General features: G+C 62.6%; 57 protein-coding genes (1 of these 57 only partly in view). 10 read left to right on the plus strand and 47 right to left on the minus strand.

Annotated elements, in window-relative coordinates; all coding sequences use genetic code 11:
* Positions 1-116 precede the first annotated feature (116 nt).
* From mnmC to ASN89_RS16295, 3 genes are read right to left on the minus strand one after another with little or no spacing between them, the layout of a single operon-like run.
* Positions 117-1748 carry an FAD-dependent 5-carboxymethylaminomethyl-2-thiouridine(34) oxidoreductase MnmC gene (gene mnmC / locus ASN89_RS16285; protein WP_058050046.1) on the minus strand — a complete coding sequence of 544 codons (1632 nt, stop codon included), beginning with the start codon at positions 1746-1748 and terminating at the stop codon, positions 117-119.
* A complete protein-coding gene (locus ASN89_RS16290; protein ID WP_046682161.1) occupies positions 1748-2311 on the minus strand; it encodes a DNA-3-methyladenine glycosylase I in 564 nt (187 codons plus the stop codon). The genes mnmC and ASN89_RS16290 overlap by 1 nt, the downstream gene beginning before the upstream one ends.
* 38 nt (positions 2312-2349) lie before the next feature.
* Positions 2350-3840, minus strand: coding sequence for a PLP-dependent aminotransferase family protein (locus tag ASN89_RS16295; protein ID WP_058050008.1), 1491 nt, complete (start codon positions 3838-3840; stop codon positions 2350-2352).
* A gap of 106 nt (positions 3841-3946) precedes the next feature.
* Between ASN89_RS16295 and ASN89_RS16300 the strand changes: the two genes are divergently transcribed.
* Positions 3947-4408 (plus strand): OsmC family protein, encoded by a 462-nt coding sequence (locus ASN89_RS16300; protein WP_046682159.1) that lies wholly within the window; start codon positions 3947-3949, stop codon positions 4406-4408.
* Positions 4409-5062, plus strand: a complete 654-nt coding sequence (locus ASN89_RS16305; protein ID WP_058050009.1) for an FMN-binding negative transcriptional regulator — start codon at positions 4409-4411, stop codon at positions 5060-5062.
* Here the strand turns inward: ASN89_RS16305 and ASN89_RS16310 are convergent.
* The 3 genes from ASN89_RS16310 to ASN89_RS16320 form a co-directional block, all read right to left on the minus strand.
* A complete protein-coding gene (locus ASN89_RS16310) occupies positions 5046-5999 on the minus strand; it encodes an AEC family transporter (protein WP_058050010.1) in 954 nt (317 codons plus the stop codon). The two genes, ASN89_RS16305 and ASN89_RS16310, sit on opposite strands and share 17 nt — an antisense overlap.
* A 99-nt stretch (positions 6000-6098) precedes the next feature.
* Entirely contained in the window at positions 6099-6536 is a 438-nt protein-coding gene (locus tag ASN89_RS16315) for a CHRD domain-containing protein (RefSeq protein ID WP_058050011.1), read from the minus strand.
* Positions 6537-6693: 157 nt separating this feature from the next.
* A complete protein-coding gene (locus ASN89_RS16320) occupies positions 6694-7251 on the minus strand; it encodes a winged helix-turn-helix transcriptional regulator (protein WP_034753667.1) in 558 nt (185 codons plus the stop codon).
* 252 nt (positions 7252-7503) lie between these two features.
* On the opposite strand from ASN89_RS16320, the gene ASN89_RS16325 reads away from it, so the two are divergent.
* Positions 7504-7740, plus strand: coding sequence for a hypothetical protein (locus tag ASN89_RS16325; protein WP_058050012.1), 237 nt, complete (start codon positions 7504-7506; stop codon positions 7738-7740).
* Here ASN89_RS16325 and ASN89_RS16330 read toward each other — a convergent pair.
* The 4 genes from ASN89_RS16330 to ASN89_RS16345 are packed head-to-tail and all read right to left on the minus strand — an operon-like array spanning position 7737 to position 12410.
* Positions 7737-8744 (minus strand): spore coat protein U domain-containing protein, encoded by a 1008-nt coding sequence (locus ASN89_RS16330; RefSeq protein ID WP_058050013.1) that lies wholly within the window; start codon positions 8742-8744, stop codon positions 7737-7739. The two genes, ASN89_RS16325 and ASN89_RS16330, sit on opposite strands and share 4 nt — an antisense overlap.
* The gene (locus tag ASN89_RS16335; RefSeq protein ID WP_058050014.1) at positions 8744-11092 is read right to left on the minus strand and encodes a fimbria/pilus outer membrane usher protein; all 2349 of its coding nucleotides are present in this window, start codon (positions 11090-11092) and stop codon (positions 8744-8746) included. The genes ASN89_RS16330 and ASN89_RS16335 overlap by 1 nt, the downstream gene beginning before the upstream one ends.
* A gap of 55 nt (positions 11093-11147) precedes the next feature.
* Positions 11148-11867 carry a molecular chaperone gene (locus ASN89_RS16340; protein ID WP_235501994.1) on the minus strand — a complete coding sequence of 240 codons (720 nt, stop codon included), beginning with the start codon at positions 11865-11867 and terminating at the stop codon, positions 11148-11150.
* A gap of 12 nt (positions 11868-11879) precedes the next feature.
* A complete protein-coding gene (locus tag ASN89_RS16345) occupies positions 11880-12410 on the minus strand; it encodes a spore coat U domain-containing protein (protein ID WP_058050016.1) in 531 nt (176 codons plus the stop codon).
* 349 nt (positions 12411-12759) lie between these two features.
* Here ASN89_RS16345 and ASN89_RS16350 point away from each other — a divergent pair, with 349 nt between their 5' ends.
* Positions 12760-13560 (plus strand): response regulator, encoded by an 801-nt coding sequence (locus ASN89_RS16350; protein ID WP_058050017.1) that lies wholly within the window; start codon positions 12760-12762, stop codon positions 13558-13560.
* On the opposite strand, the gene ASN89_RS16355 is transcribed toward ASN89_RS16350, so the two are convergent.
* Complete coding sequence (locus ASN89_RS16355) at positions 13557-16124, minus strand: TonB-dependent receptor (protein WP_058050018.1); 2568 nt, start codon at positions 16122-16124, stop codon at positions 13557-13559. The two genes, ASN89_RS16350 and ASN89_RS16355, sit on opposite strands and share 4 nt — an antisense overlap.
* 329 nt (positions 16125-16453) lie before the next feature.
* On the minus strand, positions 16454-17044 hold the full coding sequence (pnuC, locus tag ASN89_RS16360; protein WP_082654610.1) for a nicotinamide riboside transporter PnuC: 591 nt from the start codon (positions 17042-17044) through the stop codon (positions 16454-16456).
* 136 nt (positions 17045-17180) lie between these two features.
* On the opposite strand from pnuC, the gene ASN89_RS16365 reads away from it, so the two are divergent.
* On the plus strand, positions 17181-17942 hold the full coding sequence (locus ASN89_RS16365) for a substrate-binding periplasmic protein (RefSeq protein ID WP_058050048.1): 762 nt from the start codon (positions 17181-17183) through the stop codon (positions 17940-17942).
* Positions 17943-17948: 6 nt separating this feature from the next.
* Here ASN89_RS16365 and ASN89_RS16370 read toward each other — a convergent pair whose 3' ends face one another.
* Together ASN89_RS16370 and ASN89_RS16375 are read right to left on the minus strand one after the other, a co-directional pair.
* A complete protein-coding gene (locus tag ASN89_RS16370; RefSeq protein WP_200969059.1) occupies positions 17949-18650 on the minus strand; it encodes an isochorismatase family protein in 702 nt (233 codons plus the stop codon).
* 65 nt (positions 18651-18715) lie between these two features.
* Positions 18716-19582, minus strand: a complete 867-nt coding sequence (locus ASN89_RS16375) for a pirin family protein (protein WP_058050019.1) — start codon at positions 19580-19582, stop codon at positions 18716-18718.
* Between the two features lie 119 nt (positions 19583-19701).
* Here ASN89_RS16375 and ASN89_RS16380 point away from each other — a divergent pair, with 119 nt between their 5' ends.
* Both ASN89_RS16380 and ASN89_RS16385 read left to right on the plus strand, forming a co-directional pair.
* On the plus strand, positions 19702-20607 hold the full coding sequence (locus tag ASN89_RS16380) for a LysR family transcriptional regulator (RefSeq protein WP_058050020.1): 906 nt from the start codon (positions 19702-19704) through the stop codon (positions 20605-20607).
* 46 nt (positions 20608-20653) lie between these two features.
* Positions 20654-21457 (plus strand): metallophosphoesterase family protein, encoded by an 804-nt coding sequence (locus tag ASN89_RS16385; protein WP_058050021.1) that lies wholly within the window; start codon positions 20654-20656, stop codon positions 21455-21457.
* Here the strand turns inward: ASN89_RS16385 and ASN89_RS29315 are convergent.
* Together ASN89_RS29315 and bla are read right to left on the minus strand one after the other, a co-directional pair.
* Positions 21454-21627, minus strand: coding sequence for a hypothetical protein (locus ASN89_RS29315; protein WP_185982099.1), 174 nt, complete (start codon positions 21625-21627; stop codon positions 21454-21456). The two genes, ASN89_RS16385 and ASN89_RS29315, sit on opposite strands and share 4 nt — an antisense overlap.
* 264 nt (positions 21628-21891) lie before the next feature.
* Positions 21892-22836 carry a subclass B3 metallo-beta-lactamase gene (gene bla, locus ASN89_RS16390; RefSeq protein ID WP_058050022.1) on the minus strand — a complete coding sequence of 315 codons (945 nt, stop codon included), beginning with the start codon at positions 22834-22836 and terminating at the stop codon, positions 21892-21894.
* Positions 22837-22975: 139 nt separating this feature from the next.
* Here bla and ASN89_RS16395 point away from each other — a divergent pair, with 139 nt between their 5' ends.
* Positions 22976-23779 carry a metallophosphoesterase family protein gene (locus ASN89_RS16395; protein WP_058050050.1) on the plus strand — a complete coding sequence of 268 codons (804 nt, stop codon included), beginning with the start codon at positions 22976-22978 and terminating at the stop codon, positions 23777-23779.
* Here ASN89_RS16395 and ASN89_RS16400 read toward each other — a convergent pair.
* Positions 23776-24303: a dihydrofolate reductase family protein gene (locus tag ASN89_RS16400; RefSeq protein ID WP_058050023.1), complete on the minus strand. Its 528-nt coding sequence runs from the start codon at positions 24301-24303 to the stop codon at positions 23776-23778. The two genes, ASN89_RS16395 and ASN89_RS16400, sit on opposite strands and share 4 nt — an antisense overlap.
* Before the next feature lie 41 nt (positions 24304-24344).
* On the opposite strand from ASN89_RS16400, the gene ASN89_RS16405 reads away from it, so the two are divergent.
* Positions 24345-24941 (plus strand): TetR/AcrR family transcriptional regulator, encoded by a 597-nt coding sequence (locus tag ASN89_RS16405; protein WP_161911777.1) that lies wholly within the window; start codon positions 24345-24347, stop codon positions 24939-24941.
* A 30-nt stretch (positions 24942-24971) separates the two neighbouring features.
* Here the strand turns inward: ASN89_RS16405 and ASN89_RS16410 are convergent, their stop codons facing one another.
* From ASN89_RS16410 to ASN89_RS16435, 6 genes are all read right to left on the minus strand, one after another.
* Entirely contained in the window at positions 24972-25649 is a 678-nt protein-coding gene (locus ASN89_RS16410; protein ID WP_046682143.1) for a type 1 glutamine amidotransferase domain-containing protein, read from the minus strand.
* A gap of 22 nt (positions 25650-25671) precedes the next feature.
* Positions 25672-26835: an iron-containing alcohol dehydrogenase gene (locus ASN89_RS16415; RefSeq protein ID WP_058050025.1), complete on the minus strand. Its 1164-nt coding sequence runs from the start codon at positions 26833-26835 to the stop codon at positions 25672-25674.
* A gap of 91 nt (positions 26836-26926) precedes the next feature.
* Positions 26927-27535: a TetR/AcrR family transcriptional regulator gene (locus tag ASN89_RS16420; RefSeq protein WP_058050026.1), complete on the minus strand. Its 609-nt coding sequence runs from the start codon at positions 27533-27535 to the stop codon at positions 26927-26929.
* A gap of 66 nt (positions 27536-27601) precedes the next feature.
* Positions 27602-29011, minus strand: a complete 1410-nt coding sequence (locus tag ASN89_RS16425) for an HdeD family acid-resistance protein (RefSeq protein ID WP_058050027.1) — start codon at positions 29009-29011, stop codon at positions 27602-27604.
* 405 nt (positions 29012-29416) lie between these two features.
* Positions 29417-30667: a low temperature requirement protein A gene (locus ASN89_RS16430; RefSeq protein WP_200969060.1), complete on the minus strand. Its 1251-nt coding sequence runs from the start codon at positions 30665-30667 to the stop codon at positions 29417-29419.
* Positions 30668-30819: 152 nt separating this feature from the next.
* The gene (locus ASN89_RS16435; protein WP_058050029.1) at positions 30820-31677 is read right to left on the minus strand and encodes an oxidoreductase; all 858 of its coding nucleotides are present in this window, start codon (positions 31675-31677) and stop codon (positions 30820-30822) included.
* A 113-nt stretch (positions 31678-31790) separates the two neighbouring features.
* Here ASN89_RS16435 and ASN89_RS16440 point away from each other — a divergent pair, with 113 nt between their 5' ends.
* Positions 31791-32732, plus strand: a complete 942-nt coding sequence (locus tag ASN89_RS16440) for a LysR family transcriptional regulator (protein ID WP_058050030.1) — start codon at positions 31791-31793, stop codon at positions 32730-32732.
* 135 nt (positions 32733-32867) lie between these two features.
* On the opposite strand, the gene ASN89_RS16445 is transcribed toward ASN89_RS16440, so the two are convergent.
* The 24 genes from ASN89_RS16445 to ASN89_RS16565 form a co-directional block, all read right to left on the minus strand.
* Positions 32868-33647, minus strand: a complete 780-nt coding sequence (locus ASN89_RS16445) for an enoyl-CoA hydratase (protein ID WP_058050031.1) — start codon at positions 33645-33647, stop codon at positions 32868-32870.
* Positions 33648-33720: 73 nt separating this feature from the next.
* Positions 33721-34917, minus strand: a complete 1197-nt coding sequence (locus tag ASN89_RS16450; protein ID WP_058050032.1) for an acetyl-CoA C-acyltransferase — start codon at positions 34915-34917, stop codon at positions 33721-33723.
* Positions 34918-34986: 69 nt separating this feature from the next.
* Complete coding sequence (locus ASN89_RS16455) at positions 34987-35433, minus strand: PaaI family thioesterase (protein ID WP_058050051.1); 447 nt, start codon at positions 35431-35433, stop codon at positions 34987-34989.
* A gap of 62 nt (positions 35434-35495) precedes the next feature.
* Positions 35496-37895, minus strand: coding sequence for a 3-hydroxyacyl-CoA dehydrogenase/enoyl-CoA hydratase family protein (locus tag ASN89_RS16460; RefSeq protein WP_034753388.1), 2400 nt, complete (start codon positions 37893-37895; stop codon positions 35496-35498).
* 14 nt (positions 37896-37909) lie between these two features.
* Positions 37910-39700 carry an acyl-CoA dehydrogenase C-terminal domain-containing protein gene (locus tag ASN89_RS16465; protein WP_034753387.1) on the minus strand — a complete coding sequence of 597 codons (1791 nt, stop codon included), beginning with the start codon at positions 39698-39700 and terminating at the stop codon, positions 37910-37912.
* A 78-nt stretch (positions 39701-39778) separates the two neighbouring features.
* The gene (locus tag ASN89_RS16470) at positions 39779-40381 is read right to left on the minus strand and encodes a TetR/AcrR family transcriptional regulator (RefSeq protein WP_046682135.1); all 603 of its coding nucleotides are present in this window, start codon (positions 40379-40381) and stop codon (positions 39779-39781) included.
* A gap of 245 nt (positions 40382-40626) precedes the next feature.
* The gene (locus tag ASN89_RS16475) at positions 40627-41016 is read right to left on the minus strand and encodes an RNA-binding S4 domain-containing protein (protein ID WP_046682134.1); all 390 of its coding nucleotides are present in this window, start codon (positions 41014-41016) and stop codon (positions 40627-40629) included.
* A complete protein-coding gene (gene clsB / locus ASN89_RS16480) occupies positions 41013-42176 on the minus strand; it encodes a cardiolipin synthase ClsB (RefSeq protein ID WP_058050033.1) in 1164 nt (387 codons plus the stop codon). The genes ASN89_RS16475 and clsB overlap by 4 nt, the downstream gene beginning before the upstream one ends.
* 9 nt (positions 42177-42185) lie before the next feature.
* Positions 42186-43007, minus strand: a complete 822-nt coding sequence (locus ASN89_RS16485; protein ID WP_035824178.1) for an endonuclease/exonuclease/phosphatase family protein — start codon at positions 43005-43007, stop codon at positions 42186-42188.
* Between the two features lie 441 nt (positions 43008-43448).
* Complete coding sequence (locus ASN89_RS16495) at positions 43449-43742, minus strand: hypothetical protein (protein ID WP_046682130.1); 294 nt, start codon at positions 43740-43742, stop codon at positions 43449-43451.
* Positions 43743-43755: 13 nt separating this feature from the next.
* On the minus strand, positions 43756-44220 hold the full coding sequence (gene nudB / locus ASN89_RS16500; protein WP_058050035.1) for a dihydroneopterin triphosphate diphosphatase: 465 nt from the start codon (positions 44218-44220) through the stop codon (positions 43756-43758).
* Positions 44221-44304: 84 nt separating this feature from the next.
* On the minus strand, positions 44305-46101 hold the full coding sequence (aspS, locus tag ASN89_RS16505; RefSeq protein WP_035824170.1) for an aspartate--tRNA ligase: 1797 nt from the start codon (positions 46099-46101) through the stop codon (positions 44305-44307).
* 69 nt (positions 46102-46170) lie between these two features.
* On the minus strand, positions 46171-46812 hold the full coding sequence (locus ASN89_RS16510) for a DUF502 domain-containing protein (protein ID WP_058050036.1): 642 nt from the start codon (positions 46810-46812) through the stop codon (positions 46171-46173).
* 39 nt (positions 46813-46851) lie between these two features.
* Positions 46852-47160 (minus strand): FmdB family zinc ribbon protein, encoded by a 309-nt coding sequence (locus tag ASN89_RS16515; RefSeq protein WP_058050037.1) that lies wholly within the window; start codon positions 47158-47160, stop codon positions 46852-46854.
* Positions 47161-47239: 79 nt separating this feature from the next.
* Positions 47240-47842, minus strand: a complete 603-nt coding sequence (locus ASN89_RS16520; protein WP_058050038.1) for a methyltransferase — start codon at positions 47840-47842, stop codon at positions 47240-47242.
* An 18-nt stretch (positions 47843-47860) separates the two neighbouring features.
* A complete protein-coding gene (gene ubiB / locus ASN89_RS16525) occupies positions 47861-49432 on the minus strand; it encodes a ubiquinone biosynthesis regulatory protein kinase UbiB (protein ID WP_046682125.1) in 1572 nt (523 codons plus the stop codon).
* Entirely contained in the window at positions 49429-50067 is a 639-nt protein-coding gene (locus ASN89_RS16530; protein ID WP_058050052.1) for an SCP2 domain-containing protein, read from the minus strand. Before ASN89_RS16530 ends, ubiB begins: the two co-directional genes overlap by 4 nt.
* 147 nt (positions 50068-50214) lie before the next feature.
* Positions 50215-51156, minus strand: a complete 942-nt coding sequence (locus tag ASN89_RS16535; RefSeq protein WP_058050039.1) for a Tim44 domain-containing protein — start codon at positions 51154-51156, stop codon at positions 50215-50217.
* A gap of 31 nt (positions 51157-51187) precedes the next feature.
* Positions 51188-51922, minus strand: a complete 735-nt coding sequence (gene ubiE / locus ASN89_RS16540; protein ID WP_034778407.1) for a bifunctional demethylmenaquinone methyltransferase/2-methoxy-6-polyprenyl-1,4-benzoquinol methylase UbiE — start codon at positions 51920-51922, stop codon at positions 51188-51190.
* Positions 51923-51951: 29 nt separating this feature from the next.
* Complete coding sequence (locus ASN89_RS16545; protein ID WP_058050040.1) at positions 51952-53193, minus strand: RNA polymerase sigma factor; 1242 nt, start codon at positions 53191-53193, stop codon at positions 51952-51954.
* 2 nt (positions 53194-53195) lie between these two features.
* A complete protein-coding gene (locus ASN89_RS16550) occupies positions 53196-53540 on the minus strand; it encodes a YciI family protein (RefSeq protein WP_058050041.1) in 345 nt (114 codons plus the stop codon).
* 96 nt (positions 53541-53636) lie between these two features.
* Positions 53637-54089 carry a gamma-butyrobetaine hydroxylase-like domain-containing protein gene (locus ASN89_RS16555; protein WP_058050042.1) on the minus strand — a complete coding sequence of 151 codons (453 nt, stop codon included), beginning with the start codon at positions 54087-54089 and terminating at the stop codon, positions 53637-53639.
* Between the two features lie 9 nt (positions 54090-54098).
* Positions 54099-54542, minus strand: a complete 444-nt coding sequence (locus ASN89_RS16560; protein WP_058050043.1) for an HIT family protein — start codon at positions 54540-54542, stop codon at positions 54099-54101.
* Positions 54539-56016, minus strand: the 3' portion of a protein-coding gene (locus tag ASN89_RS16565) for a DUF3683 domain-containing protein (protein ID WP_058050044.1). The gene runs 2563 nt beyond the window's last position; only the last 1478 of its 4041 coding nucleotides appear in the window; the start codon falls outside the window, past its right edge — the gene reads right to left on this strand; its stop codon occupies positions 54539-54541. Before ASN89_RS16565 ends, ASN89_RS16560 begins: the two co-directional genes overlap by 4 nt.

Below are 56016 nucleotides of genomic sequence, written 5' to 3' on the forward strand. Positions count from 1 at the left end.
AAGAGTTTGGAAAGCTGAAAAACGTATATGGAGATATTGCAGCGTAAAGCCGGGGTCAGACCCGCCGGGTCTGACCCCAGAACTTGTTTTGGGGGTGAATTATAAAAAGACCAGAATCAATATGCTCTACGACGCTCTCGTAATAAAAAGCGAGCAGGATCCAAAGCAGCGGCCAATTGACTCTCCAGCGGCAGCGGCTCGCCCTCCAGCTGGCACGCCAGCAGCTCGGCCGCCAGCGGCGCCCAGATCAGGCCGCGCGAAGCGTAACCGAGCAAGCCAAACAGGCCAGGCCAGCGTGGTACGTCGCGCAGGCGCTCGCAGCGGCCCGGTATGCCCGGGTCGGGCAAGGCCCCCGCCAGCGGCAGGCGGTCCGGTGCCATGCAGCGAAAGCCCGTACGCCCGGCCAGCGGCGCGTCGAACGGAGCCACATCAAGGATGTCGGCGATCTTCCCGATATTATCTTCCTGGCTCGATGGGCGCAAGCTGGTGTCAGCGTCCGCATCGTAGCTGGCGCCCACGCAGACGACGCCCTCGTGCGCCGGCGTCATGTAGGCTTCGCGGCAGACGACGAACGGCAACGATGGCAAGCTGCCTTCGGCCAGGTGCGTGACCTGGCCGCGCACGGCGTCCAGCGGCAAGCCGGCCGCCTGTTCGAAATCCACGGCCCCCGTGCCCGCCGCCAGGATGACGGTGGGCGCCGCCGCGATCAGGGCGCCGTCCGCATCGCGCACCAGCCATTCCTGGTCGCCACGTTCCAGGCGCAGGGCGCTGCTGGAAAAGCGCCGCGTGAGCAAGGCGCCGCAGGCGTTCAGCATGGCCGCGCAGACGGAAGACGGGCGCGCCCAGCCGCCCTGCTCGAACCACCAGGCGCCATCGGGCGCCGGCGCGCCCAGCATGGCGGTCGCCTCGGGCGCTTCCAGCCAGCGGGCGAATTCATGCGGATACAGGCCGCTGGCGGCAATCTGCCGCTGCACCTGCGCATGCGCGCCGTCGCGCGCCAGGTGCAGCACGCCGCTTTGCACACCCTCGATGGCGGCGCCGATGCCGCCCAGGTCTTTCCAGCGGCTCAGCGAATACAGATAGGCGGCACGCACGAGGCGCGTGGCGATATTGTCGTCCTTCGACATCAGCGGCATGAAGATGCCAGCCAGGTTGCCCGACGCCTCGCTGGCCGGCTGCGCGTGGCGCTCGACCAGGGTCACCTTCCAGCCGCGCGCGGCCAGCCGTTCGCAGGCGGCCGCGCCGGCCACGCCCGCGCCGATGACGATGGCGCGGCGCTCGGGCACGGTGACGGCCGCATACTCTGCGCGCCGCGCATAAAACATGGCGCGCAAACGGCTCTCGTCGAAAACAAAACCATGCTTTTGCAGCGCCGCGCGCTGCGCCTCGTCCAGGTGCACGGCTTGCAGGCGGGCGCCGTCGACCATCAGGCGCGCCAGCACCGACGTGGCTGCCGGCACCCAGGCCAGGTGCACTTCATCGACTTGCGCCGACAATTGCGCCAGGCAGGCATCGGCCTCGCCGATCAATACATCGAGCGTAACGAGGCCATCGTGCGAAACCATGCGGTGCAGGCCCGGCACGCAAGGCGGCCACTGTGCGCGCCACTGCTCGGGCAAGTGGCGCGCATCGACGGGACGCGGCGCCAGCGCGATGTAGTGCAGGCGGCGGCCGCCATGCGCCGCACAGGCGGCGCGCAAGCGGGCGCCGTCAAAATCCGTGTCGAGCAGGACCAGTACGCGGCGCATCAGCGCCCCGCGCGGCAAAAGCAGGTGGGCGCATGGTCGTTGACCATGCCGATGCCCTGCATGTAGGCGTAGATGATGGTCGAGCCGACGAACTTGAAACCCAGCTTGAGCAAGTCTTTCGACAGTTTGTCGGACAAGGCCGTCTTGGCGGGAAATGCGCCCGGCTGCCAGCTGTTGACGATGGGCTGGCCATCGACATACGCCCACAAAAAGCTGTCCAGGGTCTGCCCTTGCGCGCGCAGGCGCAAATAGGCTTGCGCATTCGTGATGGCGGCCGCCACCTTCAGGCGGTTGCGCACGATGCCGGGGTCCGCCAGCAGTTGCGCCGCCTTGTCCGGGCCATACGCGGCGATCTTTTCCGCGTCCCATCCGTCGAAGGCGGCGCGGTAGGTGTCGCGCTTGTTGAGGATGGTTTCCCAGCTCAGGCCAGCCTGCGCGCCTTCGAGGTTCAGCATCTCAAACAGCCGGCGCTCGTCGTGGCAAGGTACGCCCCACTCCGTATCGTGATAGTCGAGATAGCGGGGATTGGCCGGATTGGCCCAGGCGCAGCGGGTAATATTCATGGTCGTGTTCTTCGTGTGCAGGCAAATGCCAGTATAGTTTATCGGCCGCGCAGGATGCGTCCCAATTCCTGCAGGCCGTGCACCATCTCGTCCGGGGGAATGGCCGCAAAGCCCAGCAGCAGCCCCGGCGGCGTGGCGCACTCGGACCCGGCCGCCGGATCGGCATAGTGGCCCAGCGGACGCAGTTCGATACCGCGTGCCAGGCCCGCGCGCGAGACCGTTTCTTCATCGTGGCCGGCGCGAAAATACGCACACAGTTCCAGGCCGCTGTCGGCCGGGCCGCACGCCAGCTGGTCGCCCAGTTCGCGCGCGATGCCGCGCACCAGCAGGTCGCGCCGCTCGGCATTGCTGTCGCGCGTGCGGCGGATATGGCGGCCAAAGTGTCCCTCGGCGATGAAGTCGGCCAGCGCCATCTGCGGCACGATGGCCGTGTGCCGGTCCATCACGGACTTGGCTTGCACCAGCGCGTCGGCCAGCGCGGGCGGCGCCACCATGTAGCCCAGACGCAGCCCGGGAAACAGCACCTTCGACAGGGTGCCCACGTAGACCACGCAGCCGGCCCGGTCCAGGCTTTGCAGCGAGGCCAGCGGCGCGCCCGCGTAGCGGTATTCGCTGTCGTAATCGTCCTCCACCAGCCACGCCTTGTGCTGCGCGGCCCAGGCCAGCAAGGCCAGGCGGCGGGGCAAGCTCATGCTCACGCCCAGCGGCATCTGGTGCGACGGCGTCACGTACGCCAGCTTCGCCTGCGGGCAATGCGCCACGCCGTACGCCACGTCCAGCCCCTGCGCATCGACGGGAACGGGAAACACGCGCGCGCCGGCCGCGCGCAGCGGGCCGCTGGCGCCCCGGTAGCCGGGCGACTCCATCCAGACCGGGTCGCCCGGCGCCAGCAAAATGGTCGACAGCAGGAATAGCGCCTGCTGCGAACCGGAGGTGATGACGATCTGCTGCGGCGTGCACTGGACCCCGCGCGACGCTTTCAGATACACGCACAGCAGCTCGCGCAGCGGCAGATAGCCGGCCGGGTCGCTGTAGCCGAAATGGTGGTCGGGACGGCGCCAGCGCCGCGCTTCCAGGCGGTTCCACACGTCGAACGGGAAATGGTCGATGCGCGGCATGCCGACACGGAAGGCGCGCAGCGGGCCACGGTGATATGCCACCTGGCGCATGGCCATCACCACGCCGTGGCCGCGTGCCGACAGGGGCCGCAGCAAGCCGGGCGCGGAGGCATCCGCCTCGGCCGCCGGCGCGGCCATGGGCACGTCGATGCTGACAAAAGTGCCGCGCCCCACGGCGCCATCGAGATAGCCTTCGGCCGTCAGAAGCGCATACGCATTGAGCACCGTCTGGCGCGACACGGCCAGCAGGCGGCAAAAGTCGCGCGTGGGCGGCAGCTGCATGCCGGGACTCATGCGGCCATCGAGGATGGCCGCCTTGATGGCCGCATACAGCTGGCGAAACAGCGGCTCGCTGGCGCCGCGCCGCAACGGCAAGGCGGCGATGATCTGGTTCAGGTGGGATGCAGGCATGGTGGCATTCTTGAATTGGTAGCCTCAATATAGCACTTATTGGATATTTTAAATAGCCAAGACTGGCGCTAAGATGGCGCATCCCCCTCTACCTCGCGGAGCACCCATGCATCAGTTTTTCGCCACCGTGGCCTGGCAGCGCGACGGCCAGGATTTTGCCGGCCAGCGCTACAGCCGCGGCCATGAATGGCAGTTCGACGGCGGCCTGACGGTAGCCGCCTCGTCGTCGCCCCTGTCCGTGCCGCTGCCCATGTCGGTGGCGGCAAATATCGATCCGGAAGAAGCGCTGGTAGCGGCCACGTCGAGCTGCCACATGCTGTTCTTCCTGTCGCTGGCAGCGCAGCGCGGCTACGTCATCGACGACTACCGCGACGACGCCGTCGGTGACCTGGGCAAGAATGCGGCAGGCCGCCTGGCCATGACGCGCATCGTGCTGCGTCCGCGCATCGCGTTTGCGGGAACGCCGCCCTCGCCCGAGGCGCTGGCGGCCCTGCACCACGACGCGCACGAACGCTGCTACATCGCCAATTCGCTGACAGCCGACGTGGTCGTGGAAGGAGCCGATTAAATGTACTCACCCGCCAGCTTTCGCGAAGAACGCCTAGAGGTGCTGCATGGCTTGATCGACGCGCATCCGCTGGGCGCGCTGGTGCGCCACGATGCCGATGGCTTGTGCGCCGATCATCTGCCGTTCGAGATCGCCGCGCCCACGCCCGAGGCGCCATTCGGCACCCTGCGCGCCCACGTGGCGCGCGCCAATCCGCTGTGGCGCGCCGCCGGCGGGAACGATGAAGCACTGGTGATTTTCCAGGGGCCGCACGCCTACATCACGCCCGCCTGGTACGCGGAAAAGCAGCGCAGCGGCAAGGAAGTACCGACCTTCAATTACGCGGTCGTGCATGCCCACGGCCCCGTGCGCGCCATCGACGACGCGGCGTGGCTGCTGGGATTGGTGGAACGGCTGACGGCGCGCCATGAGGCGGGACTAGCCGCGCCATGGCGGGTGAGCGATGCGCCGGCCGGCTATATCGAGAAACTCCTGAAAGCCATCGTCGGCATCGAAATCCCCCTCACGCGCATCACGGGCAAATGGAAGCTGGGCCAGAACCGCAGCATGCAGGACCAGGCCAGCATGGCGCATGGCCTGGCGCTGGAGAATCAGCCCGGCGCGGCGCAGGCGCTCGGCGCGCTGATCGCCGCCAACGTCACGCCAGCCAGCTGACGGCCGCCGAAAACGTCAGGAACGACAGCGCCGTCGAGACCAGGATGATGCGGGCGATGCGCGCCGTGTTCGCCCCGAAACGCTCCGACAGCAGCGAAACGTTGCTGGCGCTGGGCAGGCACGCCACCAGCACCATGCAGGTCAGCGCGAACGGATCGAGCGGCGCGCCCAGCGCGATGGCCGTGTGGCCGATGCCCCACACCAGCAGCGGATGCAGCAGCAGTTTTTTCAACGCCACGGGTACATATTCCCCCAGCGGCGCCGGGTCGGCCGTGCTCATTTGCGAACGGGCCAGCACGGCGCCGATGGTAAACAGGGCAACGGGCGAGGCGGCATCGGCCAGCAGGCCCACCGTCTGCGTCAACGGCTTGGGCAAGGCCAGTTCCAGCCACGACGACATGGCGCCCAGCACGATCGCCCACGGCATCGGATTGCCCAGCATGCCCTTCATGGCGTTGGCGACGGCGGCGCGGCTGCCGTGCGCGCCGCCGCTGCCGATGCGCGACAGGGCGATGCACAAGGAACTGGTAATCAACATGTCGACGACGATGGTGACGATGACGGGGCCCGAAGAACGGGGTCCCAGCAAGGTCAGTAGCAGCGGCACGCCCATGAAACCCGTATTCGGGAAGGCCGCCACCAGCGCGCCGAAGGCGGCGTTGTTCCAGTCGATGCGGTGGCTCAGGGTCATGGCCGTCGTGACGCCCACCATGATCAGGGCGCACAGCAAGTACACGCCGAACACGCTGGCGTCGAGCAGCTGCGCGATGGGCGTGGCGGCGCCAAAGCGGTACAACATGCACGGCAGCGCGAAGTACAGGACAAAACTGTTCAAGCCGCCGATGGCGGCCAGCGGCAGCAGTGTGCGCCGCACGGCCAGGTAGCCGCACAGCACCAGGGCGAAGAAGGGAAAGGTGATGGCGAGAATGGTCAGCATGAAACGCCATTGTAGCGCGCGTTACCGGCTGGCCGCCGGGCGCAAAAAAAGGCCGCTCGCGCGGCCCAAGGAGGTTTCGGGGAAAACGCCGCTGGCCGGCTAGGGCTTGAGCTGGGCGCGGATCTCGCCGGCCGGGTAGGCGGCGCTGTGCACGTTCACGTACAGGTTGCCGGCCTGGTAGCTCGCATACTGGGGCGGCGTCAGCATGGTGTTCGGCGGCACGGCAAACATGCCTTCGGCCGTTTTTACGAGCGGCACGATGACGGGGCCGTTGGCGCCCGCCGGCGCTTCATGGATATGCGCGACGGTGGCCACCATGCCCGTATAGCGCACGCCGCCGCTGACGCTGCGGTCTTGGGCGACGCGAATGGTGCTGCTGCCGCTGGCCGTGCTGGTATTGGCCGGTACTTCCTGCGCGCCCGTCAAGGTGACGTCATGGCCGCCCGGGTGATGCGGGCCGTGGGAACAGGCGCCCAGCAGGGCCGCCAGCGCCAGCACGGTGGCGGCGCGGCGAGCATATTGTGGCAATGTAGTCATCGCAGTACTCCTTCAACGGACATCGGGTCACGGATGGCGCCACACCCTGCACAGCCGGGCCTGCGCCGCACTTGAATTGCATAGTGCGACGGTAACGCCATGCCGTGCAGTCCGTCTTGCTTTGCGCCAAACTCGACGCACCTCCGCCAGCGCGTCTTCAGGCCAGATGCCCTTCCGCCACCCAGCCGCGGTTGGCGGCTGGCGCCTTCGGCTTGGGCGCGATACCGCTGCTTTTTTCCGCATCGAGGATGATGCTGCGCATGCTGTCGCTGGCGGCCGGCCCTGGCGCAAACGCGTAATACTCGTCATTGATGGGCAAGCCCGTCGTCGCGTCGACCAGCACCGGGTCGGCGGCCAGGCCCGTGTCGCGGCTGGCGATGACGAGGCTGGCGCCTTCCGGCGCGAAGTTTTCATTGCCCCAGGCGATAAACGCCAGCAAGACGGGCTTGAAGGCGCGCCCGGACTTGGTCAGCACATAATCGTAGCGGGGCGGCTTGGCGCAATACAGGCGGCGCGTCATCAAGCCGCCCTCCACCAGGTCGGCCAGGCGGCGCGTCAGGATGGTGGGTGCGATCTTGAGGCTTTTTTCAAATTCGTCGAAGCGCGTCTTGCCATAAAACGCTTCGCGCAGGATGAGGATGCTCCACCATTCACCCACCTTGCCCAGGCTGCGGGCAATCGGGCAAGGCAAATTATTAAAATTGGTATGTTTCATGGCCATCTCCTCACATTGATTCAGCACAACAATCGAAAGTATTTCAGTTGCAACACGGAAACTTAGTGACTATCATTTTGAAAGTGAGGTGCTTGCCCTTGCGGCGGGCTGAAAATACACGAAAACTCACACTTTCCTTGTTCAAGTACAATCATGGCTGGTTCTGCTCCCCCAATCCCGGTGCGAAAAACGGTGCCAGCCACGCCTTCCAGCGCTGCTGCCCACGCCCGTTTTTCACTCGATGCGTTCACGATGACCCCTTTGAAGCTTGCCGTACTGCCTGCCCTGCTCGCCCTGTCCCTTTGCCAGACCACCACCGCCGGTACCGCCGCTTCCGCAACGCTGCAGGCCACCTTCGTCGTGCAGGAAGCGTGCACCGTCGTCTCGCAGCGCGGCGGCACTCAGGTGCACTGCCAGCACAACACGCCCTATCTGCTGCACCAGCAGGCAACGCCATCGGGCGCCGGCCTCGTTACCATCACGTTCTAAAAATAAATCGTTGCCGTCACCGTGTCCTTGTAGTCGCCGGGGCGCGGCGACACCTGCGCCGGCACGCGGCCGTAAATCGTCAGCGGCACGCTGGCGCCCGTGCCCGTGTCAGTCACCATGCTCGTGCCCGCCGTACCATCGCCCCATGGCGCACCATCGAGGCTGGCTGACAGCAGGTAACTGACCTTGTCCGTCGTTAAGAGGTTTTTCATTTGCCGGTTGGCCACGTTGGCCGCCACGCTGCCGCCATTGAGGGCAATCTGGTAGGCGTTGTTATTCACGCAGCGCACCGACAAGGTGCTGGTGCTGCGCAAGTTGCCCGTCAGGATGGAGGCGTTGGCGAACGCCATCGGGCTGGCCGCGATGGTGCAGTCGTTGACGGCCGTGGCACTCACCGTGAAACCGAAGCTCCCGCTGGTGGCCGTGCAACCCTGCAGGTTGACGAGGCCATACGTCGTGTACGTGTAGGTGCCCACGCCGGCAAAGCTCGACGTATAGATGGTATTGGCATTGGCGACCGTGGGCACGGCGGCCAGGGCCGTGCCGGCAGGAATCTTGGCGTACACGGTAAAGGTGGTGGAATACGTACCGGGCGGGGCCAGCAAGCCGGCGGACAAGATCATGCCAAAAGTCGATGGCGCGCCCGCCACGCCGGCGCCGCCCCAGATCTTCGCCGTCGCATACGAATTGTCCACATACACGTTGTATTCCATGCGATTGCTACCGTTGCCCAGCTTGCGCGGCAGGGCCGACGTGGAATTCGTACCCAGTCCCAGCGAAATGCACACTTGCGCGTTGGGCGTGAGCAACTGCCCCAGATTCAGCGACGAAAACAGGCAGCTGAAGGTGCCCGTGGCCTGCGCCACGTAGTCGGTGCCGGAAATCGGGCTGACGGAGCCGAAATTGATATTCGTCATGCTGACCGTGCAGGTATCGGCCGCCTGCGCCCCACTGCCCCAGGCGCAGCCCAGCAGCAAGGTCAGCCATAGCAGCAGGCGGCGCATCAGCGTCCTCCCCCGGCGCCAGCGCAGCGCAACGGCCCGATCACGGGCAAGCCGCCCGCGGCCGGACGCACATACGCAAAGCCGACCGTGCACGCGCTGTCGCCCTCGCCCACTTGCAGCTGATTCTGTTCGCGCAGATCGTCGACGAAAATGATGCCGTCAAATCCCACGACCGTCTGCTTGCCGCTTTGCACATGCAGCACGGGCAAGCCCGTGGCCAGCGGCTTGCCATCGGCGCCTTGCACGATGACGGTGGCGGCGCTGTAGCGTTCGACGGGAAAGGCCGCCAGCACGCCGGCAAGGTGTTGCGGCACGACAGTCATATTGGTCACGGGCACGCGCGCGTCGACGTCGAGTTCATCCGTGGCGATGCTGATCTGGTTATTGCCATACGGATTCAAATTCGGCACCAGCAGATAGCCGCTCCTGCCCGTCACGCCGATCTGGCGATTTTCATGCAGCACAGGAATATTGCCCACGCCGCCAGTGGAGACCAGCGCAAAACCGTTGCCCACCTGACGCGCCGTCTCGACATGGCCATCCATCAGCACCAGCGCGCCGGCCGCGCCCAGCGAAGAGGCATTGCCCATGCTGCTGCTTTGCGTGCGCGCGCTCACGCGGCCGTCATTGCCCAGGTATTCCACTTGCGCTTGCCGGTAGGCATTGCCGCCAACCGTGCCAGCTTGCAAGTTCCAGCCAAAGCCGCCGCCAAAGTCCGCCGCGCGCTGCGCGCTGACGCTGCGGCCGCTCTCGCCGTTTTGCCGGCTGCCGCTCGTGCTGATGGACAGATTGTTGTCGAAGGCCATGCTCAGGCCGACATAAAATCCCCGCTTCTCGCGTTGCCGCAAATCCTGGAACAGGCTGGCGTTCAGGAACAGGCCGTGAAACAGGGTGGCCGAATAGCCCAGGGTAGCCAGCTTCGATGGCGGCGCGCCGGGCGTGCGGTAGCTGATATAGCTGCTGCTGATGCTGCTGCCCGCCGGCAAGGGCAAGCTCACGGTGATGCGGTCTGCCGCGCGCACCACGGGACTTCCGTCGCGCGAAGCCAGGTCGCCAAACCCGGCGCTGGCGCGCACGCTTTGCACGTCGACGCTGAAGCGCGGCCCCATGTACTGGTAGCCGGCGCCCAACTGCACGCCACGGCCATGGCCGGCGCTGGCCGACAGCGAGCCGCTGAGCACGCCCGCCTGGCCCAGCCGCACCAGCGCGCCCGCCCCCGCCTGATACAGGCCGGCAGCCAGTTCCGCATGGCCTTCGATGGTGAAGTTGTCGCTGACGCCGTGGCGGACGGAAGCGCTGGCAACGAGCTGGCGTTCATAGCCGAACAGGCGGCGGCCATAGTCGCGCCGCACGGCGCCCGCCTCGACCGAATAATCGCTCAAGCCGCTGGCCAGCATGCGCGTATCGACGTACAGGGGCAGCACGGTCGTCACGCTGCGCCCCAGGGCGTCGCGCGTGATGAGGGTGGCTTGCCCCGCGCCATTGATGCCGGCCACCTGGTTCAGCACGAACGGGCCGCTGGGCACGCTGGCAGCATATTGCTGCACGCCATTGACGTACAGGCTCAGCGACGAGGGCACGAGCGCCGTGCCATCGACGGAGGCGACGGGAAAGGTCAGCAGGTCGGGACGCAGCTGGAAATTCTTGCGCCACTGTACGCCGCCCACGCGCACGGCGCGGCTCCAGCTGAGCGAAGACGAAATCAGGTCGCCCACTTGCCACGTTTGCAGGGTCTCGGGGTCGGCATGGCTCCAGAAGGTGTCAAAGCGCATGTACTTGCGCTGGTCCGACCCCAGGTTCACGGTGCCGGTATTGCTGAACACGCCGCTGTCATTGAAATAGCGCAAGTCGTTGAAGATGGCGGCGCGCCGCGTCCGGCCCAGTTCCGCATAGGCTTCGTAATTGAGGACGGCGCCGGGCGTGACGCTCGACGGCGGCGTCTGCGGGGCCAGGCGCGCGTTGATGCGATACGGCGAACGCAAGTCGTCCGCCACCTGCAACGACACGCTCTGGCGCGCCGCATCATAGTCATAGCTGAGTCCGGGAATCGCATCGAGCGCCACCTCGGTCTGACCGGGTGCGGACAGGCGCGCCGGGTCCAGCCCCAGCTGCTGCAGGTTCGCCACACTGCTGCGCAAGCCTTTGCCCACCTGGGTAAAGCGCAAGATCAGCCCGGTTGATTCAGCATTCACAGTCACCTCCAGATACAGTTCATTCGGCGCCATCGGATCGCTCGGCAAGCTGGCCGGACCCGGATCGGCGCCCGTCTCGGCGGCAGATCCATCGGCCCTGGCCCCCGGTGCCATGGCCAGCAACAGCAACAGCAAGGATGCCAGTGCGCGTCTCATGGTTTAACCCGGTTCGCGGCAAGCCCGCCCGCCATGGCGGCCCAGTTCAAGGTATCTAATTCGTGGCAACGAGCGCCTTTGCATTCACGTTTGCCGCAATACTCAACGGTCCATCCAGTTCAGCCTCGCTGGCGACGGGCAGGCGCCATACGCGCATGCGTGCCGCCAGGACATAGCCAAACAGCCCCTTGCTGACGACAAATTCCTTGCCCGCCTGGTTCGTCAACGTCATCGCACCGATCTGCGCATGGAAATTGCCGCTGTTCTTGACGCGCAACATCCACTCACCCCGCTCGCGAAAGACTTGCCAGTCGAGTATTTCCTTGCCCGGCGCACCGGCCGGCAGCACGAACACGGGCACCGAGTAGCGCAGGCGGATATCGACGCCGCTGCGGCCCGCCGCATCCTCGCGGCTGACTTCATCGATGAGCACGCGATACGTTTTTTCCTGCGCGACGGGGCCAGCCTGGGCACGCACGAGGCGGATGGTCTGCCGGCTGTTGGCGGCGATTTCGACGATGGGCGGACTGGCCACCAGTTCCTGTGTCGGCGCCAAGGTTTCCTCGCCATCGCGCTGCTCCCAGGCGAACACCCGCACCTGCCCGTAGATGGGCTGGTCGCCGAGGTTTTGCAGGCTGATGCCGGCCGCATTCTGTGGGGCGCGCAAATTGAGCGTCACCGGCGAAATCTGCAGATTGGCGCCGTGCGCACCCGCCGCACAGCAAGCCAGCAGCGCCAGCACGCTTTTCATCAGGAAAACAGTACCGGCCTTCACGCAGCGCCTGGCTTAAAAGTACACGGTGGCCGTGATGGTCGACTTGTAGGTATCGGGCGCCGGCGTCGCCTGCGGCGGAATATTGCCGTACACCGTGATCGGCTGCGATGAGCCGTTGCCGGTGCCGCCGACGGTATTCGTGCCCTGGGTATCGCCCCACAAGGTGCTGCCGGCCGTCTGGTACAGATTGAATTGCACCGTCCCCAGGTTGCCGCCCGTGCCGCTCATATAGCGCGTGGTGCCGCTCGATCCCGTGCCCGAGCCGGCCGTCAAGCCCACGTTATACAGCGTGGTATTGGTGCAGGTGACGTTCACGGTCGTATTGACGTTCACGGCAGTAGCCAGTACACCCTGACTTTGGCCAAAGTCGAGATTGGCCGCCGCGATGGTGCAGTTGGCGATGATTTTCAGGGTGACGTCAAAGGTGGTGGTGGCGTTGCCGTTCAGATATACGGCGGCGTCGGCGTCACGCGGCAGGAGCGACGTGGCGGCAACCGCCACGCTGGCGGCAACGATAAGGCGGGGAAAAATAACTCGCAACATGATACCTCCTGATGATGGAACATCATTAATGAGCCCACCAATATGAGGGGCGTCGAGGATAGTCACGGTATTGCCGGCGTTTTCTTGGGCACGCAAACCAGGACGACAAAATACTTGTGCCGAGAGTCAGGAACCTGGGGACTCCGGCATTGTTTGCAGCATTTGCAAAACAGATTTTTTTGCAATCGACATTGCTTAAAATCAATGCATGAGTGGATTATTGGCGATCTGGGAAATCCGCGCTTCTTCTGGCGGAGAAACATCTTTTGAAATACGAGAAAAGCAGAAAAAAAAGAAAAAGCGAGGCATAATAAGCCACAACTTGCTATTTGGTTAAGTCATCCATGCCATGCCATTGACCAGCGAAACCGTCAAAAAGAATATCCTGCTCGTGGACGATTCCGCGTTCGAGCAGCGCATGCTGATGGAGCTGCTCAGCGAGCAGCCCTACCGCTTCAGCATTGCCTTCAACGGCTACCAGGGCTACCAGCTGGCATTGGCCACGCATCCCGACCTGATACTGCTCGACGTGCGCATGCCCGAGATGGATGGCTACACGGCGTGCCGTTTGCTCAAGGCCAATCCCGAGACGGAAGAGATTCCCGTGATCTTTCTCAGCGGCGCCGATGCCGCCAAGGAACGCGTCATGGGCTTGCAGGTGGGCGGCGTCGACTACATTTCCAAGCCCTTCCTGCCGGAAGAACTGGCCGCACGCATCCATATCCACCTGGGTTTGATGCGTAAAAGCAACAGTACCTTGCCGGCCGCGCCCCTGGTCAGCGACCGGCAGCAACATCCGGACCTCGTGTTCGTCAATGCCGTCAAACAACTGATTCTCGACAACCTGGGCAGCCTGCCCAACCTGTCCGACATCTCCCGCAGCGTGGGCACCTACCGCGAAAAGCTGACCCTGATGTTCCGCGAGCAGACAGGCATGACGGTCTTCGCCTTCATCCGCGAAGCGCGCATCGCCCGCGGCGTGGAATTGCTGCAGCAGACGGAAATCGACGTGCAGGATATCGCCCTGCTGATCGGCTTTCACAACGCAGGCAACTTTGCCACGGCCTTCCGCGAACGCATGGGCGTCACGCCCAGCGCCTACCGCCAGCGCCTGCATGAGCAGACGGGGCAGCGGCAGGCGACTGGCTAGAACTTGTAATTCAGCTTGAGCGAGGCGAAGCGCCCGCGCGGATCGGCCTGCGTATAGTCGAAGCCCGAAGCCGAGTAATCCCACGGCGCGCGCTTGTTGGCCAGGTTCTGCACGATGAAGGTGACGTTCGCCTTTGGCGTGACCTGCCAGCTGGTGGTGACGTCGAAGGTGCTGAAGGCCGCCACGGATTCATCCAGGTGCGTATTCTGCGCATAACTGCCCACGTAATTCCAGGTGAGCGTGGACGACCACTTGCCCTGCTCCCAGGTGGCCGACGTGACGCCGCGCCATTTCGGAATCGAACCGAAATAATTCGTGCCGGCGCCATCGGTCAGCGGCGCGCCATCCGACAGCGGTTCGGCAAAGCGCAGCACGCGGCTCAGCTGACCGGCCAGGGTCAGCTTGCCCCAATCCTTGTCGACGAAGCGCTGGCGCAGGTCCAGGTCGATGCCCGACACTTCGCGCTGGCCCTGGTTGCGGTACTGGCGATACAGGGTCGTGATGCGGCCATCGGCGTCGCGCGTGATCTTCTGCGGCGCCGACGCTTCGTTGGCGAGGGTGGTGGTGGCGCTTTCCGTGCCGATCACGCCATCTTGCTTGATGCGGTAGTAATCGAGGCCGATGCTCGAACTGCTGGTCGGCGACACCACCACGCCCAGGTTCAGGTTATTCGACCGTTCCGGACGCAGCGCCGTATTGGCGATGGTAATGGCCGTCACGCCGCGCGTCTGCGTGGGCGTGATCGGGTCGCGCGGATCGAGCACGCTGACATAGCTGACGGCCGTACTTTGCGTGATTTCCGGCAGCGACGGCGCACGGAAGCCGCGCGACACGGTGCCGCGCACCAGCAGCCACGGCGCCGCCTGGTAGCGCGCGCTGGCTTTCGGCGAAAACGCATTGCCGAAATCGCTGTAATGGTCGGCGCGGCCCGCCAGGTTGACGGACAGGTCTTTCACGACGGGCACGTTGAATTCGGCAAACAGGGCCGACACGCTGCGCGAACCGTTGATGATGTTGATGGCCGGGCGCAGCTCCGTGCCCGACAGCACGGCCGTCGAGGTTTGCGAATCCATCTTTTCGCGGCGCCACTGGGCGCCGGCGGCAAAGCCCAGCGGACCGGCCGCCAATTGCCACAGGTCTTTCGCGGCCGAGAAATCGACGGTGTCGAGAGTCGACTCGGCCGGACGCAGGGTCGACAGGCGCAGGCGGTTGCGCACGGTTTCGCTGTTTTGCGACTGGTCGAAGAAGTTATAGCTGCCGTCAGCCAGCACCTTCTGGAATTCGTAGCGGTTGACGAAGTTCTGCACGGTTTCTTCCAGCTTGCTGCTCGAGTGCCCCACGGCCGCATCCCAGTCCCAGCCCGCCAGCGTGCCTTTCACGCCCGCCAGCGCGCGGTAGAACGTGACCTTGTCCTGCTTCAGGCGCGGCCCCAGGTCGAACAGGGTGGCCGTGAACGGCAAGGGCGTGGCGCCCGGATTGTTCGGATGGCCCACGGGCAGCACGACGGGAATCGTGTCGAGCGCCTGCGTGGCGTTGTTCCACACGCGCGTGGCATTGTTGACGGTGAGCGGCGCGCTGAAGGTCTGGTCGGCGCGCGAATAGCTGTGCAGCAAATCAACGTACGCTTCCGTGTCCGCATTCAGTTTGAAGGTGGCGCGCGCGGCCGTGTGCACGCGCTGGATGCCGGGTATCAGGGTTTTATATGGCGACGGGTTATACGCCAGCACCTGCCCCGTCTTGCCGGGCGAGATGTCGCCATAATTGACCAGTTCCAGCGGGCTGCGCACGCCGCCCAGGGTTCGCGTGGGGTCGCTGCCCGCATAATTGGTGGCGACCCAGCCCAGCGCGCCACGCTGCTGCTTGCGGAAATCCGCGTCGCGCATCCACGCCACGTCGCTTTGCTGCAGCTTGTCGCGCTGCTGCGCGTCGATCGAGAAGACCAGACTGTAGCCGTCTTCCTCGAGCTTGCCGAAACCCGTCTGCAGCGCCGCGCTCTTTTCATGCTGGCCCGTGCCTTCGGTCGAGCCGCCCCACTGCGCCGTGATGTCCGTGCCCGTGAATTCCTTGTACAGGATGATGTTGACGACGCCGGCCACGGCGTCGGAACCGTAGATGGACGAAGCGCCATCCTTGAGCACCTCGATGCGCTGCACGGCCGCCATCGGCAGGCTGTTCAGGTCGACAAAGGTTTCCTGCAGATTTTGCGCCGTCGCATAGCTGGCCACGCGCTTGCCGTTCACCAGGATCAGGGTATTTTTCTGGCCGATGCCGCGCAGCGACAGGCCCGACGTGCCGGCCGAGAAACTGCCCGTATATTGTTCGTTATAGCTGTTGCCGCTGTTGGCGGAAATGGCGCGCAGCACATCCGACACGCTGGTCTTGCCGCTGGCTTTCAATTCCTTGGCCGTGATGACCTGCACGGCGCTGGCGCCCTCCTTTTCGCTGACGCGGATATTCGATCCGGTGACGTTGACGCGCAGCATGTCGTCCTCGGCGTGGGCGATGCTGGAGACGGCGGGAAAGGCGGCGGCGATGGCAAGACTGATGGCGAGTGGTTTGAACATGGTTTCCTCTTATTGGGATTGCAGCCTTTTTCAGATAAAAAAGGCCGAGCAGGGGCACGCGGACCGGATGGGCCTGCGGGCAAAACGACGACGGGGGATGAAGGAATTACGGGATGCGTGGACGGGCACGCATCGGCATCCACTGCGCCATGCATTGCATGGTCAGCTGGTGCCGGGCGGCGTAAAAACAGGCAGAAAGGGTAAAGCGCAACATAAAAGACACCGGTAAGCGGGGAAAGGCCACTATATCCCGGTGTCTTTATGGGGTGAACGAATTAAAAATTGAATGTATATACGATTTGGATCTAAGGACTTGGTTTTTGGCAATATCAGGTGTCGGCCAGCGCCTGCGGCATGGCCGCCGCGCGGCGTGCCTGCACGTTCCACCAGTACCAGGAAATGACGGCGTTGACCCAGTAGGCCGCATACAGCACGGCCGTCAGGTGCAGGCCGCGGCTGTAGTAGAGCGGCACGGCCACCGTGTTGACCAGCAGCCAGAAAGCCCACGTCTCGATGCGCCGGCTCATCAGCAGGAATTGCGCGATGATGCTAAATACCAACACCGCCGAATCGATGAACGGTGCGTAGGCATTCGTGAAACGGTGCAGCAGCATGCCGTAGATCACCACGGAGGCGATGCCGGCCGGCACCACCCAGGCCAGGCTGCGCCAGCCCGTGCGCGTGATCGGCAAGGGCTGGCCACCGGCGCCGCGCCGCCATTGCAGCCAGCCGATGACGCAGGTGACGATGAAAAACAGCTGCAGCATCACGTCGGCGTACAGGTTGACCTGGAAAAACAGCACGGCAAACAGCACGCAGCCGACGATGCCGATCCACCAGGAATGAATGTTGTTGCGTCCGGCCAGGACGATGGAGGCAGTCATCAAGACATTGGCGGCGATTTCGAGCGGGGGAGTCAAGCGGATTTCCTTGGAATGAAGGCACGCCGCCACTATAGCCCATTTGATATCCGCAACCCGCCAAGCACTGCTTGACTTCCGTGGCCATTCTGGCAAATTGGGAAGCACTAGCCCCTGAACCACTGCGGAGATGTCCATGCGCTTGCGCCACGTGCTGCTTGCGGCAACACTGCTCGGCAGCGTCCTGCCCGCCCTGGCGTGCCGCATGACGATGGCGCTCGAGCAGTGGCCGCCGTACGTCTACCGCGACGCCCAGGGCGGTTATACGGGGCTGGACCTGGAACTGCTGCGCGCCATCTTCAAGGAAGCGCACTGCACCCTGGTCACCTTGCCGGAATTGCCGACGGCGCGGCGCCAGCTGCTGTTCCAGAAAGGGGGACTGGATCTGATGCCTGCCGCGTCCGACACGTTGGAACGCCACGCGTATGCGCGTTTCAGCGTCAGCTACCGCGATGAAACCGTCGGTGTCTTCGGCAAGGCCGGCGCGCCCGCCGTGCCGCACCACGCCGGCAGCTTCGCGCAACTCGCGCGCGGCAAGTCCACCCTGCTGGCGCCCAAGGTGGGCTGGTATGGGGCAGACTATGCGGCGGCCCGTCCGGCGCTGGAAAAGAATGGCCGCCTGAATACCTTCGGCAGCTTCCGGCAAGGCATCCTCATGCTCGACGCGGGCCGCGCCGACCTGCTGCTGGGCGACGTGCTGGCCGTGCGCCACGAAGCGCGCCAGCAGGGTGTTGCCTTGAGCACCCTGCCCTTCCTGGCCTTGCGCGCACCCGTGCACCTGATGCTCAATGCGCGCACGACCAGCGCCGCCGACCTGGCGCAACTGAACGCCGCCATCACGCGCCTGGAACAGCGCGGCGTGCTGGCGGCGATACGCAACAGCTACGCAGCGCCGTAGCGGCAATCAGCCCTTGGCAGCCGCTTCCAGGATTTCCAGCTTGGTTTCGCGGCCATTCTTTTGCACGCCCTGCGCCTTGTCGTAGCTTTCGATCAGGGCGCGATACGGCGGCACGATATGGTCCGTCATGATGGCGGCGAATTCCATCGCATCGGCGCGGTTCCAGGTGCTCATCACTTCAGCCAGCACGGCATACGTGTCGATCGGCACGGCGCCCGCCTGCGTCACGCGCGCCATGGTGATGTCGGTGGCCATCTTCGACCAGTTGCCCGAGGCGTCGATGATGGCAAACACCTTGTAGCCGGCCGCCAGCGCGCTGATGGTGGGGAAAGCCATGCACACGCTGGTGAGCGTGCCGGCGATCAGCAAGGTCTTGCGGCCCGTCTTTTCAATCGCTTCGACCCAGGCCGGATTGTCCCAGGCGTTGATCTGGCCCGTGCGCGGGATATAGACGGCTTCCGGGTTGAAATGGTGGATTTCCGGGATCAAGGGACCGTTCGGGCCGTCGGGCACGGAAGCGGTGGTAAACGTCGGCATGTTCGCCAGGCGGGACAGCTTGGCCAGCGCCGTGACGTGGCCGCGCAGCACGTGCTGCTCGATGTCGCGCACCAGCTGGAACAAGCCGCTCTGGTGGTCGATCAGCAGCATGACGGCGTCGTCGGGATCGATCATCGGTGGCAAACCTTGGAAGTTGGCGGGGGTGCTCATGGTGGTCTCCTGAAAAACCGTGCCGCGGGATGCGGCACGGGTACTACACAAATTCGCTACACAAATTACTTCGCGATGCGGGCGATGCGGCCGCTGTTGAAATCCTCGAACGCCTGCGCGATTTCCGCTTCGGTGTTCATGACGAAGGGACCATGGCCGACGATGGGCTCGTCGATCGGCTCGCCACTGAGCAGCAGCACCACGGCGTCGTTGTTCGCTTCGACGGTGATGCTGTCGCCATCACGCTCGAACAGCGCCATCTGCGCTTCGCGCACCACGCTCTCGCCATTGACCAGCACCGTGCCATGCAGGACGATCAGCGCCGTGCTCCAGCCTTTGTTCAAGGGCAGCTCCGTCAGCTTGCCCTGGGCCAGGCGCACATCCCACACCTGCATCGGCGAGAACGTGCGGGCCGGGCCATGCTGGCCGTCGAAGTCGCCGGCGATCACGCGCACGGAACCTGCAGCATCGGGCAGCGCCAGCGTGGGAATCGTGTCGCTGGTGATGGCCTGGTAGCCGGGCGCCGTCATCTTGTTTTTCGCCGACAGGTTCACCCACAGCTGCACCATTTCCAGGGTGCCGCCCGACTGCGTGAAGGCAGGCGAGTGAAACTCTTCATGCAGGATGCCGGCGCCGGCCGTCATCCATTGCACGTCGCCGGGGCCGATCACGCCGCCCTGGCCCGTCGAATCGCGGTGCGCCACTTCGCCCTTGTAGACGATGGTCACCGTTTCAAAACCGCGGTGCGGGTGCGAGCCGACGCCGGGCGGACGGGTGCCGGGCGCAAATTCGGCGGGACCGGCATAGTCGAGCAGCAGGAAGGGGCTCAGCTGCTTGCCATGGCCGCTGTACGAAAACATCGAGCGCACGGGGAAACCGTCGCCGACCCAGTGCTGGCGCGGTGCGCTGTAGATACCTGTGACTTTGTTCATCTCGATCTCCTGTTGGGGTTTGCATTACGATGGAGACAGAATACGCTTGCAACGATGAAGCGGGTAGACGGTAAAATAGGTCATCAGCGTTCCAAAAATAGAACGATCCAGGAGGCGGCATGCAGGACCTGAATGACTTGTATTACTTTGTGCAGGTGGTCGATCACGGCGGCTTCGCGCCGGCCGGGCGCGCGCTGGGCATGCCGAAATCCAAACTGAGCCGGCGCATCGCGCTGCTGGAAGAGCGCTTGGGTGCGCGCCTGCTGCAACGCACGACGCGGCATTTTTCCGTCACCGATGTGGGGCAGACGTTTTACGAGCATTGCAAGGCGATGCTGGTGGAAGCGGAGGCGGCGCAGGAAGCGATCGAACTGACGCGGGCCGCGCCTCGCGGCACGGTGCGCCTGTCCTGCCCCATCGCCCTGCTGCAATCGCTGGTCGCGCCCATGCTGGCCGGTTTCATGCGCGCGCATCCGCAAGTGACTCTGTTATTGGAAGCGAGTAACCGCCGCGTCGACCTGGTGGCCGAAGGCATCGACGTGGCCATCCGCGTGCGTCCGCCGCCGCTGCCCGACAGCGACCTGGTGCTGCGCGTGCTGGCCGAACGGGGCCAATGCATGGTGGGCAGCCCCCTGCTGTTCGCCGGCGCACCGCTGCCGAAGGCGCCGGCCGACCTGGCCGACTGGCCCAGCCTGGCCCTGGGCATGCCGCAACAGCACTATCAGTGGGATTTATATGGCCCCGATGGCGCGCGCGCCCAGCTGCGCCACTTACCGCGCTTCGTCACGGGCGACATGCTGACCCTGCGCGACGCGGCCGTGGCCGGCGTGGGCGTGGTCCAGCTGCCGACCATGATGATCACCGAGCAGGTGGCCAACGGCAGCCTGCTGCCGCTGATGGAGCAATGGCGGCCGCAACGCGAAATCATCCACGCCGTCTTCCCGTCGCGGCGCGGCCTGCTGCCGGCCGTGCGCGCGCTGATCGACTACCTGGCGCACAGCTTCGCCGCGCTGCCGGAAGAGTGAAGGTTTTCAGGTACGATGGTGCTCTTTCAACAGGCGTGAAAACAGCATGCGTTTATTGATACTGTCGGACCTGCACCATGAGTTATGGCGCAACGACGCGCCGCAGGGCGACCTCGCGCTCAGCTGCCCCGACGCCGTCATCCTGGCCGGCGACATCGACACGGGTACTCGCGCCGTCACCTGGGCCGCCAGTGCATTCGCGGGCCTGCCCGTGCTGTACGTGCACGGCAACCACGAAGGCTATGGCCACCATCTGGACAAGGTGCGCCAGGAGCTGCGCGCAGCCTGCGCCGCCACGCCCAATGTGCATTTTCTCGACGCCGATAGCCACGTCATCGCCGACCAGGCAGGCAGCAAGGTGCGCTTCCTGGGCGCCACCCTGTGGACGGATTTCCGCCTGCTGGGCGACGACACCCGGCAAGCGGCCATGCGCGACGCGGAAGCCGTCATGAACGACTACAAGCGCATCCGCCTGGCCGGCATGGGCTTTCGCAAGCTGCGCGCGGCCGACACGGCCATGTTCCACGCGCAGCAAAAAGCGTGGCTGGCGCGCGAACTGGCGCAGCCCTTCGACGGACGCACGGTGGTCATCAGCCACATGGCGCCGTCGCTGCTCTCGGTCGACGATGCCTATGGCAGCGAAGGATGTTCGCCCGCCTATGCCTCGCGCCTGGACGACCTGGCCGCGCAAGCGGACCTGTGGGTGCATGGCCACCTGCACGTCTCGCGCGACTACCGGATCGGCGCGTGCCGCGTCGTAGCTAACCCGTGCGGCTACAAGACGCGCAGCGGCGCGCCGCAAAATCCCGATTTTGATCCGAACTTCATCATTGACCTAACGGCCGGCTAATCGTCAGCTTTGAGACGGCCCGCCAGCCATTGCTGCAGGCGGTGCTTGCCGGCCCGGCGCGCCACGCGCGGCGACGTCTCCGACTGGTGCGCGCCGGCGCCGCCGCGCAGTTTCGCTACCGCCACCAGCGGATTGCGCGGCTTGGGCGTGGCTTTCAATTTAATTTTCATGGTGTTTCCTTTCAACCCGCTCGTCCAAAACAAAAAACCCCGGCAAGTTTCCTCACCGGGGTTTGAAAGACACCGGCTCGGGATCGGCAACATGCCGATGGCCCCGAGCGTCATGCGCGGGGCTAGTGGAGGTACAACTTGCTGCCAGCCTGCTCGAACATGGGTATCCTTTCTTTTGTTGGGTTAATCTGCACTGCGGACGCTGATTCTGCGCCGCATGCTGCGGTGCGTCAACCGCTTTTCGTGGCGACTGCGCCAACGTTGTTATTCTGTCGCAGCCGCTTTTTCTTTCGCGATACGGGCATCGAGCTTCGCCTCATTTTTGGCAGCGTACTGGCTGCACGCCTGGGCATCGATGAAGGGATTCGGCGTGACACCTTCCAGCAAGCGCCTGAGTTTTTCGTCGGCGCCGGAATGGTCGGGGTGGGCCGAAATGAGGATATCGCAGGGCAGCCTGGCGAAATCCTGCATGGTGCGACGGAAGGCCGGCGTCATGTCGCCATGCGCCGCATCACCGCTGAAGTGAAAATGGCCGGCGCCCACCGGCGTGAGACTCGCACCGAACACCACGTTCAGGCATTCCTGCCCTGCCGCGTCCTCGCACGACACCCAGGTCCAGCTGGTGCTGCCAGGCGTGTGGCCCGGCGTATAGCGCGCCGTCACCGTCACGCCGCCCAGTTCCAGGGTCTCGCCATCGGCGATCTCGCGCACATCTTGCACGGCCGGCATGGGATCGATTGCACCCGCTTGCGGGTCCGTATCGAGCACCCTGCCAGCGCGCAGCGCCTGTGCGCCGAGCGGGCTGGCGACCACTTGCGCGCCGCTGTCGCGGGCCAGGGCGGCGATGCCGCCCGAATGGTCGAAATGCGCTTCCGTATTCAGGATGAACTTGATGTCTTCCAGGCGAAAACCCAGCTCGAGGATATGTTCCTTGATGGCGGCCACCGATTGCGGCAGCGCGCCGTCGATCAGGATCAAGCCTTCGCGCGTGTGGATCAGCACCACGCTCAAGCCGCCCACGCCCACGTAATACGTGTCGCCGTGGATGCGCGCCGGTTGCTGCGGGCGGTTCCACTGCGCCGCATACGGCGAGGCGATCGGCTGCGTCAGGGGATCGACGGCGGGCGCGGCGGCATGCGCGGCAAACGGCAGCGCCGAGGAGGCCAGCGCGATACTGAGCAAAGTCTTGGAAAGGAAGAAAGGCGGCATGCGGCTCCAGTAATGAGTGTGCGGTAATCGATGCCACAGGGTAACGTCGTCCCCTCATGCGGTCAAGCAGTCGGACGCGGCAACTTGCGCTACGATAGAGGTCCATAGACCTGCCGTGCGCCTTGCCGCGCCCACTGCCATGCGTTTGCTGATTCTGTCCGACCTGCACCTGGAAGTCTGGGGTGAAAACACACCCGTCATCGACCTTGCCGCCAGCCGCCCCGACGTGGTGATCCTGGCCGGCGACATCGACACGGGCTGCAATGCCATCGCCTGGGCCGCGCGCACCTTCGGCGCCCTGCCCGTGCTGTACGTGCACGGCAATCACGAGGGCTATGGCCACCAGCTGGAACACATGCAGGACGCCGTGCGCGACGCTTGCGCCAGCGCGAATGCGCACGGCGCCAACATCCGCCTGCTCGATGGCGACGCCATGGTACTGAACGGCGTGCGTTTTCTCGGCGTCACGCTGTGGACGGATTTTTTGCTGTTCGGCGCGGAGCGCCGGGAAGAAGCCTTGAGCGCGGCGCAAAGCTACATGCCCGACTACAAGCGCATCAGCACGGGCGGCGACACGCCGCGCCTCTTGTGCGCGGCCGACACGGCGCAGCTGCACGCGCAGCACCGCGCCTGGCTGGAACGGCAGCTGGCGCAACCCTTCGATGGCAAGACCGTCTTCATCACGCACATGGCGCCCTCGATGCTGTCGGTGGAAGAGCAATACGCGACCAATCTCGGCTCGCCCGCCTTCGCCTCGCAGCTCGATGCACTGGTGGCGCAGGCCGACCTGTGGGTGCATGGCCACATGCATGCCTCGCTCGACTACCGCGTCCAGGATTGCCGCGTCGTGTGCAACCCGTGCGGCTACAAGCGGCCCGATGGCATGCCGGAGAATGAACGCTACGATTCCGGCTTCATCGTCGACCTCGCCGGCACGATTTAATTTTTCCGATAGCGCAGCTGCACCACGCCGCTGGGCAGCTGGCGCGTGTCGTCCAGGCGCCAGTCGCTGCGCGGCAAGCCATCCTCGAACAGGCGCACGCCCTTGCCCAGTACCACGGGCAGCACGGACAAGGTCAGGCTGTCGATGACGCCCTCGCGCAAACCCGTGCGGATGACGGCGCCGCCATCAAGATACACGTGGCGGCACCCCTCATCTGCCAGCGCTTCCAGTACTTCCCGCACGCTGCCTGCGCGGCGCTGCTCGCCATGGCGCGGCGCGAAGTCGCGGTGGCTGAGTACCACCACGCGCTTGCCCGCATACGGCCATGGTTCAAAACCCAACACGGCGTCATACGTGGTGCGGCCGATCAGCAAGGTATCGACTTGCTCGATCAACGCCGTGTAGCCGGTGGCGTCGGGCGAGTCTGGCGCCAGTTCGGCCAACCAGGACAGGTCGCCGTTTTCTCCCGCGATGCAGCCGTCGATGCTGATGCCGAGAAATACGCTGACGAAAGTTTTTTGCATGGGTGCTCCTTGATTTAATTCTACGGCGTAGAATTATGCCCATGAAAACCCCAAAACTTCAAGCCATGAAATCTCCCGTGCGCCACGCCGGGCGTCCGCGTCGCGCTCTGCCCGCGCTGGACAGCGCCAGCATCCTGCAAGCGGCATCAACCCTGTTGGAAGAAAAAGGCGAAGCATTTTCCATGCGCGCGCTGGCGCAGAGCCTGGGCGTCGATGCCATGGCCTTGTATCACTACTATGCGGGAAAAGAGGAGTTATTGCTGGCGTTGATGGTGCAGCGTTTTGCCGCGCTCGATCCGTGCCAGCCGCCATTTACGCAACGCCAGGGGCCGCAGCGGCGCCTGCTCGCGCTGTGCGCGCTGTACCTGGAACTGGTCAGCGCCACGCCATATTTCGTGCGCCTGATGGCGCGCGGGCTGGTAGAGCAAGCCGACGTGGCCGAGCGGTTCACGGCGCTGTTTGAGCAGGCCATCGAAAGCCTCGGCCTGGACAAGAAAACCCGGCTGCGCGGGCGCGATGCGCTCGTCGATTTCCTGCACGGCTATGCGCTGGCGGGCCGGCCGGCCAGCGAGACAGCCTGGCACGCCTCGGTCAGCCTGATCCTGGCGGGCATGGCCGCTGGACACACTGCGGTGTGACGACGAGCGGCCGGACGCACTAGCCTGGCATCAGGCCAGCAGCTTGAGCAGCGCCTGCGCGGCCGCTTCCGACGATGCGGGATTCTGGCCCGTGACCAGCAAGCCATCGGTAACAGCGTACGGCTGCCAGTCGCCCAGCTTCGAGTACACGCCGCCATTTTCCTTGAGCATGTCCTCGACGAGGAAAGGCACGATGGCCGTCAAGCCGACGGCATCTTCCTCGGTATTCGTAAAGCCCGTCACCTGCTTGCCGCGCACCAGCGGCGTGCCATCAAGCGCTTTCACGTGGCGCAGCACGCCGGGCGCGTGGCAGACGGCGGCGACGGGCTTGCCGGCGGCGATCATCTGCTCGATCAGCGCGATCGAGTGCGGGTCTTCGGCCAGGTCCCACAGCGGGCCATGGCCGCCCGGGTAGAACACGGCGTCGAAGTCCCCTGCCTTCACGTCGGCCAGCTTGCCCGTGTTGGCCAGCACGGCTTGCGCAGCGGCGTCCTGCTTGAAGCGGCGCGTGGCATCCGTTTGCGAATCCGGCTCGTCGCTTTTCGGGTCCAGCGGCGGCTGGCCGCCGTTGGGCGATACCACGGTCAGCTTGGCGCCCGCTTCCTGCAAGGCATAGTAGGGCGCGGCGAATTCTTCCAGCCAGAAGCCGGTTTTCTTGCCGGTGTTACCGAGTTGATCGTGCGAGGTCAGTACCATCAGGATGTTCATGTTGTTTCCTTTTATGTCAGGGTTACAGTGCTGCTTCGAGGATACGGCGGCTGCGCGCGAGGTCGATATCGCGGTGTTCGCCGAGGGAGGTCATGCCATGTGCTTCCAATTGTTTCAGTACCGCTTCCACCGCTTCCTGGCCCAGCTGATAGGCCGACAAACGCGTCGGGATGCCCAGGCCCTCAAAGAAGGCGCGCGTGCGGGCGATGGCGGTATCGATGCGCTCGTCGTCGCTGCCCTCCGTGATGTTCCAGACACGTTCGCCATACTGTAGCAATTTGCCGCGTTTCTGCTCGCGCTGTACGTCCAGCAGCGCCGGCAGCACCAGGGCCAGGGTGCGCGCATGGTCGATGTCGTACAGGGCAGTCAGTTCGTGGCCGATCATGTGGGTGGCCCAGTCCTGCGGCACACCCGCGCCGATCAAGCCATTCAGGGCCAGGGTGGCCGTCCACATCAGATTGGCGCGGGTGGCGTAATCGTCGGGCGAGGCCACGGCCTGCGGCGCGATCTCGACGAGGGTCTGCAGCAAGCCTTCGGCAAAGCGGTCCTGCACCTTCGCCTGTACCGGATAGGTCAGATACTGTTCCGTCGTGTGGACAAAGGCGTCGACCAGGCCATTGGCCACCTGCGTGGCCGGCAAGGTAAACGTTTTGCTCGGGTCGAGCACGGAAAACTGCGGGTACAGCAGCGGGCTGCGGAAACTCAGCTTGTCATGCGTGGCTTTTTTCGTCACCACGCCGCCGCTGTTCATTTCCGACCCCGTGGCAGGCAAGGTGAGCACCGTGCCAAACGGCAAGGCGCGCTGCACATTGGCGCCGCCGCGCTCGGCGATTTCCCATGGCTCGCCGTCGTACAGAGCGGCGGCGGCGACGAACTTGGTGCCGTCGATCACCGAGCCGCCGCCGACTGCCAGCAGGAAATCCACCTTATCGCTGCGTACCTGGGCGACGGCGCGCATCAGGGTTTCATAGCTGGGATTGGGTTCAATGCCGCCAAACTCCTGCACGCTGCGCTGGCCCAGCGCAAGAGCAGCTCGCACTTCGGCCAGGGTGCCCGTCTTTTCGGCACTGGCGCCGCCGTACAAGATCAGCACGCGCGCGTCGTGCGGCACCAGGGTGGACAATTTGGCGACGGTGTCGGCGCCGAACACGATCTTGGTCGGGTTATGGAATTCAAAATTCTTCATGCTGCTGCTCCTTTATTATTAGACTGGTCGTCTAGAATGCAGTTCAAAAAACGCGGACATGGTGCGTCCGCTTGTTTGCCTTGTTTACCGTTTATCGGTCGCTGTCCGGCGGCAGCTGCAACATGGCCAGGGTCGCACGCCACGCCGTTTGCAAGGCGCTGGCGTCGCGCCGCAGCTTGGTCAGCATGGCCGCACCCAGCCACAGCTGGTATAAGGTGGCGGCCATCTGCGCCGGATCGGCCACCGATGGCAGCGAATCGTCCACCCTGCCCCGCGCGATGGCCAGGGCCAGCCTGGCGATGATGCGATGCGTGCCATCGAGCAGCGCCACGCGCATCGGTTCCGACATGTCCGCCACCTCGCTGCTGAGCTTAACCACCAGGCAGCGGCAGTCGCAACCGCCGCCATCAAGGCTTGCGCTGGTCCAGCTGGCCCAGTACGCCATCAGCGACTGGGCCGCGTTCTGGCCGGGCTGGCTCAGCACGAGCTCCATTTCAGCCAGGTAGCCGGTGACGTAATCTTCCAGCATCGCTTCGCCAAACAATTCCTTGGACTTGAAGTAATGGTAGAACGAGCCCTTGGGCACATCTGCAGCCGACAGGATCTCGTTCAGCCCCACCCCGGCAAAACCCTTGCGCGTGATGATGGCCTTGCCCTGGTCGATAATGTGCTGGCGCACGTCGGTGTATTCAGCTTTCATGCGAGGCATTGTAGCACAATTAGACCAGTCGTCTAGATCCATCTATTTCAATGCAGCGACTGCGACCTAAGCGCGCTTGTCACGCATGGCGTCTTCATCAGGCTGCTCGCGAAGATCAACGGCGCCATGGTCCTGGGCGCGCCATTCGCGGCGCAATTGCGCCATCCGGCTGAAGGCGGTCCTTGCCAATGTCCACCAGGCAAACGGACGCGGGTCTGCCAGCATGCTGAGCGCTCGGGAATAATCGAGCGTCAGCCCGGGCGTCCACGCCATCGTCACGGCACGCTTGCGGATCTGGGCGGCGACCCACAGTTCCGGCGTCGCCAGGATGCGGAAAAACACTTTCCAGCCTGCGCGATCGCCATACAGGCGGCCAACGGCGCCGTCGATAGCCGCTTCCAGGGCCCGGGCGACCGTACTGGAACAATTACGATGCGTGAGATTGTAAGTCGCGTCCTTGCGATAATGCCGCCAGAACGACTGCAGCTGGCGCGGGTCGTAATTCCGGATACGGACCTGAACGGTGGACGGACACCATGCCTTCGATTCTGTCGCGTAATCGGGCTGGAATACGCCCGGTACGTCATTCTCGCGGGTGGCGCGCAGCAGGCGTCCGAAATCGTCGGGTGAACGGTCGATCTCCACACTCGGATACAGGCTGATATAAATACCCTCCGGCGACTCCAATGCCGCATGCCCGGTGGAGATCACGCCGTTGACATCGACCGCGGCGATATAGCGGTCGACGATCGGATAATTCTGGGTGGGCGACTTGGCTGAACCGGAAGGCGTCCAGACATGCACCGTCAGCGCCTGTTCATGGTCCGCTGGAGGCCCCTCCCACTCCACTTGCGTGAATGCGGAAGCAAGCTGCTCATCCGGCTGAACGTCAGGCTGCACCGATTCCGACAACGCCGGGTTATCGCTCATGCGGCGAACACGGGCGGCCAGGGCGATCAAGTTGGCGCCGCCAAACATCAGGAACAAGCCCAGGCAATACGGCAGTGTGCCGACATAGTGCGTCGGGTAGGGCTGGTAAAAGAAGATTGCCAGCGCAATTTCGGCCACGCCCCACGAGAAGGCCACGCGCCAGCGGCGATAGCGGACCATGTAAGCGGAAATACACTGTATCAGCCCGTCGGCGAGAAACAGCGTCCCAAAAATCATCGATAACAGGAAATTGCCATGGTGGTGACCGGCGAAGATCAGCATCGCCGCCAGCACGACGGCGCAACCTTTCACGTATCGCAATATCCGCTGGCCGCCGACGCCGGTCCATGCCACAGCCAGCGTTGCCAGGCCTTCGGCCAGGAACAGGTAAGCAAAGAAATTGATCGGGAAGTACAGCGCGTTATCGAGTGCGTCGATAAATATGACCAGGCCTGCGAGCAGCCATATCAATCCGATCAACAGGATACTGCGCCAGCGCTTGCGCAGATATTCAACGCCCAATAACAGCAACACCAATCGAATCATGAATGCTCCTCCTGTTTTTAACTGCAGCAGCAGTACTCGAACAATACGTATTCACTGGCCGTCATGGCTGTGAAAGCGTATGGCCACGGACTCTCACATCATTTGAGAATGACAATTGTCGCAATCAATGAATTAAGTAACCCCCAATAAATTATTGTGATTTCTGACTTCCATAACCGGCGCTCTGCGGCGTTGCCCGCTGCTAGCAGTGCTCGCACTGCGTCGCAGCGGGCGCCTTGCATAGCATCCGGTTCTGTTCGTCATAAATTCACAATAATTTCCTGAGGATTACTTAGCGTAAAAATGAAATTCTTCAGAAAAGTATCATAAAAGATAAAAATGTCAGGTTTGCTTGCCGGCAGCCGTATCAACAGCAGGCAATCGGTTCGCCCACTGCGTCACACATTAACGGGGCGTGAGCATGTCGCCCTGGTGACGGTGTCCCAATACCTCATAGCCGACGACCGTGATGACCGGCGCAAAGAGCAAAATACCGAGACATTCGACGATATTCGCGCCAAAGATCGCCGCCATGATCGCCGTCGCGATGACGGCAGCTGTTGCAAGCAAAAGCCATATATGCAGTTGATCGAAGCGGCGCACAAGAAAATAGTGGAGCGCATAAATCAAGGCGAGGAAAATGGTCACGGGAATCGCCGTGGCAAGCAGGGCCGGGAGTGTGCCGATATGGGCCTTGTTTTCAATCAGGTTCGCCGCGACGTCAAGGCCAGCCCCCGTTGCCACAATAGATGCAATGATCAATATCTGCCCATAGCTCCAGATGAAAGCGCGTGAGCGATGCACGTGCAGCACATTCGCCGACGGCAGAATGGAATACACCCACCACATGCCAAAGATCAGTCCGACGCCTGCAATGCAAGCGAGTGCCGTTTCCAGTGTCCAGCCCTGGTGCTCTATTTCGGCAGACAACGTCGCGACCGTACCGACCAGTCCTTCCCCCAAGGCAAGGATGGCGAACAGGCTGTAGCGTTCCGCAATGTGCTCCGCGTGCCATGGCGTACCGCCATCCTTGCGCTCCGCCAGCACGGGGCCGGCGAACTCGATGAGAAACCAGAGGACAACCAGGACAATGGTCACGCCCATCGAGAAAGGGAAAAGAATAATCGCTATCCAGCCTATCTGGGCAATCGCAATGGCGGCGGCATAGGTGAGGCAAGCGCGGCGTCGTGCGACGTCTTGCCTCGCTGCCCGCAACCATTGAAATATCAGCGCCACGCGCATGATCACGTAGCCGAGTACCATCACCGAGTTATCCAACTGCTGGCCGTGTTCGAGGGAAGAGAAAAGGCGCGGCAAACCGACCGCCAGCACCAGCACACCCGTCATCTGTACCATCGTGGTGATGCGGAAAATCCAGTCGTCAGTGTCGTAGGCGGATGCAAACCACGTGAAATTGAACCAGGCCCAGCAGATGCAGAGGCTCGAAAATCCAAATCCGATGAGCGCGCTGGCGTAATGGCCTGCCGCGAGTGCGTGTGCGAACTGTGCCGCGGCAAACGCAAAGCATGTGACGAAAGTCAGGTCGAATAACAATTCCAGAGACGATGCGACACGGTGCGGCTCGTGCGGATCGCGTCCTGACATCCGCCGTATGTGATGGTGGAGAACTTTGCCAACAGAATCAGATGTGCTCATGCGTTATTCCTTGCCAGCGAACGCGATATCAATAATGGTTTCAAGAATCAGGTGCAGTGTAGCCTGCGAATTGCTCATATGGCAAAATTCAAGCATGGCTCACACAATGCCGGGTATTGCATCCATACCCGGCACACCCCGGTCAAACTCCGTTAAGCGGGAAAATCCGTCGATGCGGAGAGCTCGCGCCACGTCTCCATTTCCTGTGCCACAAAGGCATTTTTTGCGGTAATCGCAGCCAGCGTATCGGTGCCCATGGGAAGGCGCAGTGGCGGATTGGGCGCGTCGGCAAGGCGGAGCATGGCGGCCGCCAATTTTTTGGGATCACCGGGCTGATTGTGGTTCAGCGATAACGCTTGTTTGCGCACGGCGCCCGAAGTCGCCGCGTAATCGCCAATTTCATCGGGCGCTACGAGCAGCGACGAGGCATCGAGGAAATCGGTGCGGAAATAACCTGGTTCAACGATGGTGGCGTGAATGCCCAGTGGCTTGAGTTCGGTATGCGTGGCTTCCGTGATGCCTTCGACGGCAAATTTTGTCGATGAATACACCCCGAACCCTGCCGCAGCCTGATAGCCGCCGATCGATGAAATATTGATCACGTGACCGGAACGCTGAGCCCGCATTATAGGCAGCACGGCGCGCGTCACGTTCAGCAAGCCGAAGACATTCGTGTCAAACATCCGTCTCACATCCGCATCGCCAGACTCTTCCACGGCAGCCAACAGACCGAAGCCCGCATTATTGACGAGCACGTCAATACGCCCAAAATGTTCCAGCGCAACGCGCACGCCCAGCCTGATTTGCTCCTCATTCGTCACGTCGAGCGCAATCGGCAGCAACGCGGCGGACGTGCCAAGCCGCTCGATGATCGCTGTCGCGTTGCGCCCGGTTGCGACCACGGCATTGCCGTCCGCCAGTGCCGCCTCTGCAATCAATGCGCCGATGCCCCTGGATGCACCGGTAATCAACCAGACGCGCTTGAATTCGTGCTGTTGGACGTTCTTCATCATTCTGCTCCCGAGCTGCTTAAAGGGCGAATGATAGAAGCAAAAATTGGCATGAACTAGTGGTCAAATGCTAGAATGATAATCAACTAAAACTTGCTAATCATTCTCGCTCCATGAACGATATCCGCGCCATTACCGTCTTCGTCCGTACGGCAACGCTGGGCAGCTTGCGGCGCGCGGCCATCGACCAGGGCATTTCCCCGCAGGCGGCCAGCCAATCGGTGATCCAGCTGGAAAAATCACTTGGCGTGCGCCTGTTCCACCGGACCACGCGCAAGCTGAGTTTGACGGAAGAAGGCCAGCGCCTGTTCGACAGCGTGAAACCGGCACTGGCCATACTGTCGTCGTCCCTCGACGAAGCGCGCCGGTCAAAGGAAGAAGTGAACGGGATATTGCGCATCAACGCTCCCCAGTCGCTGGGGCTGTCCGTGCTTTGGCAATTTTTCGAATTATTCCACCAGTCCCATCCCAAAGTGCAGCTCGACATCCAGCTTGATGACCAGTTCACCGATCTGGTAAGCGGGCGCGCCGATGTCGGTTTCCGGGGTGGGCCGCCGCCCTCGGGAGGGTCGATTGCGCGGCGGCTCGTGCCCATTCAGCTGATCGTTTGCGCATCGCCGGACTACATCCAGCGCCACGGCGCTCCTCAAACGATAGACGAACTGAGCCAGCACAGCTGTACCGGCTATCGGTGGGCAAATACAGGCAAGGTCGCCCAATGGCAGTTCCAGATCGGCGACGAAATTGTGCATCGGGACATACCGGCCGTCATTTGCGTGAATGACACCGCGATGGAGACACGGGCGGTGTTGTCGGGCCTTGGCATTGGACAGCTAGGGAGTTTCGAGGCCATGCCGCATATCCGTAGCGGCCGGCTCGTGCCTTTGCTCATGCAGCATGTCAGCCAGTGCGGCGCCATCTATATCTACTATGGGCATCGGGCGGAACAGTCGCTGCGGGTGAGGACCTTTATTGACTTCATGATCGAAAAACTCGCTGATAACCGCGCATTCTTCCTGGAGAGCGCGGAATTGGCCGCTTCCATCCCTCGTTGAAGGCACATCCTCATACGCAGGGGCTGAGAAAAATCCATTCCATGAATTGCGGCAGCACCGGCCACCGCATTCTCATCACCGATCGTCATGTCCAAATCAGATGGTGCTGGGCCCGACAAGATGTCAGGCCCCGCCTTATGCAAACTTCTTGAAATCGGGCTTCCTCTTTTCAAAGAAGGCCGTAAACGCTTCCTTCGCCTCGGCGCCGCCCAGCATGGCGCTGAACAGTTTGTTTTCCTCGGCGATGGCCGCCTTCATCGGCTCCATGCGGCTTTGTTTCATCAATCGCTTGGTGGCGCGGATGGAGGCGGCCGGCAGGGCCACCAGCTTGGCGGCCTGGCCTTGCGCGTACGTCATCAAGTCGTACAGGGGCACGACTTTCGAGACCAGGCCCATTTCCAGCGCTTCGCTGGCCGGGAACGACTCACCCAGCATCAGTTTTTCCGCCGCGCGCGGGTAGCCGGCCAGTTGCGTGAGCAGCAGGCTGGAGCCGAATTCCGGGCACAGGCCCAGCTGCGTGAACGGCATCGAAAAGCTGGCATTGTCCGCCGCGTAGACGAGGTCGCAATGCATCAGCAAGGTGGTGCCGATGCCGATGGCCGGGCCGGAAACAGCCGCCACCACGGGCTTGCTGCTGCCGTACAGGGCACGCATGAACTGGAACACGGGACGGTCATGGTCGAGCGAGCCATCTTTCGGGCGCGCCGTCTTCATGAAGTCATCGAGGTCGTTGCCGGCCGTGAAAATCTCGCGCTTGCCGCAGATCAGGATGGCGCGCACTTCATCATCGGTCTCGGCCGCCACCAGCGCGTCGGCCAGGGTCTGGTACATGGCACCCGTGATCGCATTCTTGCGTTCCAGGCGGTTGAATTCCAGGGTCAGAATGCCCTCGCTCTTGCTGCACAAAATATCCATGTCATCTCCAAAAAGATAAAGGGCGCCGGGGTAATCCCGCAGCGCCCTGTTTTATTGCTTTAGCCAGCCAAACTTATACGCGTTCAAAAATTCCGGCTGCGCCCATGCCGGCACCCACGCACATCGTGACCATGCCGTACTTCTGCTTGGTGCGCTGCAGTGCGTGGATCACGGTGGCGGCGCGGATGGCACCGGTCGCGCCCAGCGGGTGACCCAGGGCGATCGCGCCGCCCATCGGGTTGACCTTCGATGGGTCCAGGCCCAGGTCGCCGATGACGGCCAAGGCTTGTGCGGCAAACGCTTCGTTCAGCTCGATCCAGTCCAGCTGGTCTTGCGTGATGCCGGCGGCGGCGCAGGCGGCAGGAATGGCGAATTTAGGACCGATGCCCATGATTTCCGGCGGCACGCCACGCACGGCGAACGAGGAGAATTTCGCCAGCGGGGTCAGGTTGTGCTCGCGCAGGATTTTTTCGCTGACGATCAAGAGCGCACCGGCGCCGTCGGACATCTGCGAGCTGTTGGCGGCCGTGACGGAACCCTTGGCAGCGAAGACAGGCTTCAGCTTGGCCAGCGACTCCATCGACGAATCGGCGCGTGCGCCTTCGTCGGTGTCGACGGTGCGGCGCGTTACATCGACCTGGCCGGTAGCCATGTTCGGCGTGCGCGTGATGATTTCCACGGGCGTCGTTTCCGCCTTGAAGAAACCGGCTTGCTGCGCGGCGATGGCGCGGCGGTGCGATTCAACAGAGAACGCGTCCTGCTGTTCGCGCGACACTTTCCATTGCTGCGCCACTTTTTCTGCCGTCAGGCCCATGCCGTAAGCCATGCCGATGTTCTCGTCGCTGAACATGTCCAGGTTCATCGATGGGTGGTGGCCCATCATCGGTACCATCGACATCGATTCGATGCCGCCGGCGATCATCACGTCGGCTTCGCCCACGCGGATGCGGTCGGCCGCCATGGCAATGGCCGTGATGCCCGAAGCGCAGTAACGGTTGACGGTGACGCCGCCCACGGTTTTCGGCAAGCCGGCCAGCAGCACCGAGTTACGCGCGATATTGAAGCCCTGCTCCGCTTCCGGGAACGAGCAGCCGATGATGGCGTCGGTGATCAGTGCCGGGTCGAGGCCAGGCGCTTGCGCCAGGGCCGATTGCAGCACGCGCACCAGCAGGTCGTCCGGGCGGGTGTTCTTGAACATGCCACGCGGCGCCTTGCCGATCGGGGTGCGGGTTGCAGAGACGATGTACGCGTCTTGAAGTTGTTTGCTCATTTTATGCTTTCAAAGATGTTGAACGAGGTTCGTGTTCTGTCGAATGTCCGGGACTGCTCAGGTAATCTCTTATCGCTTCTGCGACAAATACCAGTCCACCGTCACCTGTGCCGCCAGCGTGCCTTCGGCGTCGAAAATATCGACTGCCACGGGAAACGCCACCTTGCCATCCTGCGCCAGCTGCGCCTTCAAGCCAGCCAGGTCGCCCGGTACCCGGCCTTCGGCGCGCGTCGCGCCCCGGGCCACCTTCTGGTACTGGATGCGCGACTCCTTGGCCACCGGGCGCAAGCCCAGTATCAGCTCGGCGAAGCCGCCAGCCATGGCCGCGCCGGAAGCCGTTTCGGCCAAGGTAAACAAGGCGCCCGCGTGCTGCGTGCCCAGGTGATTATTCAGTTTGGGATCTTCCGGCATCGACACCTTCGCAGTGCCGGCGCCGATGTCGTCGATGCTGATCCCCAGCAGCCGCACGAAGGGCAAGGTGTCCATCATCTGTTGTTTGATACGGTCATACACCATGCTTGGCCTCACGCGCAGCAATACTTTAAAAATAATGGACAGGATCGTCATCGACGTCAGGCTTAGTTGCGTACCGGCTTACCGGTCTGCATCATGCCCATGATCCGTTCCTGGGTTTTCGGATGGTTCAACAGCTCCAGGAATGCCTTGCGTTCCATATCCAGCAGCCACTGTTCGCTGACGAAGCTGCCCTGGTCCACGTCGCCGCCCGATACGATCTCGGCGATCATCTCGCCCAGCTTGAAATCGTGCGCCGAAATGAAGCCGCCGTCGCGCATGTTGACCAGCTGCGCCTTGATGGTGCCCCAGCCGTAACGGCCCGTCACCTGGATCAGCGAAGGGAGCGCTGGACGGAAGCCGGCGTCGAACATGGCGCGCGCTTCGACCTTGGCTACGTGCAGCAGCTCGTAGGCGTTGAACACGATCACGTCGTCTTCTTTCAGGTAACCCATCTTCTTCGCTTCCAGCGCCGATTTCGACACGTTGGCGGTGGCTGCGTTGGTGAAGCCCGTCTTCAGGAATTGCAGGATGTCGTTACCCTTGGCTTCCTTGTAGGCGCGCTGCGCCGCTTCCTTCAAGCCGCCGCCGGCAGGAATCAGGCCAACGCCCACTTCCACCAGGCCGATATACGACTCGATCGAGGCCACGCGCTTCGACGCGTGCAGGGCCAGTTCGCAACCGCCGCCCAGCGCCAGGCCAGCGACCGCGGCGATCACCGGCACGTTCGCGTATTTCAGCGACATGAAGGTGTTCTGCAGTTCGGCGATGATCGGATCGACGGCCTTCACGCCGCCTTGCATGAATGCCGGCAGGGCCGATTGCAGATCGGCGCCGGCCGAGAACGCGCCGCCTTCGGCTGCGTCCGCGTGCCAGATCACCAGGCCCTTGAAATTCTTCTCCGCTTCGGCGAGCGCCAGTTTCAGGCCGTTGATGACACCTTCGCCGATCACGTGCATCTTGGTCTTGAACGAGATGATCAACACATCGTCGCCCGTATGCCAGACGCGCACGGATTCGTCTTCGAAGACGGTGGTGCCGGCGGTCTTGCCGTCGATGGCGCCGCTGCCCAGGACTGGCGCGCGGAATGGCTGGCGGTCATACACGGACAGCGTCGAGCGTGGCACGAAGCTGTTCGACACGGCGGAGTACGAACCTTCCGGCGTGTGCACGCCACCTTTTTCAGCGACCGGACCTTCGAAGACCCAGGCTGGCAGCGGTGCATTGCACAACGCGTGGCCGGCGTCGATGTCTTCCTTGACCCAGTTGGCCACTTGCAGCCAGTTCGATGCCTGCCACGTTTCAAACGGACCCACGTTCCAGCCGAAGCCCCAGCGCATGGCGAAGTCGATGTCGCGCGCATTGTCGGCCACGGTGTCGAGGTGGATGGCGATGTAGTGGAAAGCGTCGCGGAAGATCGCCCACAGGAACTGGCCTTGCGGGTTCGTCGATTCGCGCAGCGCCTTCATCTTCTTGACCGGATCCTTTTCCTTCAGGATGCGGGCGATGATGTCGGCAGCCTTGGCGCCGCCGGCCACGTACTCACCGGTGGCGAAATCGAGGCGTTGAATTTCCTTGCCGACCTTCTTGTAGAAGCCCGCGCCGCTCTTCTGGCCCAGCGCTCCTTTTTCCACCAGCTTGGCCAGCACTTCCGGCGTCTTGTAGACGGCGGCGAACGGATCATTCGGCAGGTAGTCCTGCATGGTCTTGATCACATGGCCCATGGTGTCCAGGCCAACCACGTCCGCCGTGCGGAAGGTGCCCGACTTGGCGCGGCCCAGCTTGGCGCCCGTCAAATCATCGACGACGTCCACGGACAGGCCGAATTTTTCAGCTTCGTGCACGATGGCCAGGATGCCGAACACGCCCACGCGGTTGGCGATGAAGTTCGGCGTATCCTTGGCGCGGACCACGCCCTTGCCCAGGGTGGTGGTCAAGAAGCCTTCCAGCTGGTCGCTGATTTCAGGCTTGGTGAACTCGGTCGGGATGATCTCGACCAGGTGCATATAGCGCGGCGGGTTGAAGAAGTGCACGCCGCAGTAGCGCGATTTCAGGTCCGCATCGAAGCCTTCGGCCAGCTTGGTGATCGACAGGCCCGAGGTGTTCGAGGCGAAGATCGCGTTCGGGCCGATGTGCGGGGCCACCTTCTGGTACAGGTCGTGTTTCCAGTCCATGCGCTCGGCGATGGCTTCGATGATCAGGTCGCAACCGGCCAGCAGGTCCAGGTTGTCTTCGTAGTTGGCTACCTGGATCAGCGCCGCATCATCCTTGTTGCCCAGCGGGGCAGGCGACAGCTTTTTCAGGTTCTCGATGGCGCGCAGCACGATGCCATTCTTTGGACCTTCTTTTGCCGGCAGGTCGAACAGCACGACCGGCACTTTCGCGTTGATGCAATGGGCGGCGATCTGCGCGCCCATCACGCCGGCGCCGAGGACGGCTACTTTTTTAACGATGAAATTGGTCATATTTTCCTCAAGTCTTAGAACAGGTCTGCGTCGAGTGCCATCAGGTTGGCCGAACCGGAACGCGCCTGACGGATCAGGGTTGCCGTCTCAGGCTGCAAGCGGGCGAAGTAGAAACGTGCGGTAGCCAGTTTGGCGGTGTAGAACTTGTCGCCGCTGGATTCTTTTTCGAGGGCGATCTTGGCCATCTGCGCGAACAGATAGCTGTAGATCATGTGGCCGACGACGCGCAGGTAAGGCACGCATGCCGCGCCCACTTCGTCAGGGTTCTGGAAGGCCTTCATGCCGATTTCCATGGTCAGCTTGGTGACTTTGTCGCCCAGGTCGCCCAGTGGGGTGACGAATTCGCTCATCGCTTCATCGGTGCCGTTGTCTTCGACGAAAGCCTTGATCTTTTCGCCGAACTTGCGCAGCTTGGCACCGTTGTCGCCGAGGATCTTGCGGCCCAACAGGTCCAGCGACTGGATCGTGTTCGTGCCTTCGTAGATCATGTTGATGCGCGCGTCGCGCACATACTGCTCCATGCCCCACTCCGAGATGTAGCCGTGGCCGCCGAACACTTGCATCGCGTCCGAAGTGGCGATCCAGGCGTTGTCGGTAATGAAGGCCTTGATGACAGGGGTCAGCAGCGCCACTTCGTCGGCCGCTTCCTTGCGCACGTCGGCGTCCGGGTGGTGCAGTTCGCGGTCGATCTGCAACGCCACGTACGAGGTGAACGCGCGCGCGCCTTCGGCGTAGGCTTTGCCCGTCAGCAGCATGCGGCGCACGTCAGGGTGCACGATGATGCGGTCGGCCGGCAGTTCCGGGTTCTTGATGCCGGACAGCGAACGCATTTGCGTGCGGTCCTTGGCGTAGATCAGCGCGTTCTGGTAAGCGATTTCCGTCAGGCCCAGCGACTGCATGCCCACGCCCAGGCGGGCCGCGTTCATGAAGACGAACATGGCGTTGAGGCCCTTGTTCGGCTGGCCGATGATCCAGCCTTTCGCGCCGTCCAGGTTCATCTGGCAGGTCGAATTGCCGTGGATGCCCATTTTTTCTTCGATGGCGCCGCAGGTGATCGGGTTGCGTTCACCGACCGTGCCGTCCGCATTTGGCAGGAATTTCGGCACCAGGAACAGCGAGATGCCTTTCGAGCCTTCCGGCGCGTCCGGCACGCGGGCCAGCACCAGGTGCAGGATGTTTTCCGCCATGTCGTGCTCGCCGGCCGAGATGAAGATCTTGTTGCCGGTGATGGTCCAGGAACCGTCCGCCTCAGGCAACGCTTTCGAGCGCAGCAGGCCCAGGTCGGTGCCGCAGTGTGGCTCGGTCAGGCACATGGTGCCCGTCCATTCGCCCGACACCAGCTTCGGCAGGTAGACTTCCTTCTGGTGGTCGGTGCCGTGTTCCTTCAGGCACTCGTAGGCGCCGTGCGACAGGCCAGGGTACATGGACCAGGCCTGGTTCGACGAGTTCAGCATTTCATAGAAGGAGTTGTTCAGCACGACAGGCAAGCCCTGGCCGCCATATTCCGGATCGCAAGCCAAGGCCGCCCAGCCGCCTTCGACGTACTGCTTGTAGGCTTCCTTGAAACCTTTAGGCGTGGTCACGCTTTTCGTGACGGGGTCGTGGTGGCAGCCTTCGCGGTCGCCGGAGTGGTTCAGCGGGAACAGTACTTCGGAGGTGAATTTGCCGCCCTCTTCCAGCACCTGGTTGATGATGTCGGCGTCGACGTCGGCGTACGACGGCATTTGCTTCAGTTCTTCTTCCACTTGCAGGAACTCATGCAGGACGAATTGCATATCCCGGATTGGCGCGACGTATTGACCCATAATTTTCTCCTGAAGGCGATTAGCTAAAGTGTTGTACTTGTAAGTGCGTGTGCGTTGTTGCGGATACTGCCTGACGGCTTATTTGCTTGTGACGCAATTCTGGTACGACGCCAGCAGGCGGATAAAGCCCGCTTGCGCCCGTTCGATGCTGCCCGGCACGCGCAGGAAGCGCGCATCGTGATGCAGGGCCAGGATCAGGCCATACATCTCGTACACCAGCTGCTGGGCGTCCGTATCCGCTTTCAGGTCGCCCGTGGCGATCGATTGCTCGACACTGCGCAGCAGCGCGCCCTGCCAGGCCCGCACCATGGCCACCAGGGCCTCGCGGATGGGACCGGGACGGTCGTCATACTCGACGGCGCCGCTGATATAGATGCAGCCGGAAGCGATTTCCACGCTGACCCGCTTGACCCAGCGCGCAAACATCGATTGCAGGCGCTGGATGCCGCGTGGTTCTTTCATGCTGGGGAAAAAGACTTCTTGCTCGAAACGATAGTGGTAGAGCTTCAGCACTTCCATCTGCAAGTCTTCGCGCGAGCCAAAGTGGGCAAACACGCCCGACTTGCTCATGTTCATTTTGTCCGCAAGCAGCCCTATGGTCAGGCCTTCCAGGCCGTCGCGGCTGGACAGATCCAGCGCCACGTCGAGGATGGCTGCACGGGTCAGTTCGCCCTTGCGCATGAATTTGACTGAAGTATTCAAAATGTCCGTTCTCAAAGTATGTTGCCGATTTGGCGGACTGAAGCGAGGGTAAAAAAAAGCACGCTTCGAAAAAATCCGAACGCTCGTACTATTATCCACTACCACGTAAAAGTCAAACGGGAACTTTAGAGCCGGCGTTCTATTGGTGCAGCGCAGCATTTTTTGCCTGCGTGTTTGTAGTGATTTCAGGCAGGCAAAAGCGGCATGCGCCCTGCCGCATGGCCTCAGTCGAGGCCGCCTGCCTTGTTCAATTGACGGCGGTCGCGCTTGGTCGGCCGCCCCTTGATGGTGGTGCCCGGCTCGCGGAACAGCTTGCGTTCCTCGGCCAGCTGTTCGCGGCGGGCGATGCTGGCCGGCGTTTCGCCATACAGCAAGCGCGCCACGGGCGCCGCGCCGCGCTTGTCGGACAGGCCCAGCACGGCCACTTCCCACGTCTCCGCGCCATTGTCGATGGCCAGCTCGTCGCCCACTCGCACGCTGCGCGCCGGTTTCACGCGCTCGCCGCCCACCTTGACTTTACCCGTGTCGACGGCTTCGCTGGCCAGCGAACGCGTCTTGAAGAAGCGCGCCGCCCACAGCCATTTGTCCAGCCTTACCGTTGTCATCTCGCTCATGCGTACTTGCCTACTGAAAAAATGCGCATCACCAGCCGGTACACGAGGAAGGCGGCTTCATAGCCGATGCGCCGGAAGCGGCCGATGTGCTTGAAATCATCCTGGTGAATCACGATGCCGTCGGCCACGCCCTGCTCGATATGCTGGCGCAAGCTTTGCGCGAACGCCACGTCCTTGATCACGACGTTCGCTTCCTGGTTCAGGAACAGACTCAGCGCGTCAATATTGCTGGACCCCACCGTCGCCCAGTCGTCGTCGACGACGGCCACCTTGGCGTGCAGCTGCGTCTTGCGGTATTCGACGATTTTCACGCCGGCAGCCAGCAGTTTCGGGTAAAACGAGTGCGCCACGGCGTCTTGCATGCGAAACTCGCCCACGCCGATCAACAGCACCACGTCGACGCCCCGCTGGGCCGCCTGCGCCAGCGCGTGGCGCAGCTTGTGCCCGGGGGCGAAATACGGGTTGGCCAGCATTACGCTTTTGCGCGCCTGGCCCAGCGCCTGCAGGTAGGCGCGCTGGATGGTGCGGCGGTTGCGCAGGTTGTCGCGCACGACAAAGCCGGCCACGACAGGGTTCTTCGCCAGTTCCTTGCTGACGACGCGCATCTTGCGGTACAGCTTGATACGCCGCACCAGATTCATCTTGCCCAGCCGCGCCCACTGCGCCTGCACTTCTTCGTGGATGGCGTCGACCAGCGGACCCTTCACCTGCACGGCGAAATCCCAGCGCGGCGCTTCCAGGCTGATGTTGTGGTCATAGTCGCAAAACATGTCGTCGTTGATATTGATGCCCCCCACCAGGGCGATCTCGCCGTCGGCCACGCAAATCTTGCGATGCGTGCGCGTGATGCCACGCCGGAACCACGGGTTGAAGATGCGGTGATGCACGCCGGCCGCTTCCAGCTCCGCATGCATGGCCTTGACCCGGCGGTTGCCCGTGCCGAACCAGTCCGTGATCATGCACACGAGCACGCCGCGCGCGGCCGCACGCTTGAGGGCGTCGAGCACCAGGGTACCCGTGGCGTCGTCGGCAAAGATATACGTTTCGAAATAGACTTCCGAGCGCGCGCCATCGATGGCGGCTATCAGCGCGGGAAAGTAATCGGTGCCGCAATACAGCAGCTTGATGTCGTTGTGGGCGATGAAATTGACTGTGCGCATGCCGGCAGTCTACGCGAGTTTCAAAGCAGCAACGATCGGCGCGTGGTCCGACAGTTTTGCCCACAAGGTGCCATGCATCACTTGCGCGCCTTCCACGTGGAAACCGCGCACATAGATGCGGTCCAGGCGGAACCACGGCAAGGCGGCGGGAAAGGTGCGCGCCGGCACGGGCGTGGGGGTCTTGCTCTGGCGCCGCGCCAGGGTGCGCACCAGGTCGCCCAAGGCCGAGTTCGAGGCGCGCTGGTCGAATACTTCCACCACGCCGAGCGCATTGCGCAGCTTGTCGCTGAGCGTGTTGCGCCAGTCATTGAAATCGCCGGCAATGATGACGGGTTCGCCATTCGGCGCCGACTCCATCACGGCGTCGATCAGCGCCTGCGTCTGGCGGCCCCGTCCCGACTCGAACAGGCCCAGATGGACGACATAACAGTGCACGTCGGCTTGCGGCGTCTTGAGCACGCAATGCAGGATACCGCGCTGCTCGTAGGCATGGTCGGAGACGTCATGGTTGGTTTGTGAGGCGATGGGGAATTTGCTCAGCAAGGCATTGCCATGGTGGCCATGGTCATACACGGCATTCATGCCGTAGGCGGAATGGTGCTCGGCGCCGGCAAAGAACTCGTGCTGCGACGCTTCCGGCCAATGCTTGTGGCCGTTTTTCTCGGCGCCATAGCGGGCCGCATTGCGGTCGTGCTTGCCTTGCACTTCCTGCAAAAAGACGACATCGGCATGAAACAGGGCGATCGCCTGTTTTAAAGCATGCACGCGGGGCAAGCCTCGCACGGAGGAGACACCCTTGTGAATATTATAAGTTGCTACGCGGATTTTCATGCATTGATTCTACTCCCTGACGGGCCTCGCGCGGCGCCAGCGTAGGTGCGCGTGCGCACCTATGGCAGCTTTATCTGCCCGTCATCGCTGCCAGCAAACTATCGATGGCGCTGATGCTGCCCACCACCATGCCGATCACCCACAAGCCCTTCACGATCCGGGGGGCGTTGCTCCAGCTGAAGGCGCCCCGTCCGCCGGCAAAGCAACGGGATGCAACAGAAATCCCAGCATCAGCAAGGGCAAGCCTGCCTGTGGAAGGCGGGCATGCGGCTGATCGGGAAAACACACGGCATACAGGGCGCCAAAGATCCAGGACAGGAATACGGCGCCCAGGAGACGCTGCTGAAAAGAAAGTTGAGACCAGTTCAGCATGTACACCTTTCGTCATGATGTGGAATTACTATTAAAGCAATAATACCACATGACAATAGTTTGCAGCGCTTAAGCCAGCATGCGTCCCACGCCCGCCGTCACGCTGACGATCAGCGCGGTGATGCCGGCCGCCCAGACGATCTTGACCAGCAACGGCGCGCCGCGCCAGGCCACGGTGCGCTTGCCCTTGGCAAACGCGCCCGGGTGCAGCAGCCAGCCGATCGCCATCAGCGGCATGCCGATCGGCGGCGTGCGGCCAGGCACGGTGGAACTGAACAGCAGGAAGATAAAGCACAGGCAAAAAACGATGCCCAGGGTGCCCAGCAGTTTTTGCTGCGCAGTCAAATGTAACCAGTTCAACATGGAATGCTTTCTATCAGGTGGGGCGCGCCAGGCCCGTCATGGCCGGCAATTGCAGAATCGCTTCCGCGTTGGACGAAGAAAAACAACGGTCGGCCGCCGCCAGATACGGCAGCCACGCGTACTGCAAGTGTTCGCGCGGGCTCAGGGTGATGGCGATATCGCGCGGCACCTGCACGCTGAACACGTGTTCCGTGTTGCGCGTCACGCCGGGCGCATAGCGGTGGCGCCAGATCGGGTAGATCTCGTACACGTTCGACAAGTTCCAGTCGCGCAGCACGATATCGCGCCCATCGGCAACGATGCCGGTTTCCTCGAACAGTTCGCGCGCGGCCGTCTGCAGCAGCGGTTCGTCGGCGGCATCGACGGAACCCGTCACCGATTGCCAGAAACCGGGCTGGCCCGCGCGTTCAATCAGCAAGACGTCAAGGTCAGCCGTATGAATGACGACCAGCACGGAAACAGGGATTTTATGAGTCATATCAACAATGAAAAAGGCGCCACGACAGCGCCTTTTTTTGCATAGCGGATCAAACAGCGGCCGCCAGGGCAGCCGCATGCTTCATTACACTACTTTTGGCTCGGCGCTGCGCAAACGGATGTGCAGTTCACGCAATTGCTTCTCGTCCACTTCCGACGGCGCATGGGTCAGCAAGTCTTGCGCGCGCTGGGTTTTCGGGAAGGCGATCACGTCGCGGATCGATTCAGAACCCGTCATCATGGTCACGATACGGTCCAGGCCGAATGCCAGGCCGCCATGCGGTGGCGCGCCGTATTGCAGGGCGTCGAGCAGGAAGCCGAACTTCAGCTGCGCTTCTTCGGCATCGATCTTCAGTGCGCGGAACACTTTCGACTGCACTTCTTCGCGGTGGATACGGATCGAACCGCCGCCCAGTTCCCAGCCGTTCAAGACCATGTCGTAGGCCTTGGCGATGCAGGCGCCCGGATCGCTTTCCAGCATGTCTTCATGGCCGTCTTTTGGCGCCGTGAATGGATGGTGGGTTGCCGTCCAGCGGTCCGCTTCTTCGTCGTGCTCGAACATCGGGAAGTCGACCACCCACAATGGCTTCCACACGTCTTCGAACAGGCCGGCTTTCTTGCCGAACTCGCTGTGACCGATTTTCACGCGCAGCGCGCCGATGGCGTCGTTGACGACCTTGGCCTTGTCCGCGCCGAAGAAGATCAGGTCGCCGTCTTGCGCGCCCGTCTGCTCGAGGATCGTGGCCAGCACGTCGGCAGGCAGGAACTTGACGATCGGCGACTGCAAGCCTTCAGGCCCCTTGGCTTTCTCGTTGACCTTGATGTAAGCGAGGCCCTTGGCGCCGTAGATGGCGACGAACTGGGTGTAGGCATCGATTTCCGAACGGGGCATGCTGCCGCCTTGCGGTACGCGCAGGGCAACCACGCGGCCGCCTTTCATGTTGGCGGCGCCGTTGAAGACCTTGAACTCGACCGATTTCATGACTTCCGTCAAGTCCGTGAAGGCCAGCTTGACGCGCATGTCCGGCTTGTCGGAACCGTACAGGCCCATCGCTTCGGCGAAATCCATCACCGGGAACGGGTTCGGCAGATCGATGTCCAGGGTGTTCTTGAAGACGACGCGGATCATGTCTTCGAACAGGTCGCGGATTTCCTGTTCCGTCAGGAACGAGGTTTCGCAATCGATCTGCGTGAATTCAGGCTGGCGGTCGGCGCGCAAGTCTTCGTCGCGGAAGCACTTGGTGATCTGGTAGTAACGGTCGAAGTTGGCGACCATCAACAGTTGCTTGAACAACTGTGGCGATTGCGGCAAGGCGAAGAAGCTGCCCGCGTTGACGCGCGACGGCACCAGGTAATCGCGCGCGCCTTCTGGCGTCGACTTGGTCAGCATCGGCGTTTCGATGTCGATGAAACCCAGCGCGTCGAGGTACTTGCGCACTTCCATCGTCACCTTGTAGCGCAGGCGCAGGTTGTTCTGCATTTGCGGGCGGCGCAGGTCCAGCACGCGGTGCGTCAGACGCGTCGTTTCCGACAGGTTGTCGTCGTCCAGCTGGAACGGCACGGGCACGGAAGGGTTCAGCACTTCCAGCTCCGAGCAGACCACTTCGATCTTGCCCGATTTCAGGTTGTTGTTGATCGTGCCTTCGATACGGTTGGTCACGACGCCCGTCACGCGCAGGCAGAATTCGTTGCGCACGGCTTCGGCGACCTTGAACATTTCCGCTTGTTCCGGGTTGCAGACGATTTGCACCAGGCCTTCACGGTCGCGCAAGTCGATGAAAATCAGGCTGCCGTGGTCGCGGCGGCGATGTACCCAGCCGCACAGGCTGACGGTTTGTCCCAGCATGGCTTCGGTAACGAGGCCGCAGTATTCAGTACGCATAGACATAAAATTCTCAGTTCAGGTTAGTGAGTGTTCAATCCGGCCACGTCCCGCATGGGACGCCTGCCTTTATTCTTTGGCTGCCGGGGCCGGTACAGCAACAACTTCCGTAGGCGCCACCACGCCCATCGAGACGATATATTTGAGCGCCGCATCGACACTCATGTCGAGTTCGACGACATCGCTGCGCTTCATCATCAGGAAAAAGCCCGATGTCGGGTTCGGCGTCGTCGGCACGTACACGCTGACAAAGTCGCCCACCAGGTGGTTCGCCGCGTCGCCGCCCGGCACACCGGTCAGGAAAGCGATGGTCCAGGAGTTCTGGTGCGGATACGGCACCAGCACGGCCTTGCGGAACGCATTGCCCGACGGGGAAAACAGGGTATCGGACACTTGCTTGACGCTCGAATACAGGGAATTGACGATGGGTATGCGTTGCAGCAATTTTTCCCACAGTTTCACCACGTAATTGCCGACCAGGTTATTCGTCAGCAAGCCCGTGAAGAACACGATCAGTACCGTCAATACCGTGCCCAGGCCGGGAATGGTGCTCAGCGCGGGAACCTTGTGGCCGAACCAGACGCTGGGCTGCGTACTGCCGGGCACCAGCAGCAGCGACTGGTCCATCGTGCTGATCACCAGATTCAGGACCCAGGCCGTAATGGCCAGGGGCACCAAAATCAGTAATCCGGTAATAAAATATTTACGCATCAGTTTCTCGGTAAGGGATCGTATCGGCGCGGCGCGCTTTCAGTCCGCTTTCGGCGCGGTTGCAGCCGGGGCGGGAGCAGGCACAGCGGCAGGCGCGCTGTCGGCGGCCGCGGCAGGCTTGGCGTTGTCGGCCGGGCCCGTCGGAATGGCCGTGGTGGGCGCCGTGCCGCCGCGGAAATCGGTCGCGTACCAGCCGGTGCCCTTCAATTGGAAACCGGCGGCCGTCAATTGTTTCTTGAAACTGGGCTTGCCGCACGACAGGCACACCGTCAGTACTGGATCGGAGATCTTTTGCAAGACATCCTTGGCAAAACCACACTCGTCACAACGGTAAGCGTAAATCGGCATCTCTACTCCGAGAAAATCATCAAAAACCCTGAATTATAAAGCTTTTCCATTACTCCCAGCGGAAATTGCCCGGCCCGCCTCACTGCGCCCGGCGGCGCCAGCTCATCCAGCGCTCCTTGCCCGCGAAGACGGCGATGGAATCATCGACGGCTTCATCGGCCAGGCAGTCGAAATGCGGCGCCAGCAATTCCTGCAGTTTCTCACGTGAAATGCCGAATGGCGGTCCCTTGGCATTGTCGTCAAAGAAAAAGTAACCGGCCAGCATGGCGCCCGGCGCCAGCAGCTGTGCCCAGCGGGCCGCCACTTGCGGCCACATGGCGCGCGGCATGGCGCACAAAAAGGCCCGTTCATAGATCAGGTCCAGCGGTGCGACAGGTTCCCAGGCAAAGAAATCGGCTTCCACCACCTGCACTGCCCGTTCGCCGACGACGGCGCGCGCGGCGGCCACGGCGGCCGGCGAAAAGTCGATGGCCGTGGCATCCCAGCCGTGATCGAGCATGAAAACCAGCTCATAGGCCGAGCCGCAGCCGGGAATCAGGCAGCGCAGCGGCGCCGGGCTGCCCGCAACGAAGCTGCGCAGGCGCGTGGGCACGCCGCCGTGGTCCCAGGGCGTGAATTGCTTCTCGAAACGCTCGTCCCAGAAGGCGGGCGAGAGCGGATCGCGGGTATCGAAGTCAGCCATCACTTACGTCCTCAGCCTTTAAAACGGCAGTTGATGCCAGCGCATGAACACTTGCAAGCCCAGCGCGCCGAGGGCGAAGGCGCCCACGAAGTACACGATAAAGCTCAGCAGGCGATTCGTCTGGCGTTGTTCCGCCAGCAAGGTTTTCATGAGCTCCACATCGTTTTCACGCGGCTCGCCATGCACCGTCAAGGCCTGATGCAGCAAGCGCGGCAGTTGCGGGAAGATGTGCGCATAACGGGGCGCCTCGGCGCGCAGGCGCTCCATGAAGCCTTGCGGTCCCACCTGGTTGCTCATCCATTTTTCCAGGTAGGGCTTGGCCGTTTGCCACAGGTCCAGCTCCGGGTCCAGCTGCCGGCCCAGGCCTTCGATATTGAGCAGGGTCTTTTGCAGCAGCACCAGTTGCGGCTGCACTTCCACGTTGAAGCGGCGCGAGGTCTGGAACAGGCGCAGCAAAACTTGCCCAAAAGAAATATCCTTCAGCGGACGGTCGAAGATCGGCTCGCAGCAGGCGCGCACGGCCGCTTCCAGCTCATCGACGCGCGTGTCCTTCGGCGCCCAGCCCGATTCGATGTGCGCTTCGGCCACGCGTTTGTAATCGCGGCGGAAGAAGGCGAGGAAGTTTTGCGACAAATAATCCTTGTCGTAGTCGTTCAAGGTACCCACGATGCCGAAGTCGAGCGCGATGTAGCGGCCGAACGAGTCGGGCGCGATGGAAACGAGAATATTGCCCGGGTGCATGTCAGCATGGAAAAAGCCGTCGCGGAATACTTGCGTGAAGAAAATCTCCACGCCATCGCTGGACAGTTTGCGCAAATCCACGCCGGCCGCCACCAGGCGCTCCGTCTGCGACACGGGGATGCCATACATGCGTTCCATGACGATGACGCTGCTGGAACAGTAATCCCAGTGCATTTCCGGCACCAGCAGCAAGTCCGAGTTGGCGAAATTGCGGCGCAGCTGGCTGGCGTTGGCCGCCTCGCGCATCAGGTCCAGCTCATCGTGCAGGTATTTGTCGAACTCGCCCACCACTTCTTTCGGTTTCAAGCGCTTGCTGTCGGCCCACAGGCGGCTGGTCCAGTCGGCGGCGATGTGCATCAGCGCCACGTCTTCGTCGATCAGCTTTTTCATGCCTGGACGCAAGACTTTCACGGCCACTTCGCGCCCGTCTTTCAGGGTGGCAAAGTGCACCTGGGCAATCGAGGCCGACGCCACCGGCTCGCGCTCGAAGCGGGCAAACAACTGATCCGGGTGCGCGCCGAGCGACTTGGTGATTTGCGCGATGGCCAGGTCGGAATCAAACGGCGGCACGCGGTCTTGCAGGCGCGCCAGCTCTTCGGCGATGTCGAGCGGCATCAAATCGCGCCGGGTCGACAGCACCTGGCCGAATTTAACGAAGATCGGGCCCAGCTCTTCCAGCGCCAGGCGCAGGCGCAAGCCCCGTGGCGACGACAGGTCGCGCCAGAAAATCAGGGTGTCGATCAATTTGGCGGTGCGGGGAACTTGCAGACCAGAAATCGCTATTTCATCCAGACCGTACTTGATGGAAACACGGATGATTTTAAACAGGCGCAGGAATTTCAATATCATGTAGACAAATCCGGTGAGGAGGACTGCGGCTGGACGGCGGCGGCCGCCTTTTCCAGCCGGGCAAGGCGCTTGGCCAGGCGTTCGACGTCATCGCGCACGCGCGTCACGCCAGCGGAATACTCTTGCAAGGTAGAAGGACGGATCAGCATGGGCTGTTCGTCGAGAAAATATTCGGCCACGTTTTCCGCCAGCTTTTGCTGGCCCGTGCGCACAAAGGCGGCAGCATCCTTGGCGCCGGCAACGAGGCGCGTGGCCAGCATGGGGCCGACGACCTTTTCCAGGTCGTGCTCGGCTTCCCAGCGCAAGCCCTTGCTCAATTGCGAAATCGCGTTGGCAAACTCGGCATCGCCTTCGATCTTGACGTAGGAAAACGCCCGCTCGCGGTTTTGCAGGATCAGCGGCACATCGGACAATTTGACGCGGATGGTGACGTTGGCCAGCATGTCGGCCGGCGCCGCCTCGAGCATGCCGGCGCTGTCAATGCGCAGGCGCAAGGCCACGGCGCCCGTGTCGATGCAGGCCAGCTTGCCGGCGTGCACGGCCAACTGCTGGCGCGCCCACGACTCTTGCGCCAGCAAATGGTTGAGTGTCGCGATGACGGGCGTCATCAGGGAAAGATCGGAAAGTGGTGCCATCATGTTGCGCGCTTCGCGCCCCCAAAAAGAAAAAACCGCCCGTAAAACAACGTGGGCGGTTTCGATCTTACCAGTTCAGCAGGAAATATCTGTTAAGCATCATGCATTCCGCATGGACTTAAGCCAGTATTCAGCAAGTTTTTACAATTAATTCAATTGCTGGATGCCTGCCAGGACCCAACCGCTATTGCCGCTGACGGGTTTCGACATATTCCATACTTCCGCGAACGGTTCCGCCGCGGCGCCCGGCGCCGAACGGATCAGGCCAGTAAACTTCACGCTGGCCAGGTAATCGTTGACGCTCGTCTCGATGCCCAGCAGTTCAGCATCGATGGTGACGACGTCCGTAAAGTCCGGCTGCGCGCCCCGTTCCTGGATTTGCATGCGCAGTTCCGCATACACTTCCGGCGACGTGAATTCGCGGATATCGTTAACGTCGGCCTTGTCCCAGGCCGCTTGCAGGCGAATGAAATTGCTTTTCGCGTGACGCAGGAACGCTTCCTTGTCGAAGTCGCTTGGCACCCCCCATGGCGCGGCAGCCGGCACCGGCTTGTCCAGGCCTACGCCGGACAAGACAGGCTGCAGCGGCGGCAGCGGTGGAATGCGCGAACCGATGTCAGGCACGTTGCCAGCTGGCGCAGGCTGGTTGCCGAAACCGGCGAACGGCGCATTGCCGCTGCTATTGCTGTCGCGCTTGCCGCGCACCATACGGTAGATAAAGTAAGCCACGCCGGCCAGCAAGGCCACCATCAGCAAGGTGCTGATCATGCTGGCCAGGGCGCCGCCCAGGCCGAAATGCGACAGCAGCGCGCCCAGGCCCAGGCCCAGCAAGGCGCCGCCCAATAAACCCTTCCAGCGGCTCGGTGCCTTGGCGGCAGGGGCCGGCGCGGGAGCCGGCGCGGGTTGCGCCTGGCGTGGCGCAGCAGCCGGCGCCGGCGCTGGGGCCGGTGCGGGCGCCTGGCGGCCCACGTTTTGCGACTGGCGGCCAAACGAACGGCCACCGCCCATGGGACGGGCCAGCGCCTCGCCCAGCATGGATACCGTGGTCGCGGCCAGCATCATGCCAACCATAAATTTCTTCAATTTCATTCCATCTCCTAAAAACACCAACGTTGATGCATTACATCTTGATACCGGTGTGCAAAGCGGCAATGCCTGCCGTCAAATTGTAGTACTGCACGCGTTCCAGACCCGCCGTTTCCATCATGGTCTTCAGGGTTTCCTGGTCCGGATGCATGCGGATCGATTCGGCCAGGTAGCGGTAGCTTTCCGCGTCGCCGGCGATTTTCTGTCCGAACCACGGCAAGACCGAGAACGAATACAGGTCGTACGGCTTTTGCAGGGGCGCCGCCACCTTGGAAAACTCCAGCACCAGCAGCTTGCCGCCCGGTTTCAGCACGCGGCGCATTTCCGCCAGCGCCACATCCTTGTGCGTCATATTGCGCAGGCCAAAGGCCACGCTGACACGGTCGAAATAATTATCGGGGAATGGCAGTTTTTCCGCGTCACACAACATGGTGGGGGTGAGCAAGCCGCGATTCAAGAGGCGGTCGCGGCCCACGCGCAACATCGATTCATTGATATCGGTCAGCCAGACTTCGCCGGTAGGACCCGCCTGCTTGGCAAACGCCTTCGACAGGTCGCCCGTGCCGCCGGCAATGTCGAGCACCTTGAAACCGGGGCGCACGCCCGCATTGGCAATGGTGAACGTCTTCCACAGACGGTGCAGCCCGCCCGACATCAAGTCGTTCATCACGTCGTATTTGGCAGCGACGGAATGGAACACCTTGGCGACTTCGCGCACTTTGTCGTCTTCTGCAACTGTTTTGTATCCGAAATGGGTCGTATTGGTCATGGTAGGCAGTCTGTTTGAACTTGGGAGCATTATACAAGCGGCAGGCGCATTTCCCCGTGACGCCGGAGAAGGTATTGCCTTTCCACTGCATTCGAAGCCAGCATTGCTGCTTGGGCATACGCCGCCAGCGCCCCCGGCCGGTCGCCCTGGCGGCGCAGCAAGTCGGCCCGGGCCGCGTGCAGATAATGCGATCGCGCCAGGCTGGGCACGGCTTCCAGGCGATCCAGCCACGCCAGCCCGTGTGCGGCCCCATGCGCCATGGCGCAGGCGATCACGGCATTGAGCAAAATCAAGGGTTCCGGCTTGTGCCGCAGCAAAGCGCCGTACAGGGCGCTGATCTGGCGCCAGTCCGTCTGCCCGGCCGTGGGCGCTTTGGCGTGCAAGGCGGCAATGGCCGCCTGCAGCTGATATGGCCCTGGCACACGCGCCGGCAAGGCCAGTTCCAGCAGCGCCAGTCCCTCGGCAATCAAGCTCTCCTGCCACAGGCGGCGGTCCTGCTCTTCCAGGGTCAGCAAATGCCCCTCGGGCGACAAACGGGCCGGGCCGCGCGACGCCTGCAGCAGCATCAAGGCCAATAGCCCCTGCACTTCCGGCTGGCCCGGCTGCAGGTTGTCCAGCAAGCGCCCCAGGCGCAGCGCCTCGGCGCACAGGTCCGCGCGCAGCAGGGTGTCGCCGCCGCTGGCGCAATAGCCTTCGCTGAACACCAGGTAAATCACGTGCAGCACCTGCGCCAGCCGTGGCTGCAATTCTTGTTCCGGCGGCAACTCGAAGGGGATACGCGCTTCGGCGATCTTGCGCTTGGCGCGCAATAGCCGCTGCGACAGGGCAGCTTCCGCCACGCCGAAGGCCCGCGCGATCTCGCCCGTGGACAGGCCACACAGGGTGCGCAGGGCCAGCGCCACCTGCGCCTCGGGTGCCAGCGCAGGGTGGCAGCAGATGAACAGCAGGCGCAGGCGATCGTCTTCGATGGCAGGCGCTTCTTCAATCACGGGCGCAGGCAGGCCGGAGAACACGGCCTCGGCCTCGGTGACGCTCTTGCCCGCGCGGCGCACGTGATCGAGGCCCGCATTGCGCGCCACGGAACTGAGCCAGGCGGCGGGATTATCGGGGATGCCCGTGCGCGGCCACAGTTCCAGCGCCTTGCGGCACGCTTCCTGCAACACATCTTCCGCCAGGCCCAGGTCGCCGAATCGCCGCATCAGGCCGGCCAGCACCCTGCCCTTTTCCTGGCGAAAGACGTGCCCGACGGCCGCAACGGCGTCGCCGGCCATCGTCAAGCCGTCACGGGCCGCACTTCGATGGTGCCCAAGGAGGCCACCGGGCAACGCCCAGCCCAGGCCAGCGCCTCGTCCAGGTTGGCGCAGGCTAGCAGATAGTAGCCGCCCAGCTGCTCCTTGGTTTCCGCGAACGGCCCATCCGTGATGACGGGCTTGCCATTGCGCACCCGCACGCTGGTGGCGCTGCCCACAGGCGCCAGCTCGGCACCGCCGCGCAGCACGCCAGCGGCTTCTAGGTCCTGCGTATAGCTGGCAAAGTCGGCCATCAGACTGGCCATCTGGCCCTCTTCCATGGATTCATAGCGGGCCTCGTCGGCGTAGATCAGGATCAGGTATTCCATAGTCTCTTCTCCAAAAGAAAAATGCCCGCAAGCGCGGGCATTCATACGACGAACGGGGCGGCGGCAATCCGACAAGATTACCGCATTTATTTTTCCTTAATGCTTATGCCCGCAGCTCGGTCCATGGACGTGGCCGCCGGATGACTGCTTGACCGTCATGTCGGCCTTGGCGTCGCGGCCGCTGTCGCCGGGATAGCCGGCTGCCGCCAGCTGGTCCAGGTAGGCTTGCCACAGTTTGTCTTTTTCCGCGCCCAGCTTGTACAAATATGCCCACGTGTACAGGCCGGAATTGTGGCCATCGCTGAAGGTCGGCTGCACGGCGTAGTTGCCGACCGGTTCCAGGCTCGTGATGCCGACCAAACGCTTGCCTAACTGCAAGGTTTCCTGGCCCTTGCCATGGCCCTGCACTTCGGCCGACGGCGAGTACACGCGCAGGTATTCGAACGGCAACGCAAATTCGCTGCCGTCGTCAAACGCCACGTCGAGCACGCGCGACTGGTTGTGCACGGTCAAGCCGGTGGGTTGCGGTGTTGCTGCTTTTTCAGTCATGACGATACTTTATGCGGATAAACGTTGAATGATGGCGTCGCGCAAGGCCGGCAGCAGGGCGCGGCGCGCGGCCAGCACCTCGGGCGCCGTTTCGCGCTGCACGACGGCCCAGCTGGGGTTCGGGAAATGCGCGTCGTCGCGGTAGCGGGGAATCACGTGCCAGTGCACGTGCGGCGTCATGTTGCCGAAACTGGCCACGTTGACCTTTTCCGGCTGCATCACTTCACGCACGGCCAGTTCGACTTGCCACACGACTTCCATGACGTAGTTGCGCTCGCCAGGCGTCAAGTCCGTCATTTCCTTGACGTGCTTGTTCCAGATCACCCGGCAAAATCCGGGATAGGCGGCGTCATCGACGGCCACGACGGACAGGCGCTCGCTGCGCCACAGCAAGGTCTCCAGACCCTGCTTGTTGGCGTAGCCGTCCAGCAGTGTGCACAGATCGCAGGTCACACCAACACCCGTTCAATGCCGCCGTCATTGGCGCGTTTCACGTAATCCGGCATCCAGTTCTCTCCCAGCAAGTGTTTGGCGATCTCGACGACGATGTAGTCGGCCGTTGTGCCCGAATCGTCATTGTAGCGCGAGAGTCCTTGCAGGCACGACGGGCAGCTGGTGAGGATTTTCACGTCGCCTGTAAAACCGTCGCCGCGCAGCTTATCGGCGCCCTTGACCATCTCTTCTTCCTTGCGGAAACGCACTTGCGTGGAAATGTCGGGGCGCGTGACGGCCAGCGAACCCGATTCGCCGCAGCAACGGTCATTCTTCTCGATCTTCACGTTGTCTACCGTGCTGATCAGGGAATTGATGGTCTTGCCCGATTCCTGCAGCTTCATCGGATTGTGGCATGGCTCGTGGTACATATAGCGCGTGCCGTTGACGCCTTCCAGCTTGACGTTTTTCTCCAGCAAATACTCATGGATATCCATGATGCGGCAGCCGGGGAAAATCTTCTCGAACTGGTACGTCGCCAGCTGGTCGTAACAGGTGCCGCACGAGACGAGCACCGTCTTGATGTCCAGGTAATTGAGCGTGTTGGCCATGCGGTGGAACAGGACGCGGTTGTCCGTCATCATCTTCTCGGCCTTGTCGAACTCGCCCGCACCGCGCTGCGGATAACCGCAGCACAGGTAGCCCGGTGGCAAGACCGTCTGCACGCCCACTTCCCACAGCATCGCTTGCGTGGCCAGGCCCACTTGCGAGAACAGACGCTCCGAACCGCAGCCAGGGAAGTAGAACACGGCTTCCGTATCGGCCGTCGTCGTCTTCGGATTACGGATGATCGGGATAACCTTGTCGTCTTCGATATCGAGCAGCGCGCGCGCCGATTTCTTCGGCAGGTTGCCCGGCATCTTTTTGTTGATGAAGTGGATCACCTGCGCCTTGACGGGCGGCTTGCCTGTCGATGGCGGCGGCGCCTTGGTTTGCTTCTTGGCAAATTTCTTCAGCAAATCATGGCCCAGGCGCTGTGCCTTGTAACCCCAGCCGATCATGACCTTGCGCGTGGCGTTGATGGTCACGGGATCGGTGGCGTTGAGGAACATCATCGTGGCCTTGGTACCAGGATTGAAGCTCTTCTTGTCCATCTTGCGCAACAAGTTGCGCATGTTCATCGACACGTCGCCAAAGTCGATGTTGACCGGGCAAGGCGTCACGCATTTATGGCAGACCGTGCAGTGGTCGGCCACGTCCTCGAACTCTTCCCAATGCTTGATGGAAATACCGCGGCGCGTCTGCTCTTCGTACAGGAACGCTTCGATCAGGGACGAGGTCGCCAAAATTTTATCGCGCGGCGAATACAGCAAGTTGGCGCGCGGCACATGGGTCGAGCACACGGGTTTGCACTTGCCGCAACGCAAGCAATCCTTGACGCTGTCGGCGATGGCGCCGATATCGCTTTGCTGCATGATCAGCGATTCGTGTCCCA

It is taken from the genome of Janthinobacterium sp. Ant5-2-1, assembly GCF_001445815.1.
GTDB classification, from domain to species: domain Bacteria; phylum Pseudomonadota; class Gammaproteobacteria; order Burkholderiales; family Burkholderiaceae_D; genus Janthinobacterium; species Janthinobacterium lividum_E.

Bases quoted from the DNA above. Each gene is read 5' to 3' on its own strand.
- ASN89_RS16515 (WP_058050037.1), bottom strand. From the start codon at position 47,160: ATGCCGATTTACGCTTACCGTTGTGACGAGTGTGGTTTTGCCAAGGAT.
- ASN89_RS16425 (WP_058050027.1), bottom strand. From the start codon at position 29,011: ATGATTCGATTGGTGTTGCTGTTATTGGGCGTTGAATATCTGCGCAAG.
- ASN89_RS16440 (WP_058050030.1), top strand. From the start codon at position 31,791: ATGAACGATATCCGCGCCATTACCGTCTTCGTCCGTACGGCAACGCTG.
- ASN89_RS16555 (WP_058050042.1), bottom strand. From the start codon at position 54,089: ATGACTGAAAAAGCAGCAACACCGCAACCCACCGGCTTGACCGTGCAC.
- ASN89_RS16365 (WP_058050048.1), top strand. From the start codon at position 17,181: ATGCGCTTGCGCCACGTGCTGCTTGCGGCAACACTGCTCGGCAGCGTC.
- ASN89_RS16475 (WP_046682134.1), bottom strand. From the start codon at position 41,016: ATGAGCGAGATGACAACGGTAAGGCTGGACAAATGGCTGTGGGCGGCG.
- ASN89_RS16375 (WP_058050019.1), bottom strand. From the start codon at position 19,582: ATGAACAAAGTCACAGGTATCTACAGCGCACCGCGCCAGCACTGGGTC.
- ASN89_RS29315 (WP_185982099.1), bottom strand. From the start codon at position 21,627: ATGAAAATTAAATTGAAAGCCACGCCCAAGCCGCGCAATCCGCTGGTG.
- ASN89_RS16465 (WP_034753387.1), bottom strand. From the start codon at position 39,700: ATGGGTCAATACGTCGCGCCAATCCGGGATATGCAATTCGTCCTGCAT.
- ASN89_RS16290 (WP_046682161.1), bottom strand. From the start codon at position 2,311: ATGAATATTACCCGCTGCGCCTGGGCCAATCCGGCCAATCCCCGCTAT.
- ASN89_RS16435 (WP_058050029.1), bottom strand. From the start codon at position 31,677: ATGAAGAACGTCCAACAGCACGAATTCAAGCGCGTCTGGTTGATTACC.
- ASN89_RS16295 (WP_058050008.1), bottom strand. From the start codon at position 3,840: ATGCCTGCATCCCACCTGAACCAGATCATCGCCGCCTTGCCGTTGCGG.
- mnmC (WP_058050046.1), bottom strand. From the start codon at position 1,748: ATGCGCCGCGTACTGGTCCTGCTCGACACGGATTTTGACGGCGCCCGC.
- ASN89_RS16415 (WP_058050025.1), bottom strand. From the start codon at position 26,835: ATGAAGAATTTTGAATTCCATAACCCGACCAAGATCGTGTTCGGCGCC.
- ASN89_RS16335 (WP_058050014.1), bottom strand. From the start codon at position 11,092: ATGAGACGCGCACTGGCATCCTTGCTGTTGCTGTTGCTGGCCATGGCA.
- ASN89_RS16320 (WP_034753667.1), bottom strand. From the start codon at position 7,251: ATGAAACATACCAATTTTAATAATTTGCCTTGCCCGATTGCCCGCAGC.
- ASN89_RS16310 (WP_058050010.1), bottom strand. From the start codon at position 5,999: ATGCTGACCATTCTCGCCATCACCTTTCCCTTCTTCGCCCTGGTGCTG.
- ASN89_RS16550 (WP_058050041.1), bottom strand. From the start codon at position 53,540: ATGGAATACCTGATCCTGATCTACGCCGACGAGGCCCGCTATGAATCC.
- ASN89_RS16420 (WP_058050026.1), bottom strand. From the start codon at position 27,535: ATGAAAGCTGAATACACCGACGTGCGCCAGCACATTATCGACCAGGGC.
- ASN89_RS16380 (WP_058050020.1), top strand. From the start codon at position 19,702: ATGCAGGACCTGAATGACTTGTATTACTTTGTGCAGGTGGTCGATCAC.
- ubiB (WP_046682125.1), bottom strand. From the start codon at position 49,432: ATGATATTGAAATTCCTGCGCCTGTTTAAAATCATCCGTGTTTCCATC.
- ASN89_RS16385 (WP_058050021.1), top strand. From the start codon at position 20,654: ATGCGTTTATTGATACTGTCGGACCTGCACCATGAGTTATGGCGCAAC.
- ASN89_RS16530 (WP_058050052.1), bottom strand. From the start codon at position 50,067: ATGGCACCACTTTCCGATCTTTCCCTGATGACGCCCGTCATCGCGACA.
- ASN89_RS16545 (WP_058050040.1), bottom strand. From the start codon at position 53,193: ATGGCCGGCGACGCCGTTGCGGCCGTCGGGCACGTCTTTCGCCAGGAA.
- bla (WP_058050022.1), bottom strand. From the start codon at position 22,836: ATGCCGCCTTTCTTCCTTTCCAAGACTTTGCTCAGTATCGCGCTGGCC.
- ASN89_RS16495 (WP_046682130.1), bottom strand. From the start codon at position 43,742: ATGTTGAACTGGTTACATTTGACTGCGCAGCAAAAACTGCTGGGCACC.
- ASN89_RS16305 (WP_058050009.1), top strand. From the start codon at position 4,409: ATGTACTCACCCGCCAGCTTTCGCGAAGAACGCCTAGAGGTGCTGCAT.
- ASN89_RS16445 (WP_058050031.1), bottom strand. From the start codon at position 33,647: ATGGATATTTTGTGCAGCAAGAGCGAGGGCATTCTGACCCTGGAATTC.
- clsB (WP_058050033.1), bottom strand. From the start codon at position 42,176: ATGCGCACAGTCAATTTCATCGCCCACAACGACATCAAGCTGCTGTAT.
- ASN89_RS16450 (WP_058050032.1), bottom strand. From the start codon at position 34,917: ATGAGCAAACAACTTCAAGACGCGTACATCGTCTCTGCAACCCGCACC.
- ASN89_RS16395 (WP_058050050.1), top strand. From the start codon at position 22,976: ATGCGTTTGCTGATTCTGTCCGACCTGCACCTGGAAGTCTGGGGTGAA.
- ASN89_RS16330 (WP_058050013.1), bottom strand. From the start codon at position 8,744: ATGCGCCGCCTGCTGCTATGGCTGACCTTGCTGCTGGGCTGCGCCTGG.
- ASN89_RS16470 (WP_046682135.1), bottom strand. From the start codon at position 40,381: ATGCGCAAGGGCGAACTGACCCGTGCAGCCATCCTCGACGTGGCGCTG.
- ASN89_RS16410 (WP_046682143.1), bottom strand. From the start codon at position 25,649: ATGAACATCCTGATGGTACTGACCTCGCACGATCAACTCGGTAACACC.
- ASN89_RS16370 (WP_200969059.1), bottom strand. From the start codon at position 18,650: ATGAGCACCCCCGCCAACTTCCAAGGTTTGCCACCGATGATCGATCCC.
- ASN89_RS16400 (WP_058050023.1), bottom strand. From the start codon at position 24,303: ATGCAAAAAACTTTCGTCAGCGTATTTCTCGGCATCAGCATCGACGGC.
- ASN89_RS16460 (WP_034753388.1), bottom strand. From the start codon at position 37,895: ATGACCAATTTCATCGTTAAAAAAGTAGCCGTCCTCGGCGCCGGCGTG.
- nudB (WP_058050035.1), bottom strand. From the start codon at position 44,220: ATGACTCATAAAATCCCTGTTTCCGTGCTGGTCGTCATTCATACGGCT.
- ASN89_RS16325 (WP_058050012.1), top strand. From the start codon at position 7,504: ATGACCCCTTTGAAGCTTGCCGTACTGCCTGCCCTGCTCGCCCTGTCC.
- ASN89_RS16510 (WP_058050036.1), bottom strand. From the start codon at position 46,812: ATGCGTAAATATTTTATTACCGGATTACTGATTTTGGTGCCCCTGGCC.
- ASN89_RS16485 (WP_035824178.1), bottom strand. From the start codon at position 43,007: ATGAAAATCCGCGTAGCAACTTATAATATTCACAAGGGTGTCTCCTCC.
- ASN89_RS16345 (WP_058050016.1), bottom strand. From the start codon at position 12,410: ATGTTGCGAGTTATTTTTCCCCGCCTTATCGTTGCCGCCAGCGTGGCG.
- ubiE (WP_034778407.1), bottom strand. From the start codon at position 51,922: ATGACCAATACGACCCATTTCGGATACAAAACAGTTGCAGAAGACGAC.
- ASN89_RS16520 (WP_058050038.1), bottom strand. From the start codon at position 47,842: ATGGCTGACTTCGATACCCGCGATCCGCTCTCGCCCGCCTTCTGGGAC.
- ASN89_RS16300 (WP_046682159.1), top strand. From the start codon at position 3,947: ATGCATCAGTTTTTCGCCACCGTGGCCTGGCAGCGCGACGGCCAGGAT.
- ASN89_RS16355 (WP_058050018.1), bottom strand. From the start codon at position 16,124: ATGTTCAAACCACTCGCCATCAGTCTTGCCATCGCCGCCGCCTTTCCC.
- ASN89_RS16315 (WP_058050011.1), bottom strand. From the start codon at position 6,536: ATGACTACATTGCCACAATATGCTCGCCGCGCCGCCACCGTGCTGGCG.
- ASN89_RS16535 (WP_058050039.1), bottom strand. From the start codon at position 51,156: ATGAAATTGAAGAAATTTATGGTTGGCATGATGCTGGCCGCGACCACG.
- ASN89_RS16430 (WP_200969060.1), bottom strand. From the start codon at position 30,667: ATGAGCACATCTGATTCTGTTGGCAAAGTTCTCCACCATCACATACGG.
- aspS (WP_035824170.1), bottom strand. From the start codon at position 46,101: ATGCGTACTGAATACTGCGGCCTCGTTACCGAAGCCATGCTGGGACAA.
- ASN89_RS16350 (WP_058050017.1), top strand. From the start codon at position 12,760: ATGCCATTGACCAGCGAAACCGTCAAAAAGAATATCCTGCTCGTGGAC.
- ASN89_RS16455 (WP_058050051.1), bottom strand. From the start codon at position 35,433: ATGGTGTATGACCGTATCAAACAACAGATGATGGACACCTTGCCCTTC.
- ASN89_RS16405 (WP_161911777.1), top strand. From the start codon at position 24,345: ATGAAAACCCCAAAACTTCAAGCCATGAAATCTCCCGTGCGCCACGCC.